Raw genomic sequence first — 57,671 nt, 5'->3', positions numbered from 1 at the left:
AAAGTGGCGCTATTGTAGCGAATTTATCGGTATTCGGATAGGTAACAACTAAGACGATTTTGGGGTTATTTATACCCAAACCACCTCAAGGTGCGAGTTTCAGTTAGAATTAAAAGCGATAATGAAAAAGCCGAGCAATTGCTCGGCTTTAAGCAAATACTGGAGAGGTTTAACCTTTATATTTGCTCATTACGAGAGTGGCGTTCGTGCCACCAAAACCGAAGCTGTTAGACATAACTGTATTTAGTTCAACGTCTTTACGCTCAGTTACGATATTTAGACCTTGTGCTTGCTCATCCAGTTCATCAATGTTGATTGATGGAGCAACAAAGTTATGCTCAAGCATTAATAGCGAGAAAATTGCTTCGTGTACGCCTGCAGCACCTAAAGCATGACCTGTCATCGCCTTAGTTGCACTGATCATTGGAGAGTTACCACCAAATACTTCTTGGATAGCGCCAAGCTCTTTAACATCGCCAACTGGTGTTGAAGTACCGTGAGTATTTAAGTAATCAATACCACCTTCAAGGCCTTGCATTGCTTGCTTCATACAACGTACAGCGCCCTCACCTGATGGAGCTACCATGTCGTAACCGTCAGAAGTTGCACCGTAGCCTGTGATTTCTGCATAGATGTGCGCACCACGAGCAAGTGCATGCTCTAATTCTTCAACAACAACGATACCGCCACCGCCAGAGATAACAAAACCGTCACGGTTTGCATCGTATGTACGTGATGCTTTCTCTGGTGTTTCATTGTACTTAGTAGACAATGCACCCATTGCATCGAATTCCATTGCAAGTGTCCAGTGAAGCTCTTCACCACCACCTGCAAAAATAACGTCTTGCTTACCTAGTTGAATTTGCTCAACCGCATGACCAATACAATGTGCCGATGTCGCACACGCAGAACTGATTGAGTAGTTAACACCTTTAATTTTGAAAGGTGTTGCAAGACACGCAGAAGTCGTGCTCGCCATAGTACGTGGTACCATGTAAGGACCAACACGTTTTACGCCTTTTTCACGTAAAATGTCAGCTGCCTCAACTTGCCACTTAGATGAACCACCACCTGAACCCACTAATAAACCAGTGCGCTCGTTTGAAACTTGCTCTTCACTAAGGCCTGCATCTTCAATTGCTTGTGCCATTGAGATATAAGCGTATGCAGCTGCATCGCCCATAAAACGCATTGCTTTACGATCAACAAACTCTTTAACATCAATATCGATTTTGCCCGAAACGTTACTACGTAGGTTGTAGTCGGCAAATTCTTGGTTGAATGCAATACCACTGCGACCTTGTTTTAATGATTCTAATACTTCTTCTTTGTTGTTACCGATGCTTGAAACAACACCGATGCCCGTAATAACGGCTCTTCTCATGGGTAATTACCTTAGCTCTATACTAAATTGTGTTCTATTTTACGCTGAAATTACTTTCGAAGTGGTCAGCTTTCTAGCGTACACTTGTACTCTGAATGTCTAGCTTATAAATAACGCCAGACTATTTCAAAGAAAACACGTAAAATAATTAAAAAAAGTTTGTAGTTAATTAGTTAAACCATGATCAAAAACGCACATATTCATTTTAATCACCTTGGTACCCCTGTCGCCGATCAGTTTGACGATGTTTATTTCTCTAACGACGATGGCTTAGCCGAATCACATTATGTTTTTTACCAACAAAACAATATCCCGCAACGATTACAAAATCATGACCGTAACCACTTTGCCATTGCTGAAACAGGCTTTGGTACTGGGCTTAACTTTTTAAATACTTGGCAACATTTTGCTGCTCACCTTGATAGGCAGCATGCAGAGCTAGAAGTTCAAAATCAACACGACCTTAGTGGCAATAAATGCGTAAATAGACTGCACTTTATCTCATTCGAGAAATACCCTATTAAGCGTGATGACCTCGCACAAGCACTTAAAGCCTGGCCTAATTTAAGCGATTATAGTGAGCAACTGATTGCTCAATACCCTATTAATTTGGCCGGTTGTCATCGTCTTGAATTTGCTGGCGGCAAGCTAATACTCGACCTTTATTTTGGTGACGTACAAGACAGCATCGATACCATGAGCTACCCAAGTGAAGGGGTTATCGATGCCTGGTATTTAGATGGCTTTGCTCCAAGTAAAAACCCAGATATGTGGCAGCAAAGTTTGTTTAACAAAATGCGAACTATTTCAAGAGCAAACGCCACAGTCGCCACTTTCACTGCAGCCGGCTTTGTCAGAAGAGGGCTAATCGAAGCAGGCTTTAGCATGAGTAAAGCAAAGGGCTACGGTAAAAAGCGCGAAATGCTGATTGGTAAGCTAACCGAGCCTAATCAGCAACAATCAGGACCTGCGTATTTTGCTCACCAACAAAGTGAACTGAGAAATGTAGCTGTTATCGGCGGCGGTATTGCCAGTAGCTGCGTACTGTATTCACTGGCTAAAAGAGGCCTGAATGCCACACTTTTTTGCCAAGATAAAGCCCTTGCCATGGGCGCTTCACACAATGTACAAGGAGCTGTTTATCCGCATTTACAAGCGAAGAATTCACCGCACAGTGAAATGTTTGCCCATAGTTTTTTATATGCGATGCGTCTTTATCAGCAATTGCTTGATGATGGTTTTGACTACCCTCACCAGTGGTGTGGTGTATTGCAACATGCGGTTAAACAAGGCCTAGCTGATAAACATCAAAACCTTGCCGATAAAGAACTTTGGCCAACTGAATTAATGCGCAATGTAAGTGCCGAAGAAGGTGACAAAATTGCCGGTGTAGAAACGGGCTACTCAGGTGTATTCTTTGCAAAAGGCGGTTGGGTAAATCCACCAGCACTTGTTACAGCATTATTTAAAGCAGCAAACTCCTTAAGTGCGAGTAACAATAGTAAAATAGATAGCCACTTTAATTGCCATATTGAAAAACTCGAAAAAACCGCTGACGGCTGGCTTTTACACAGCAAAGAGCAAACATTTGGGCCTTTTAGCGATGTAATTAACTGTGCAGGTGAACACAGTGACCAGTTTAGCCAAACTCACGCACTGCCTGTTGTTGGTGTGCGCGGCCAAGTCTCGCATGTGCAAGCAAGCGAGCAGTCAAAACGCCTAAAGACAGTGCTTTGCCATAAGGGCTATTTTACTCCTGAATATCATGGCCATCATTGTATGGGCGCAACCTTTGAAAAAAACTCAAAAAGCCGTGAAGTTAAAGAGCAAGACAACCATACCAATCGCGAACAACTATTAAGTTTTTACAAAGACAGCGAGTTTGCAACGACCTTAGGTGAAATAACAGCGGCAAAAGCAGCGGTAAGATGTACCTTCATCGACCATCTACCTATGGCTGGTGAGTGGGCTGAACAAAGTGATTATATAAATGCGTTTGCCAATCTACGCTTGGGTAAGCGTTATCAATACCAAGCTTTAACGAAACCTCAGCAGGGCTTGCATGTGCTTACTGGCTTTGGCGCAAGAGGCCTGTGTAGTGCCCCTTTGTGTGCTGAGCATTTAATTGCTTGTTTAAACAATGAACCAAGACCATTTAGTGAACGTGTGAGCCAAGCTATTCACCCCGCCCGCTTTATTGTACGCGATTTAATTCGCAATAAAATTTAGCGGTTGGATGGGGCTTTAATTAGCCCCATTATTGTTCTTGATTACAATTTCGTTTTTAGTTTCCCCTTTAAAAATAATTCCTCACCCCAAGGTCTTTACTTACACAGTAATTAGAAGGAGTTTGATATGAAGACCTTAATCATTGGCGCCACAGGTCAAATAGGTAAAATGACCACCGAAAAAATGCTGGCAAGCGGTCATGACGTAGTGGCTCTGGTTAGAGACAAGAGCAAACTGAGTACGCTTGAAAATAATAATTTAACGATTGTTGAGCAAGACCTCGAAAACGATTTTAGTCGCGCATTCGAGGGCGTTGAACAAGTAATTTTTAGTGCTGGATCTGGTGGTTCAACAGGTGCAGATAAAACCTTATTAATTGATTTATGGGCCGCTGTTAAAGCGATTAATTATGCGGCAGATGCCAAGGTTAAGCACTTTATTATGGTCAGCTCAATTGGTGCTGATGCCCCAGACAACATTGAAAGCAGTATAAAACCGTATTTAGTTGCTAAGCACATGGCTGACCAGCATTTAATCAATAGCAAATTAAATTACAGCATAGTCAGACCTGGCACTCTGTTAAATGATGCAGCAACGGGATTATTAACCACCACACGCCCTGCAACCCGCCAAGATGCGGTGATCAACCGTGAAGATGTGGCCGATACCCTGCTATACCTTGCTGAACATACACCGAAAAAGCCAAGAGTGTTTGAATTGTTTAATGGTGATAAATCAATCGACAGCCTTCTGAGCGATTGAATACGTATGCATAAGAAATAAGATTGAGAAAGCGCGTAAAGCACTTTAGTTTATTGTTTACATAATAATAACAAAGGTGCTTTATGCGTCATTTTGCTTTTCTTTTTTGCTTTGCTTTTACGTCGGCTTGTTTCGCCGCACCGGTAAAAGTACAAAGCTACAGTGGCGATACCTCCCTTCCCCACAAATTATTGATCAGCGCCATTGAACGTGCTGGCTTAGAGTATGTTCATCCTTACGAAACCAATAAAGATATCTCTAATGCACGTATCTTAAACGATGTAAAAAACAACCAGCTGGATGTGATGTGGAGCATGACATCTACTCAGTTAGAGCAAGATTATCAAGCTGTTTATATTCCCTTGTTTCGTGGCTTACTTGGCATGCGAGTCGCGATTGTGAAAGCACAAAATCGCGAGCTGTTTAGCTCGGTAACTAGTTTACAAGATTTAAAACGCTTCACCGCTGGGCAAGGTAAAACTTGGCCAGACACGAAAATATTAAAAGCGAATCAACTGCCCGTTGTTACCACATTAAAATACCCTAACTTGTTTCCAATGCTTGAGGGCGAGCGCTTTGACTACTTCCCACGTGGGGTGAATGAACCTTGGGATGAAATTGCCAATCACTCAGAGCTTAACCTCACTGTTGAGCCATACTTAGTTATTAAGTACACCGCACCACTTTACTTTTTCGTCAACAAAAACAATCACACACTACATAAACAGCTAAATGATGCCCTAAACGAGATGATTGCCGATGGCACATTTAACGCCATGTTTTTGGCAGACAGCCAAGTACAAACGGTTTTATCAAAAGCCAATTTAAGCTCGCGTCGCGTTATTGAGCTAGATAACCCAACGTTATCGTCGAACACACCTAATAAAAATAGCCCTTTGTGGTTTAACCCATTTCAATGAGCGCACAATGAAATCATTAAAATACAAAATGACTTTGGCACTGTCTTTGTGCCTTTTACTAAGCGTGATCTTCGTGATCAGCGCAAACTACCTGCTGGCAAAGTCGAATCAGACACAGCAATGGCAAGATGACATCACTGCCCTTAATGAGCAAATGCAGGTTATTTTAGCTGAACCGGTATTCTCTTATGATGAGCCGTTAATCAATCAGATTATTAAAGCTTTTTCGCAAAACAAACATGTACATAGTATTTCAGTGACAGATCATCGCAATAAGCCACTTGCCGCTATCGCTAAACAAAGCAATAGTGCATCGGTTAGCAAAACTATTGATTTGCACTATTTAGATAATTTAATAGGTCATATAAAAATTGGTTACTCACAACAAGCACTGCATAGCACTATTGCTGAATCAACACGAACCATGTTTATTACCTTGCTAGTCTCTTTTATCGCCTTGGGTGTGGTGATTATTTATATCGTGCGACTGTTAGTGATAAAACCAATCGATAGCGTAAATAGCCTTGTTGATGAAATTGTCAAAGGTGAAGGCGACCTAACAAAACGCATTAGCTACCAATCGAATGATGAAATTGGCTATTTAGTTGATGGTTTCAATCGCTTTATAGCGCAAGTACAAGAAATAATTACAGAGCTAGGCAGCACAGCCAGTGAGCTTGAAATGATTGCCAGCACAGTAAACGAAGCATCTGTGCGCTCTAAAAACGAAGCCGAGCTTGAATATAACCGCACTGATTCAGCAACCAATGCGCTTAGTCAGTTAAGTGAAGCAACCAAAGAGATTGCCCAAGGAGCTAATCAAACCGCGCAGCAAACCACCGACGTTCATCGCTTATGCCAACAAGGCGAACAAAATATGAATGCCAATGGCAACATGGTTGACGAATTAGCTGCACAACTTGACCATACATCAAACGTAGTTAAACAACTAAACGCCAGTAGTAATGAAATTAGCCAAGTGCTCGATGTTATAAAAAGTATTGCCGAGCAAACCAATTTACTGGCTTTAAATGCTGCTATTGAAGCAGCTCGTGCAGGTGAATCTGGTCGTGGCTTTGCTGTGGTAGCCGATGAAGTAAGAGCGCTTGCTAGTAAAACCTATGATTCAACGTCTGAGATTGAGTCGATTATTGTATCGCTACACAATAATACCTCTGATTGCGTAACCGCTACGGAGCAAAGCAAGTCACTGAGCGATAAAGTGAGCCAAGCAAATCAAAAAAGCCAAGCAGTGTTTAAAGATATTGCTAAACAAATCAATACCATTAATCAAATGAACGAGAGCGTTGCAGCAAGTTCTGAAGAGCAAACCAGTGTGACCGCTGATATATTAAATACCATGCAACTCATTAACCAAGGCGCTAAGAGCCTATCGCAAGAAGCTCAACACCTTGATAACACCATAGGCCAGCTTAACGAATTAGAGCGCGGCATCGTTGCTAAACTGGGTTTATTTAAATATTAAAAGCCATGATCCCCTGCCACGCAAGTTGCAGGGAAAGCACCGTTAACACTAAACGAAAAATCTTTTTAAATTTATCTGACGAAATGCGGTGCAATAACTTAAGGCCAAACCAAGTACCTAAAGCGCCGCTAACTATCATGAGCATAACCAGCGGCAACCACTGCCAAAATGCAAACCCGACAGCCCCATATAAAATCGCTTTTAAGGTATGTTGCACTGTCATGCAGCTTGAGAATGTGGAGGTAAATTTAAGCTTATTATAATTATTTACATATAAGCAGCTGCCAACCAAAGGCCCACTTGCCCCTACAAACATCGAGATAAACGTGGTCCAAAGCCCAGCGAGAACACGCCATAACTTTGAGGTTTCTCTAAGCTTCGGCGTAACTCCCCACAGTAAATAAAGCACAAAGGCGGCAACGACTATTTTCATTAATTCAAGCGGAATTGATGTGACAATCGTTGAAGCAACCAGCGCACCTATGACTCCCCCTAAAGAGAAGTACACAAACATAGCACCATCAATATGTTTAAACGTGAACAAAAAGCGGTTTGCATTAGAGCCTAACTGCACTAAGCCATGAACAGGAATAACCACACTCATAGGAAGCATAGTTGCCATGATCACCAGCAACATTAAACCGCCACCCGCACCAAAAGCTGCTGAAATCATTGAAGTAAAGCCGGCAACCACAATGAGCATTATTGTGCTGATCGGACTTAATAAATCTCCACCCAAAAACTGCCAACTGATCAAATCCATTGTTATGCTTTAAATAGTGTGTTTGATCTAACGCTACCATGACTCACCACTATTAGCGACAAATTGGAAAATCGTTTCGACTAAAAGACCATATCAACCAAAAGAGAAGTGCCCCTAAATTCACAACTGGTCAGACTTGTGGTTTATTTTGTTAAACCGATGGTATATAACTATGCCCACAACACAATAAAATTAAAGGCACAGCATGACACTGATGAATGTAAGTACACAAGGATCTGTTGCTATATTAACTATGACAACAGCTGAAAATCGCCACAATCCTGCTTTTGCAGAGGCCTTTTTAACTTGCCTTGACGAAATCGAAAGTAACCCTGAACACAAAGCACTGGTGATCACTTCAAGCAGCGAAAAATCATGGAGTTTAGGCATAGACACCGATTGGCTTATGCCCGCATTAAAAACACAAAAATTTGCAGAAGTAAGTGGCTTTATGCACTCAATGGACGCGGTATTCAAACGCCTATTACTGTTCCCAATGCCAGTAATCGCAGCGATAAACGGCCATGCATTTGGTAATGGCGCAATTTTATCGTGCGCCTGTGATTTTAGGTTTATGCAAAGCGACCGTGGTTTCTTCTGCTTCCCCGAAGTGGACTTATCAATTCCGTTTTTACCGGGCATGCTCGCCTTCATTAAAAAAGCCATTCCAGACTATCGTTTTAACGAGATGATGCTAACGGGCCGCCGTGTTACTGCAGACGAACTTGCCGCTGATCATGTTATCGAACAAGCCTGCCCAGACAACGAAACCTTGTTAAATACCGCCCTCGAATTTGCCAGCCAATTCGATAAAAAACGCGCTATTTTCGCCGAGCACAAAAAGCGCCTACACAAACACATCATCGACACCATAGATATCGAAAACAAACCGATTATTGATGCCGTTCAGTTGGTTGTTTGATACCAGAGAAATTAGAAATCCACCTCCCCTTCAAAGTTTGGAGGGGTTTTAAAATACCTTCGCCTCTTTACAACCAGCTGTTCCAACTAATGAAATATAGAAGTAAAATCATCTGTTTTTCAGGGGATTGAAAGTTTAGAAAGCAGAATAGGAAATTTCAGAGTTGCAAAGTTTAACATTAAAACTACACTTGTAACCAACCTTTAAATACATAGCTATTCATGAAGTCTCGAAGCTGTTAGCTAGTTTCATTTACTCATGGAGGAGTTATGGCACTTCATATTTTCAACTTCGATGGCACTGGCAACGAGCCTGAAGACGCCTTACAAATTGTCAAAAAAGGCAAAAAAGAAGACGATAATATTACCAATATTTTGAAATTTCACTTCATGGTAGGTGGTAATTTACATGATGATGAATATAGAGGCTCATCAACACACAGTAATATCGATAACTGCTTCTATTACCAAGGTGTTGGTACCTATGGCAACTGGTGGTCTCGGTTAATTAATCAGGGGCTATCTCCTGAAAAAAAAGACGTCAGAACAATTTTGATAAAAGCGATTAATGACTTTAATCGGGTTTATCAAAAAGGCGATCAAGTTATTGTCACTGGTTTTTCAAGAGGGGCAGCCCTAGCCCGTCGCTTTTGTTCAAAAATTATTGAAAAATCCCCCTTATTAAATAAACAAACAACACCTTTTATTTATTTAGCAGCATTTGACACCGTGGCTAGCATCGGCCTGCCTAATTTAAGTAAAGCTGAACGCCCTGACTATGAAGTTGTTTTCGAAAATGGGCATACTATTTCAAAAATAATCAAACAAGCAACTCACCTCGTCAGCTTGGATGACAAGCGGAAAGCATTTCAACCAACACTAATGAACTATGAAGAAACCCGAATCACTGAGATATGGTTTGCAGGTGCCCATAGTGATGTCGGTGGAGGTTATTATCGTGATGGCTTATCAGATTTAACACTTTCTTATCTTATCAATTGGATTGCTTACCAAGTTAAAATGTTTGACCTGCTAGATCCTGAATTAAAAATCCCTTCAGAAAAAGCGCTTCAAAAGGCGTTACCATTAAGGTTAAAAAACATGATTGGACTTGATGATCTCCAAAGAGAAGCTACTGCTCTTGGTAAAAATCATCAACAAGATCGCTGGCCAATTGTTGACTGGCTCACTCTTGAAGATCGCTTATGTTGTGTAATAGATAAAGATAAGCTATCGAGTAAGCATAAACCTGTTATTCATAACTCAATTACCGAACGAATTGCATTTGACAAAGATTACCGCCCTAAGTCATTGGCAAACGTCTCGCACAATGTATTTTTTGCCTTTAAGGACGAGCCAATAAATGGCTTCGGAGTTAAAAGTTACTGCAATAACCCAAGACCAGTATGGTTTGCATTGGAGGTTAATGAATCAATTGAGATAGAAGTTGATTCATCAAAACTATTTAATCACTCAGGTATTTTAGTAGAAACAGGTGAAGTCTATTTAATTACCTCTCAAGCAGACGATGTTTGGAGCGATGGCAGCGTTAAATGCAATGCCGATGGTTGGAATACTGACACTGTCCAGCTTGGTTGGAAAGAGCTGCCTATAAAGCTTGCTCGCAGATTAAAGCGAGTTAAATCAGTTGACTGGTTTACTTTATGCTGCTCTGTAGGAAGAGATGATAATCAAGCAAAAGCTGTAGGCTGTAATGGCGAGTTTAAAGCCAGCAAAGATGGTGAGCTCACTTTTTTTGCTAATGACATTAAGTCAAAAATGGCCAATAACGTTGGTTTTATAACCGTGAAAGTTTTGAGAGTTAACTAATCACTATTTTTCAGGCTCTTACTCTCAAGTTTAGCAAGGAGGTTGTCAATATGTTAATTAAACACAAAAGATTGGTTCTGCTCTTTTTCGTAACACCTCTCCTTTTTTCTTTCAATTCTTTTGCAAATGAAAATATCCAGGAGAGTAGTGCCTTGCTCGAAAAACGAATAAAAGAACAAGATTTTTATAAAGAATTTAATATTTTAATAATTCCAAAAGGGAAATTAAATAATGAAGCAATACTTTTGCCCGACCAAATTAAGTCTCTTAATTTTAAATCACTAACAAATAACTCCGATATATGTGTTGACTGCGATCCAGATAAGATGATTGTTCCTAGCTTGCCTATATTGATTCCGTCTCCATCGCCAACAATAAAGCCATTTAATTTTAAAGACTTTTGTAAAAAATACCCTAAGTTCAAGACCTGTAAGGAAATGGCTTCTGAATCGCCAGATCCTTTCGAAAGGATTGCTGCCGCAGAGTTAGATTATCAGTATGAAACGCTCAAGAGTGAAACTGAAAACCCATCGATTAATGTAAGCTTAAAAAGAGAGTTATTACTTCATCAAAAAAAGTTAATGACCGTAACTGAAGAAGCTTATGAACTACAGTATTGGATGACTATAGGTATTTTCATTATTGTTATTCTTCTTGTACTAGGTGGTTTTTACCTTTCGTACTTGCAATTTAAATTAAAAACTCAACAACCAGAAAGTTCCAGTAATGCTACCTTCAAGATAGGTAAAACTGGCATTGAATTTAGCTCTTCGGTGATAGGTTTAATGATTTTATTTATGTCATTTTTATTCTTCTACCTATATGTAAATGATGTATACAAAATTCAGGTACAAGCTCCCCCTATCGTTAGTGAAAACTTGAATGCTCTAGATATTAAAACACCTAGATATGCCATAAAAACTATTAGTCTTGAGTAACAAATTAAACGAAAAATAAATTAAACACTTTATTCAACGCTTATAAGATTTAAGAAAGTGTAAAACAAATAATTGTTATACGATTTTTTAAGTTGATTTCTTATTTGTTGTACGTACTTTCAGTGCATTAGATACGGAACATCTTTGGTAACAAATCAAGAGGAATTACATATGAAACTTTTATCTTCCCTCGATAGAATAGTCCCTGAAAGGTTTTTAGCTCCTGTCCAAATAAATGAGTTAATCGATTATATACACTCAGTTACCTCTGAAACACAAGATATTACCTCTAAATTAGAAGATATACGCAATTTGGTATCAAACTCTGAGAACATTTCAATTACTGAAAATGTAAAAAATAAGACCAAGCAACTACTAGCACTCATACCTGCAGAAGAAGCAGATAAGATCAGAGCATCTGAAGTTTACAATAAAGCTATCAATGCGCTTGATTTATGGGAAGAGTTAAACTCACCTATCGGTGAACAGATTCAAAGTTTAAATGAAGAAATCGAATTTTCAAAAGCGCATAGTTCTACGATAAATTGGGTCGATATAGGTTTGAATGTCAATGCAACTGCTTCATTTTACCTTTCTCTTGTACAAAAAGATAAACTAAAAAAATTACCTGGAGCACCCACCCCTGAAAAGTATTGTGTAGTCAATCATGATGCTCGTGCCGGATACAAAGTAGAGGCATCTGCATCAGGTAAGGTTAACTTAATAAAACTGGGTGTAGGCTTAGATAAAGCGGCCAGTATTGAATTTGACTCATATTACCAAGTTGAAGAATCTGTTCCTACACATAAAGTTATTTGGAATATGCTGAAAACACAAGTTAGACCTTGGAACTTATCCAATGTAGACACAAAACTATCTAGAGTAACCTTATCTGGGGCAACTGAAGGCTACAAAGCTTTCTCAATTAAAGCAACTTCTGGATTGGTATTGTCAGGTGAGTTAGGTATTGGAAAGTCCCTTGCTACTTCGACAGATATAGATGGAAAGCTCATTAATATACAGGCAACTACTGGGGTTACTATGACTCGAAGTCAAGAACTCAGAGGTGACTTAGAATTTATTGTTTATCGCAATACCCAACAAAAATTAGAAATCCTATTAACAATACTTGAAGAAAACCAACATCAAAACTCCTTTAAAGCTGCAATTGATGCTGAAATAAAAGGGATGGATGCATTGGCGAGACAATATGTAGATATTTTACTCGGCAAAGGCAATGAATTAGTAAAGTATTTGGAAGAGAATAGCAACTTAGGACAAAGCCTACTTGATATAATCACAGGACAAGTCAGTGAAGATAAGTGGTATAAGCCAATTGCAAAACTCCTATTTGGACAAGAAGACATAGATACCGTTACTAAAAGCCTTATTGATACTCAATTAAAAGCTGAAGTCGATAAAAAAATAATCTCTACTCAAGTTGATGCAAATGAATTAGCTCAAAAAATCATTTTGCAACTTTTAGGAATATTCGATTTAGATGAAACAATTACTACAACAGGTAAGGGCAAAGAACTCGCAGAAAAAGCTGAGGATTACCTTTCTATAAAAATTAAAGAAGTACAAAAAAAATTATCGCAAAACGCAGAGAAATTCGAAAAAATGGTAGAAACTGCCACCAGAGAAAAGCTTAGCCCGCTAGCAGTATTTGGAGAAGAAGTAGCTAACTCTTTAAATTCATTTGACCAGAATGCACAAAACAATTTTGACCGTGTCATTACCAAATATCAGCAGTTTAAAAATAATATCCTTTCTAAGCTTGAAAAAGCTGCAAATATCAAGCTTGGATTAAGTCTTGAATCAAATAAAGCTCAGTTTTCTTCTGAGCTTCATAAATTGAAAATAATTATAAACACACTAACTCCTCAGGTCGAAGAAATGTATTGCTGTATGGCTGTAGGTGATTCGAAAAAGGCTTCTGTTTTAATAGAAACACTCTCAAAAGAGAAAGTTATCGAGGTCATAGCACTAACAACTAGATTAGAAACTATTTTGAATAGTAATACACGATTAGGTCTAAGCATCATAGGCTATGATCTAAATAAAATTAAAGATGTAAACTCTGACCTGGTAATTGATGTAGACGCTAACGGTAATTTGTATGTAAAACATGAATATAGGGTTAAAGCTACCGCCAGCGGTTTAAGCGAGTGTAGAGAGGCTAATCTAAGTATTTTGTTGGGAGTCGCACAAGCTACCCAAGACCCTAATTTTAGCGGTGCTATTGGGCTTGAGTATGCGAATGTAGATAACAAACTTCATGATGTATCGGAACTAAGAGATTTCTTTGCTTCATTAGATTTGTCTAATAACCCAAGGGCTAGAGACCTACCTATTAATATTCCAACTATTGTATCGAAAAGTGCAATTTCATCGGCGGTGGAAAAATATACTTTAAAGTTGAATGGGCCGTACACGCAAAGCAAAATCTCGATGTCGATGCAATCCGGAAAAGAAGTATTTCGTCAATTTGAGACGTTAAGCGAACGAAAGCTGTTTCAAAAGGCTGTAATTTACCTAGCTTACTTAATAAAAACGAATAAGATTGTATACAACGGTATATTAAATATATTGATGCTTTACCCTCAAGTTGATGAGCGTTTTGGTGACTTTAATAACCTATTTAATCATATATTTGAAGGTGAGGATGGAACATCTATCAATATAAAACAAATAAAAACCGAACTAAGTAAATTGAATGATTATAAATTTTATTTAGCGGATATAAGAGATGTAGGTTATGGGGCACATAAATTTGAATCATGGCTTGGCATTCAACGCCAACTTGAAAAGATAGGCGCAGCTGCTATGGCGTTAAAAAGGTTTCCTGCCACACTTTCAAAAATAAGGGAATCAATAAATTTATTTGAAGCTAATTCAGTCCAAGAAAACGCAATAAAAGATTTGAATAATAGGTTATTATTTCTCTCTAACACACTGGAAAAAGACTTAGATTATTGGATTGATGTAAATGGGATATTAAAAAATGCATTTGATGACTTTTGGTCAAAGTTAGGCTGGGGCACCGCAGGGATCAATACCCGATTACTGTTGTTATTTCTACTTTTAGAAGATGCCATTGAACTAGAAACACCACTGTTTTTAACATTAATTACATTATCTAATGAATCTGGGGAACGAGTAGTAATAAGAGTATGAGTCTTTGAAATTGTCATTACTCTTCTACGTATTAGCTGGTTTCAAAACAAAAAATACGCAATAAAAAAGGCTGCTCTGAGAGCAGCCTTTTTCATATTTGGTGGAGCTGGGGGGAGGTTACCTCTTGTTGTCTTATAGCCCTTTAATTGCCTAATTTGTTAGCTTTTTGTGTATCTAGGTTCCCCGAAGTGGTTCCCCGAATTTTGTTTGTGTTCGTTTCTCGGTTCAACTCCCTCTTTGGGAATTGAACGCCAGCCCTTGAGGTCCGATTAGGACTACAATCGTTTACTTTACTAATCGGTTCATCAAAGTTTACAGGGGCAAAGAGGGTAAATTTAGATTTAAGTTATGGATCTCCATTGGTTGATTATGACTGTATACTTCATTCTTTGTAATTAGCTATAATTCATATAGTTATATAACTAATTGGTGAAGTCTGTAATGAATGAACAATTTTGGGGTCAGTGGATTGGCGAAATTAAAGGTACTAATGATGGCCTCGTACAGCTCAATATTGACTCCGATAGATTAGATAGAGGTTTTCTTACAGTTTATGAATACGGTTCCGATCGAGCGTCATTTTCATGCGACTTACTCTTAACAAAAACAGAAAATACTCTTAGTGGAAAAGCATTCAATGTTATTCCTAATTTGCTCCCCGGCGATACCCTCTCAGCAGAACAAGCTCAATCCTTAATGCCAACCGAAATTAATGTTAGTGCAGAAATTGATGAAGCTGGTAACTTAACAGCACGTTGGGATACAGATGTTGAAACCATAGGCAGCGGTACTTTGTATAATGCCGAACAATGTGAAGCCAGCGATGCTCATGCCACGATTACTTGGAATCAGTTTAAAGAGATAGCACTACAGTCGAAACATGCAAACGACGAGATGATTTTTAGAGGTCAACACGACAGTAGTTTTGCACTTAAGACCTATTTTCATAGACAGGGTCGTAGAAATTTACAGAGGTACGCCAAAGAGGATCTTCCTGTTTTGCACCGACACATAGCGGCCACAATAAACCGCAAATTTGACTTTGCTAGTTCAGAGGAACACACGGAGCTTATATTTTTGGCTCAGCATCATGGTTATCCAACGCCTTTACTCGATTGGTCAAACTCCCCATTTGTCGCTGCCTATTTCGCATTTCAGTCTGTGCCTAAGGGTGATGCAAGCGGGGCTTCAAGAATATTTATGTTTGATAGTCGAGAGTGGGAGCTCAGCGGCCCTGAACGTGCTATTGCGTTAGAAGATCCTCGCCCTTCATTTTGTCTTTTTAATCTAGTTACAAGAGGCAACCCCAGAGTACTTCCTCAACAATCTCTCGTTACATTTAGTAATGTCTATAGCATTGAGCGCTTCATACGTTTCTATGAGAATAGAAACAACAAAAGATACTTAACTGTCTTTGATATCCCCCACTCCGAAAGAGCCACAGTAATGAAAGATCTAGAAATCATGGGTATTACAGCTTCAACTCTTTTTCCAGGGGTTGATGGAGTCTGTAAGTCATTAACTGAGATGTACTTTTAGGCCAAAAGGGTATACCCATAGCGGACTTTTAGCATGAACCGAAAAGTAGTTCGTTTAGACTTGATCTTCCATGAACTCCATCATAGGATGCAGACCTCTAGAGCCTAAATGAACTATTGGAGGTATAATGGCAGCTCATCGTTATGGCTATGCCCGAGTCTCAACTCTTGACCAATCCACCAGCATTCAACGGGAAGCCTTAGAGGCAGCCAAGTGCGACCGTATCTTTGAGGAAAATGCCTCGGGAACAACTCGAGAAGGCCGTTCGGAGTTATCCCTTGTCCTCGAGATCTTAAGGGAAGGTGACACGCTTGTCGTTACTAGAATCGACCGTCTAGCTCGCTCTCTTAAGGACCTACAAGACATAGTCCACGACCTTAAATCTCGAGGCATTCACCTTGAAGCCACAGAGCAACCCGTCGACACAAAGACAGCCGCAGGAAAAGCATTCCTTGATATGCTAGGTGTCTTCGCGGAGTTCGAAACGAACCTTCGTAAAGAAAGGCAACTCGAAGGTATCGCTAAGGCGAAAGCTAAAGGTGTTTATAAGGGCAGAGCGCCACTCTCCGACGAGAAAAAGGCTAAGGTAAAGAGAATGTATTCAGACGGAATTAAACCCGCTCAAATCGTCAGAGAGACAGGCATTGGTAAAACATCAGTCTTTAAGATAATCAAAGAGATGCGTGAGAACCAACCTCAGAAATAGTCCCACTCGTGGGAGCTTCATTGTCAAAGCCATAAATCCATCGTAAGCTCCCGCACTTTCGATTAAGGAGTACGGAAATATGATCGATCAAACACACCTAGTTCAAGACATTTTAGTAGGCGACGAGACCGTCATTGAAGACTGCGAGATCTACAACATGACCCACGTCGGTCACGTCGATAAGTGGTTCGCCACGAACGCAGACACAGCGGTAGAATGGTTAATCGACAAGAAGCCCGCGATAATCTCCCATTTTGGCTGCTGGGTCGGTATTTCTGAATAACCCCCGAGGGTCTGTATTTTATAGTGTATCTATAGGACCCTCCAAAGAACCCCCTAAGTCGTCCCGAGGCACCGCTGTACGTGGTCTTTACGCCGCTTAGGGTCTGACTTTTTATTTTTTTATTTATAAGGAGCAGAACCTCATGGGCAGAGCCCGTAAAGTCCCCTTATCGACCATTCTCCCAGTAAAGGAAGTAACCGCGAGAGAGCCCTTAGACTCAGGTTCCAAAGCTAAAGCGGATGCCCTCGAGTCCCTTACGGAAGAACACCGTAAAGCCATTGCCAGCGGAACAGAGCGGGACGTTATACCCGCAGCTCAAGGACCTTCGATCGGGGCCTCCATTCCACCGTTGCTTGTAGCTAAGCCCCCTAAGGACCTACCCGAGAACTACAAGAATAGACTTACCGAAGACACGTTAGTGCTGGTGGACGGCTATCAACGTTATAAGGCTATTAAGTCTAAGCATGGTCTCGAGGTAAGAGTCAGCATTAAAGAAGTCGAAGGAAACTCAATGGTTGACCTCATGCTGGCAGCCCTCGAGGCTAACTATCAACGACCCTTAGTTATTAGTGCTAACGAGAAGAAAGCCCACGTTTTTAGGCTCCTCCTCCTTGGGGCTCATACCGAAGGGGCCGATAGGCTGATGAAGAAGTACGGAGATGTGTTCTCTCGCTCCACATTAGCTGAATATATATCCCTTGCTAGGTTCGCAAGGACCGAAGCCAATCTCGAAGACCTCCCCCTGAATGACGTAAAAGTAGCCCTCAGGGGGGCAATTAAAGATACCCTAGGGGATCTCCTAAAAATTAAGTACGACGCTAAGGGATTTCCGACGAAGTCGACTGTAAAGGCATGGAGAATGGTCCTCGAGGGTGGGGACATAACGCCCTTAATTGAAAGAGCCGAAAAGGAACGAGAAAGGACGAAAAGCGAAGCTCAGGAGTTAGCTGGAGACTTATCCTATATCTTGAAGGGAGCAAGCCCCAAGGCACAGGTCCAAGCTTTGTCGATGTATCTAATGAAGGCCAAAGAACAGCTCGACAGCAAGCCAGACGACTCTTTTCTCGAGTATTTCGGAGAAGACTAACGGTTATGCCTTGGGAAGGCTTACGGGTCCTTTCTGGGGCTGTCCTCGAGGGTAATTCTGGCCCCGTTGTTTAAATTCTGGGGGCCTTTGGGGCAGGGTTTATTTTGTTCCTAGCTCCGGCCCCTTTAGCGACGGGGTTCCCAGAGGGTTAGACCTAAAGGCAGAGTAAGGCTCTAGTGAATGAACCTTAAATACACAATGACCAGCCGCGAGATCGCGGAGCTAACGGGGAAACGTCACGACAACGTCGTTCGAGACGTCGAGGCTATGTTTAACGCCCCCAATTTTGGGGCGGTTGATTTTTTAGTGCGAGACACCGAGAAAAACTTTACTGAGCTCAACTTTGAGCCGAGCGGACTGCGAAAAGATGTTTAACGAGCTGAAAATCCAGCCCGTTGATTTTTTGGACAACTACGAGGACGCCAACGGAGAAACCCGCAAGCAATACCGCCTAGACCGCGACTCTACGATGACCCTTGTCACGAAGTACGACACGGCTCGCCGCTATGCCGTCGTTAGACGTTGGCGGGAATTCGAGGAAGGTTATGGCCTCCTTTTGCCCTCCTTGGGTTCTACGTTTAAGCCTTGGTACGTAATCCGATTAAGCAGCTCGGCCTTTTCTACAATAGTTAATCCCACAGAGTAGGTCCCATAAGTTTCCCCTACTTTCTCGTGTCCTGTTATCTCTGCGGCTTGGTTATGGTGTAGACCTAAGCGCTCGAGCAAGGTCGACAAGGTTTTCCTCAGTGAATGAAACACATATCGTTCGTCATAACCTAAAGACCTTTTAAGTCGCCCGAATCGCTTCCCGATAGCCGATGAGCGCTCGCCATTGCTTGTTATTTTCTCGTTAGGCAAAAGGTAGCCGTCAGGACTACTCTCCGCTAGAGAATTGACTAGGGGAAGAATGTCGTTATGAACAGGAATATCGCGAAGACCAGCGTTAGACTTTGACTCGTCAATCGACAAAAAGGTTATGCCGTCTTTGGTCTTAACGTCTTCCACTTTTAACTGAGCTATCTCCTCGATCCTTGCGCCTGTATAGGCCCCGAGAAGGATTAAGTCATGTAAGTTAGCATCGCCGCTTTTACTCTTTGCCTTAGCCACCAGCTTGATGACGTCTTCAACTTCCCATGCTTGACGTTGTTCTTTGCGGCTGGCCTTTTTCTTCTTACTGTACTTGTGTCCTTCAAAGGGATTAACGCCTTCGGGGTCTAAGTAGCCCATACGCATTAGGTAGTCATAGAACGAGCGACAGGAGCCAATGAGGCCCTTAATTGTGGCTTCGGCTTTCCCTTCGGCTTCTTGTTCAATGATCCACCTTGCGACCTCAGTCTTTTTAATAGGTAAGACAGGGAATTTATCATTGAGCCTCAATATCGCTGTGTGCCTTTGTTTTATTGTCCGTGGGATTAACTTCCCTTCTTGGGACTTGAGCCATTCTTCAAGGTAAGTCGTACAGGGGAGTGACTCACCATAGACTATGTTCGATAAAGTCCTAGCCGCGTCAGGGCCTTTCCTATCAGCAACTTGATCGAGGTACTCCGAGAATTCATGCTCTTTACTTCCTAGGCCCAATTCATTTACCTGATGGGCGCAGAGTTGACCGTCCTCAGATCGGGCTTGTAGCTGCGCAATGAGGGGCGCTTCTCGACGTTTTTCCGCCTCAAGCTCACGTTTCCATTGGAGTGCGTCCTTAACGGCGCTAGACGCTCCTCTCGCTTGTTTAATCTGTGCCTTCCATTCGAGTATATATAGGGCGGCTCGCTTTTGGGCGATATGAATATCGTCAGTTTCGAGAGTTTTCCAGAACTCAGACTTACCGATTACCTCGCGAACGTCCTCAGGAACCGTAAGACGAGCAAAGTATGTATTTCCGCGAATAGCTATCCCACGGTAGCCACTTGGTCGCTTCCATTTAGCCATAGTACCTTAACGTGTTGATTTAACTTGGGAGTATTTTAGATTAAAAGAGGTTCCCCGAAAAGGTTCCCCGAATGAGTGGATAAAGAAAAACCCTAAGCCATTGATTTTACTCGTAACTTAGGGTTTCTCTAGGTGTTGGTGGAGCTGGGGGGATTTGAACCCCCGTCCGAAAAGCCTCGACCTTTGGTACTACATGCTTAGTATCGTCTTTTAGTTAACCTTTACAGCTCGGACGAACACGATCTGCAAAGGCGAGGCCGCTTAGTTTTAGCCCTTCAACCCCGGCCAGGGTTTCCGCAGCGAGTCTGTGTAGGGTGACACTTCAGAACCGGGTCCACAGACATACACCGGAGAAGTGCTAGCGGGCTATTATGCCGCTAGAGCGTAGTTATCGTCGTTTGCGATTACTTTAAATTGCGGCTTTTTTACGAGGCCAACCGCACCTCGACATGCACCTCGGGCGTCTTGAATTCCGTCGAATCCTAATCAGCCCCTGAATTTGGTATCTCATTCAGAGTGTGCAAGCAGTATAACTGAGTAAGTCGTTTTTACTCAAGGCATTAATGAGGTTATTTTTGCTAAGTCCCTTTGAATGCTGAAATTTCAAACAGGAAATATCAGTTTTTATACATATTTTTACATTTAATGCATACATTATCTTAACATAGTACAAAAGTTGTGCTGAAATGGGGGTTGTTGTTACCTCTACTATAAAAATCCTGTAGCAACACATAACTATAATAACAAGCCGTATTTTACAGGACTTACTAAATGTCGATGTTTACCTTCGATAAGCAAAGTGGTGATGTCTCTTTGCAAGAACACCCACGAGATGCGGGTTTTCCTATCAATAGTGCACAATTGATAGAAGCGATTGAACAATCGCCTTATGCTAATTTTGAGTTAGTAGATGCCAATATCGGCAAGCTATTCACGCCAAGTAGCCATTACCAAACTCAGTCTTTGATTGTTGCTAAAGCTGTAGATGCACAGTTAAAAATTAGCATTGATGAAAAAAACATGGTGGTTGAAGCAAGTATAACAACTGCCCGCGGTGGAAAAATTATCAGCATGGACTGTGCTAAAGCAATGCTGGCTGAAGCCGGTGTTGTAAAAGGTATTAGTATCCGAGCGCTTGATACATTTTTAGGGCAACAATTTAAACAGCCCCCCGGCGCCCATTACTCCGCTATTATTGCACATGGCAGAATGCCCAAAGAAGGCACTGATGCTAAATTCGTGCGTTTATGCTCAACAGCACAAGACCGCGTATTAAGCCCACAAGAAACCACTGGCGGTAAAGTGGATATGCGCAACTTAGGTGCCATTATCACAGTTAAGCCTGGGACGCCGTTAATGCAGCGAGTTCCTGCAACCGGTGGAGAAGATGGCTTTACTGTATTTGGTGATGTTTTACCCGCTAAACCCGGAAAAGATCTCCCTCTTGAACCATTCGAAGGCACACGAATTGACCCAGCTAATAGCAATATGCTGATCGCGGATGCTAAAGGGGTGCCTGTTGCCCTACCCCGTGGTATGCGTGTTGATGATGTATTGTGTTTTCATCATGTTGATGTAAGTACAGGTCATGTTGAGTTTGATGGCAGTGTTATTATCAGTGGTGATGTTAAAGATGGTATGTTCGTTAAAGCAACGGGCGATATTACAGTCTTAGGTTTTGTCGAATCAGCGACTATTGAAAGCAAGAGCGAAGTGACGATTATGCTAGGTGCGATTGGTCGTAAACGTGATAATGCAGATTCCTTTACTTGCAATATTACCGCCGAGCGCACTATTTCTGTTGGTTATGCTCAATATTGCCACATTAAAACACAGCAAGATCTGTTTATAGAGCGCCAAGCATTGCACTGTGATTTAAGTGCTAGACGACTTATTCGTGTGGGCAAAGCGAACAATCCTCGCGGTAAAATTATTGGTGGCAATATTTTAGATGCTATGCGAATTGAAACAGGCGAGCTTGGTGCGCCATCAGGCACCAAAACTCGTGTTTTTATAGCGCAGTACTGGCATGATTTACGCCAAAAGCAGCAACAAATTAATGACTTTGAAAAGTTATTAGCAACAAAAGCCGCTGCCCTACAGCAAGCACGCAAAAAAGCCAACAAGATCCCAGATGCAACACAACGGGCTCATTACATTAATAAGATTACTGCAAGTGAGCAGCAAATTAAGTTAAAAACGGCCAGTACGAAAAAGAAAAAGCATTTGGTCAAACTAAAAATTTCACGGTTACTAGCAACAAGCAGGCTTAAAGTAAATGAGTTGATGCACCCAGGGGTGGAGCTTAAGATTGCGCAAGAGAGTAAACAGTTTTCACGTATCTACCCTCCTAATATGCTGCGCTATGTTGAAGGAAAAATTACTCAGTCGTTTTAGCGGCTGAGTCTTGTTCTTCTTCAGTTACTTCGGTTTCTGGTAGCGGCCAACCACCAAGTTGCTGCCAGCGATTAACGATCAAACAAAAAAGCTCGGCGGTGCGTTCGGTATCATAAAGCGCTGAGTGAGCTTGTTTGTTATCAAACTCAATGCCAGCAGCTCTACACGCTTTGGCTAAAACGGTTTGCCCTAACGCAAGCCCTGCAAGTGAGGTGGTATCAAAGCTAACAAATGGATGAAATGGTGTGCGCTTAATTTTACAACGCTCAATCGCTGCATTTAAAAAGCCGTGATCAAACGCTGCGTTATGTGCTACAACCACTGAACGCTGACAACCTGCTGCTTTTTGTGCCTTGCGCACAACTTTACAGATCTCTTTAATCGCTTCTTCTTCTGGTACAGCACCACGTAAAGCTGAAAACGGATCAATACCATTAAACTCAATAGCCGCTTGCTCGATATTCGCGCCTTCAAATGGCTCAACATGAAAATGAACTGTGTGATCAATACTTAACACACCGTGTTCATCCATTTTTAATACAGATGCGGCAATTTCTAATAGCGCATCGGTGTCTTTATTAAAGCCTGCAGTTTCAACATCAATCACAACAGGAAAAAAGCCACGAAAGCGTTTTGCGAAAAGAGTTTGTTCAGTATTTTCCATAGTCTTCTTGGTTTGCCAGTGTAAGCTGGCTATTATGTCAAAAACCACGGCTGCTCTGCTAGGGGTAATACACTGAAATCGTATATTCTTAACAAGTTTTTAGGCACATTATTTGCTTTAAACTAATCAGCTAGCGCTGTGCTATGCAGTTTTAACTATTTAGCACACAAACTTGCCAATTAATTGGCATTGATGATTTGTTGGAGATTTACCGTGATGAAGTTTTCATTACTCCCTTTAAGTTTAAGTCTTATGTCGCTATTTGCTGCCACACATACAAGCGCAGCTATGCGTGAGTACACTGCAACAGCAGATACTTCTAACTGGAATATGGTTAAAACATCTCGCTTAGAATGCCAATTAAATCATGAAGTTCCTTACTATGGTGAGGCTATTTTTAGCACCACGGCCAGTAAAAATAAAGACATTAACTTTAATCTTGATATGGTTGTTAGGCCAGATAACTACAGCATTGCTGGCTTAAAAGCAGTGCCACCACACTGGCGTGCAGGCATCCCAGCCCGTGATTTAGCTAATATGAAGCTGTTACGAAAGTTTGACGGCGAACTGGGTAATAAAACTGCGTGGGAGATGCTCACAGAACTTGAAAAAGGTTACCAACCGACATTTTATTACCAAGACTGGCAAAACAGTGCCGACAAAATTGCCGTTGGCTTATCAAGTGTTAACTTCAAGCAAGCCTACTGGGCATTTTTACAATGTCGCGATGCCATGTTGCCCTACAGTTTCGAAGATATTTCGTTCACTGTAATGAATTACGAACCAAACAGCAGCAACTTAACTAAGACATCGCAAAAGCGCTTGGAGAAAATAGCTGAATACTTAAAGTACGATACGAGTATTGCCTCTATATCAATCTCGTCTTACACCGATAGTTACGGCGGCCGCTGGAATAACCTCGAATTATCTAAAAAGCGCGCAAAAGCGATTAAAGACTATATAGTTAGCTTAGGTATTGATGAAAATAAAATTGATACTGAAGGATATGGTGAAAAACGCCATGTTGCCAGTAACGACAACATTCTTGGCCGGAACACAAACCGCCGTTTAGTGATTCAAATTGCTAAAATGTAGTAGCCGCTATAGCGGCTACTCGCTTTAACCCATTTCTAATGGCTTGATACCTTTAAAACGTTTTATCCATTTATCGCCAAACTGGAAGAACGCTAGGCTTATCATAATAACCGTTGCACCAATTACCAGCTCTTGATCTATTGGTTCATCGTTTAATAAGCCGCCTATAGCAATTGCAAAGCTCGGTGTGATCAAGGTTGTTAATGCTACTGTACTCGCGTTCAATTTTTGCAATACATGAAAATACGCCAGCGCACCAATTAATGAGCCAAACACGCCTAAGTAAACAATTGAGTACAGTGATTTTGCACTCCACATCTGGCTATTAAGTTGGCCATCTACCAGCAACCAAGTAATAAAAAACAGTGGCGTTACAAATACTAAAGCACCGAATGTGGTGGCCATTGGGTGAATAGCAATTCTTACCCGTTTGATCATCACGCCACTTAAACTAAAAAAGCACACTGCCATAAATACATATAGCAGACCACTAAGCTGCTCTACCCCACCTTGAATATGGCGCTGACTCACTAAAAATAAGCCAATTAAGGCGCAACCAAGTGCCGCAAGCTTAACCGCACTGAACTTAGGTTCGTTCAAGATCTTTTGCGCAAGTAAGCCAGACAAAATTGGCGCTAAACCAAACATCAATGAGATTAACCCTGAAGGCACCGTTTTAGCGGCCATGTAGCTTAATAACATGCCACCAAAAATACCAATGCTCGAATAGCCATAGAGGAACAAAGCGCGGCGATGCCAAGGCACTCGGATATTAGCCACAGCAACGACAAAGGCAGCCAACACCAGTCCCACCAGCATGCGTAAAAACACGGCTAGGGTCGGCGCTACCGTTTCACTACTCCAAACAATACCCAATGGTGTTGTTGACCAAATCACCACCATTAAAAAATATGAGGCTTTAACAGGCACAAGCTTATTCCTTTAAAAAGGCGAAAAAAGCGGAAGAGAATTTAAAAGAGAAATAACCAACCGCTTAGGACGCGGTTAGTAAAACTTACTTAATTAACCGCAGCACATAACAGACCATACGACTGATGAGGTCAGGCGCATACAATTGTTTGTTGGTCGTTGGTTTAGCTGCATCATGGTATTTAAAAAGTAAGTTGAAGAAGCTTAAGAATCCACCCAAATGGTGATTTTGTCAACACTAAAACTCAGACAATTTTCCATAAAGTTTCTAGGCGTTTTCAATAGTCTGTTTGCACATGTAAATCATAGGTTACATTTAATTTCTTTGATTTATAACAAAACTATTTAAGTTTTGTTAAACAAGTTATATCTTGCTTGCCTCTCACGAAGTTTAAGGGGCAAAAAGTGCTTAAAAATAAAACAATAGGTAGCATGTTAATTGTTGCTGGCACCACCATAGGTGCAGGGATGCTGGCATTGCCTATCGCCTCCGCAGGGCTTGGTTTCACAACAGCGTTATCACTAATTTTTTTAACTTGGGTTTTAATGACCTACACAGCATTATTGATGCTAGAGCTACATCAATATGCCGACAGAGATGCGACCCTCAATACCCTAGCTAAATCATGGTTAGGTAAACGTGGACAATGGGTGGCTAACTTTTCAGTGATGTTTTTGTTTTACGCATTATGCGCGGCGTATATCGCAGGTGGCGGTGCACAATTACAAGAAAAGCTTAACTCTGGTTTATCTCTGTCTTTAGCGCCGCAAGTTGGTTCAGTCATTCTGGCTGTGGTAATTGGTACGGTGGTTACGCTCGGCACTAGTAAAGTTGATAAACTTAACCGCGTACTTTTCACTATTAAAGTGTGCGTACTAGCGAGCTTATTTTATATGCTGACACCATATGTTCACGGTCAACACTTACTTGAAATGCCGATTGAACAAGGTCTGATTTTATCTGCAATCCCGGTGGTATTTACTTCATTTGGTTTTCATGGCTCTATTCCGTCGATTGTGAAATACGTGGGTTTAGATATCAAAACACTTCGTAAAGTGATGGTGGCAGGTGCAGCCCTGCCTTTAGTGATTTACATTTTTTGGCAGTTACTTAGCCAAGGCATGATGAGTCAAAGCGATTTACTACAAAGCCAAGGGTTACCTGGATTCGTAAGTAGTGTCGCTAGCATTGCTCACAGCCCGCATGTTGCCACAGCAGTAAACATTTTTGCTGATTTAGCGTTGGCCACGTCTTTCTTAGGGGTAAGTTTAGGTTTATTCGACTTTTTTGCTGATGCATTTAAAAAAGGTGATGGAAGTAAAGATCGTATCAAAACAGCCTTGATCACCTTTATTCCACCGCTAGGCTTTGCGCTATTCTATCCACAAGGGTTTATTATGGCACTTGGCTACGCCGCCATTGCGCTGGTTATTTTAGCGGTATTTTTACCGGTTGCTATGGTCTACAAGCAACGAAGCAGCAAGCCTGACGCGGGTTATCAAGTTAAAGGTGGTAATATTGGTTTAGCACTAGCCGCCCTGTTTGGTGTGCTTATTATTAGTGCTCAAGGTTTACAAATGGCGGGACTTATTCCAGCGATTGGTTAAACAACTAATCAAATCAAAAAAGCACCCGAGGGTGCTTTTTTTGTGTCTGATTTAAGATTTAATTAAAACACCATCGCTTTACCACGGCCAGATGCTTCAGAGGCTGCATCTAATTTACCGTCTTTATTGATGATCACATGCATATCACCAAAATGGCGTTCATCAAGTGTATAACCCATCTTCTCAAGCGCTTTAACAACCTTTGGTTCAAGACCTGTGTGGTATCGAATCACATTTTTAGGCCATAACTGGTGATGAAAACGAGGACTATCTACAACCTGTTCGGCGGTCATATCAAATTCAATGGCATTTAAAATAGACTCATACACAGAGCTAATAATCGTGGTGCCACCCGGCGAACCAGTTACCATTTTAACTTTGTTATCTTGAAGTAGAATGGTCGGTGTCATTGAGCTTAGCATGCGTTTATGTGGTTGTATTTCGTTAGCTTTACCACCAATTGCACCAAATACATTCATCACACCTGGCTTGGCACTAAAGTCATCCATTTCATCATTCAAAATAAATCCTGCACCAGAAACAACAACGCCACTCCCAAAGCTCAAGTTTATCGTCGTGGTATTCGCTACCGCATTGCCCCACTTATCGAGAATAGAAAAGTGCGTTGTTTGTTCACTTTCGTGTAAACCAGGTTTGATGTTCTCGGTAGTTGAAATGGCATCTGGACGAATTGTACTTGCACGCTTGGTGAGATAATCATCTGCAAGCAATGCAGTTTTTGGCACTTCATAAAAATCTGGGTCGCCTAAATATTCAGCTCTGTCGGCGAATACGCGTTTACCTACTTCAGCCAAAATATGGACATAGGTTGTTGAATTGTGCTCAAGAGTTCCTTTTGGCTTTGCAAGGTCGTACATTTTTAGCCACTGTAAAATAGCAATACCACCTGAACTTGGCGGTGGCGATGTGAGCACTTCGTAACCACGCCAGTTACCCTTAATTGGTGTACGCGATTTAGCTTCATAAGCTTTTAAGTCTTGCTCAGTAATAATGCCACCATGTTGCTTCATAAACGTCGCAATGATTTTCGCAGTCTCACCTTCGTAAAAGCCTGCTTTACCTTGGTCACGAATACGCTTTAATGTGGCGGCAAGTTCATGCTGCTTGAAAACCTTGTTTGCTTTGGCATCAGCAAAGTAATCTGAAAAGTTAATGTTAACCGACTTCTTAGCCATTCGCGCAATGTAACGCTCAATACTGGCGGCTAATTTTGGATGAACCACAAAACCTTGCTCAGCTAACTTAACTGCAGGCTCTAGCAGAGTTTTCCACTCTAAACTGCCGTGCTTTTGATGCGCAAGCCACATACCTGCAACACTGCCCGGTACACCACTTGCGTGAATACCGTATACCGACATGTTATCGATGACATTTCCTTTTTCATCAAGATACATATCTCTGTGTGCAGCAGCTGGAGCCGTCTCACGGTAATCAATAAAATCACCCTTGCCATCTTTTTGGATCAGCATAAAACCGCCACCGCCAATATTACCGGCTTCTGGTAAAGTAACTGCTAGCACGAACTGTGCAGCAATTGCTGCATCGACTGCATTACCACCCTGCTCTAAAATGGCACGAGCGGTGTCGCTGCTGTAACTATCAGGCATAGCCACAGCTGCTTGCTTAGCAAGTAGTGACTGATGACAAAATAATACGGCTACGAAACATAATCGCGCTGCATACTTAACTATATGAGTCATAGAACTTCCTTTTTTATTGATGAAACTTTCACCCATTTACGCATGTTAAAGCTGGTTGGGTCAATCAGTTGTGTTCAAATGGTGTTAATTGCTCTTTTGGACAAGAGTAGAGCACCGCAGGTAATTGGCCGTGCTCATCTGTATGGTTATAGTTTTTAATAAATTTAAGCCCCAGCTTTTCCATCACTTTAATAGAGCCGATGTTATCCTTCAGTGCTGTCGCTGAGAGCGATTTAACTGTTGGATCCTGACATACCGCATGGGCAACAGCTAATGCTGCCTCAGACGCATAACCTTTACCCCAGCTCATTTGTTTAAAGCGCCAACCAATTTCTAAATCACTGTAATCGGGCTGTTCAAAAAAGCCCATAGGCCGTACTAATACCCAGCCGATAAATGTATTGCTCTCGATGATATTTACCTGCCAAAGCCCCCACCCTTTTTGCTCATTACGATATGCATCCAAGCGTGGAATGAATACCTCTTTGATAGTCTGCATACTGGATATTTTGCCACGAGTTAGATATTTCATTACCTCTGGGTCGTTATCGAGCTCATATAAAAGCTCGGCATCATTGCCATCCATTAATCGAAAACTTAAACGTGTTGTTCTAGCTATGTTCATTTTTATTTGTTTATACTGCTTGTGGAGTTGGATAACCATTAGAGAAAATTATGAAAAAATTAGCAAGCTTAGTTTTATTAGGCTGTATAACCTTAACAGGATGTGACGATGCCGAGCAAGCAAAGAAAGATGCTAGCGAAGCAAAAGAAGAAGTAAAGCAAGCTCTTAATGACGCTTGGGGCGACGTAAAAGACGCCACCAATGAGTTTAATGATGACTCGCTGCAAGAATTACTCGAAGAGAGTAAAAAAATGGGCTTAAACATGTATGACGACGGTAAAGAAATTGCCTTAGACGCATGGATTGAAAGCAAAGAAGCAGCAGGTGAACTTACCGAAAAAACCAAGCAAAAAGCAAAAGAACTGGCTGAAGAATTAAGAGAAGCGCGCGAAAAGCGCGAACAAGAGAAAAATAATTAAAAAGAAAGGGCAAGTATTTACTTGCCCCTTTTTTGTTAGTAATTAAAGCTCAAATTCTTTTTTGAATTTTAAGCCAAATTCGCTGCGGTCGTTGCTGCGCATCACGCCAACAAAGCCAGATTGTTGTAAGCGACCTACATCATAAACTTCGTTTAACACGTTCTCACCGTAAAGAGTCACTTCAAAGTCACCGTTCGGATTTAAGTAAGAGATGTTAAAGCCAACTAATTCACGTGAATCAATGTGTTCACTTTGGTTGAAAACTGATTGACCTTGCATATCGCTACGGTAAGAGTAGTTTGCGTTTACTGCCACTGTGCCACCGTTACTTAAATCAATGAAATAAGAAGGTGCGACCATCACAGTCCAACGTGGTGTTAGTGCTGGTGAATCACCTTTACCAATTCCTAATACACCGTCATCTACTTCTGTGATTTCTGAATCTAGGTAACCAATAGCACTACGTAGCGTAAAGTCATCAGTAAATGCAATTGTTGTCTCAAGCTCGATACCTTGTGCTTTAGATTCACCCGCATTTTCTACGATAGTAACGAAACCGCCACCTGCAGTTGGATCTGAGAATGGTAATGCCAGATCTGTGTAGTCAGTAACAAACACCGCAAGCATCATAGATACATCTTCATGTACCTGACCTTTAAGGCCTAGCTCATAGTTAATAGCTTTGGTTTCATCGAAAGAAACAAATTGATCAGGACCACCAAATGGACGCGGTGGGAAACCACCTGTTTGATAACCTTTTTGGATTTGGCCATACACATTCATGTTATTGCTAAGCTGGTATGACGCATTTAAATCCCATGTTACTGCATCAAAATCAGCACTTACGTATTTACGTGTCGCAAACGTTGGGAATAAGGCATCGGCTTCTTTTTTATCTTTCGAATAACGTAGACCACCGCCCACCGTTAAATCGTCGCTTAGGTCATAGCTTGCATTGATATAAGCCGCGTATGAGTTAGTCTCTTGGTTGATATCAAAGTAACCGTAATCACCAAAAGACGCTGTAGTACCATCATTCAAAAGGCCATCAGGTGTGTTGAATGGGCTAAATACAAACGGGCCAGAGCTTGTGAAACCATCTTCATTAAAGAAGTATAAGCCTGATACAAAGTCCATGTTATCGAAGCTACCGTTTAACTGGATTTCGAATGAATATTGATCTGCGCCACCTTCTTCAGGGAATTCAGATAAGTTAAGAGCTACAGCGTCATCATCAAGACCACCTTCATACTCTGAGCTACGGTAGCTGGTGATGAACTTAGCTGTGTAGGTATTATTGATTTCCCAATCAGCGGTTAAAGACGTGCCCCAGCCTGAGTAAGCTGTCGACTCAATACCAGCTACCGTTGATGCTAAATCATCAGGATCGCTTGGTAACATATCTTCTGTTAGTAATGGGAAATCACCATTGAATGGGTCATTCGGATCCAGTGGCGCTGTTAATTCAATTGTGTATGGTGATTGGCCTGATTCGTTATCAACACCATCAATTGAGAACACAAAAGATAAGTCGCTGCTTGCTTGCCATTTAAGCGCCATACGACCGCTTAACTCTTGCTCTTCACCGATTTCTTTTTCTGGGTTAGCAAGGTTAATCGCTTCACCTACACCATCGCGTTGCTTATAAGACACGCTTGCAGACATGCTTACAGTGTCGGTGAGGCTGTTATTAAAGTAAACGTCACCCGCTAAACGGCCACGGCTACCTACTTTTGCCGTTGTCGTTACAATGCCATCATCACCTGGTTGCTTAGTAATAATATTTACAGCACCACCTAATGTGTTACGACCGTACAAAGTACCTTGTGGACCACGTAACACCTCTACACGCTCAACATTTGGTAATGATAAGTTTGAGCCCATTTGGCGACCAAGGTAAACACCGTCTAGGTAAACACCCACGCCCGGATCGGTTGTGATCACGTGGTCTTGTAAACCAATACCACGAATAAACACGGATGCATGGGCCGCATTACCAACGCCATAACGGGTGATGTTTAGGTTAGGTACGTATTTACCAATGTCTTCTAGGTTGCTCATGTTTGCTTTATCAATCAGGTTTTCACCGATTGATGTCACCGCTGTTGGCGACTCAAAAATGCTTTCTGTACGCTTACGCGCTGTTACTTCGATTTTCTCGAAAGCATCTTGTTTAGCAGAGGTTTTTTCTTGCTCAGCAAACGCTGAAGTAGATAATGCAGCAACAATGGCCACAGTTAACTGTGAGAGATGACGTAATTTCAATTAAAACTCCAAAGGATACCGTGTGTGTATTTTCGCCCATAAATTTCAGGCATAAAAAAAGACGCTTAGCTATAAGCATCTTTCCTCTGGAAGGGCATTATATGTCAGTTTTGTGAAAACATGTATAATTATTTTATTTTTTATTAATTTTAAATAACATCCTCCTTAATATGTATTACAAATAGCATAATTTTACCCAAAACAACTCCTTCCTTGATCTCACCATTAATTTGCATGCAAACAGACAAGGTTAAAATTTATAGAAAGTAAGCCTGTAGCGCTTAGCTAAAAGCAATTAAATCTTCATTAACTCCTCTTACTTTTGATTGAATAACAAACAATAAATAGTCTATGCTTTTAGTTGACCCCATTTTGCAAGGAGCAAACTTTGAAATTACCTACCCCTTTGCGTGTTGCCATTTTAGCCGCAGCCACTGCGATTTCACTTACAGGCTGTCAACTCACCTCTAGCGAACTACCTGCTATTAGCGATACAGGTACCAAGCATATTGGTCATGTAGTTTGGCACGATCTTATTACCCCTGATTTAGCACAATCTAAAGCCTTCTATGGCGATGTGTTTGGTTGGCAGTTTAAGCAGGTTAACGACAGCTATTTACTCGCTACCTCAGACGGTCAATTAATTGCAGGTATGGCTGAGCTTGATAATAAGCAAAATGCCAGTCATTGGCTGAGCATGTTAAGTACTGACAATATCGCTGCAATAAGCGAAAAAACAGTCACCGCTGGCGGTAAAGTTTTAATTGCTAGTACAGAAATTAAAGGACGAGGCAGCATAGCAGTATTAGAAGATCCGCAAGGCGCGGTATTTTCTTTGATCAACACAGTTAATGGTGACCCAGCTGCTACATACAGTGATAATCGTTGGATATGGCAAGAAGTCTGGACTGACAACCCTGAGCAAAGTCAGTCTTTTTATCAATCGCTTGGCAATTATTCTGTTCAGACTAAAACACTGGGTGAGAATAACTATAAATATCTAACAGCCGATAATAAACCGGCTATTGGTTTTGTTAAAAAGCCTGACACTAACATTGGCAATACCTGGGTTAACTACATTAAAGTTGCCAATATTTCCGACACACTCCTTAAAGTAAAAGCCGCAGGTGGTGTAGTTCTTATGGCGCCGACTCAACAAGTGCGAAATGGCAGTGTAGCCATTATTCGTGATCCTGCTGGCGCAGGTATTGTAATTCAGGAGCAAATGTAATGAAAAAACGCATTCTAAAAATAGCCACGCTAGCAGCCACCTTAGTGCTACTAAATGCATGCACACCTTATGCTAGCCTTGATATTAATGCCCCTTTTAAAGTTGGGCCTGTCTATGTAAACCCAAGTATTGGCATTGGCGGGACGCTTTAAAAATAAAAGTCTCCGCCCTTAATTAATGTTTTATCTTTAAACGCTGGACGTGCGAAAGCACGTCTTCAGCTTTTGCACCTAAATAAACATAAATAGCTAAAGCCAATAACAGCCCCGCCACAGCAAACATCATCAGCACAGCAGGAATAACATACTCAGTTTGACCAAGCGCAGCCTTGAACATAGTTAATAATGCCTCAATCGATACTGCAATCAGAATAGTTGAAATAAAACGCGTGATAGTGCGGCGAGTCGAGCTATGGCGGAAGATATCTTTATGCATCAAAATTTCTTCCTCGAGAATTGTTTTTCCTAAATCAAAAATGGCTAAAGCAAGAGTAACGAAAATGATGATTGTAAAAGGTTTTAATGGATCAGAATGAGGCTGCTCACTCATTAACAGTTCTAGCATACCGATGAATACTTGGTAGAGTAAATAAAAGACTAAACAAAACAAACAACCAACAATTAAGCCGTAGCCAGCTTTAAAGTAAGCGGTCATGCTTGCACGTTTAGTATCACCCATAATAAATTCAACCAGCTCAGTTAAGCAGACATCTATCACAAGAAAATAATGGCCCCCTTGTTTCTTTTCGACCGGTTTAATTGCAGAAATACATAAATGCCTAGTTGCTGTCGAGATATAAGGAGAGGTGAAATGTGCCTCAGGAGCGCTCGACACTAATAAAAAATAAGGCCTAGCGCTTAAATCCTGCCCTGCTCCTTTATGCGCCAAATGCTTCTTGTACTGACGTTTAAAGCAGACATTATCACCGAGCTGAATACCTTGCTCATTTAAGCAATACTGTAACTCTAAGAACGGATACTGTTTTACAAGTTGCTGATAGTCTTGTTCGTTGGTGATTGAAGCTTGCACACTCGCTAAAATAGACAGTAGTAAATTGTGTATCAGCAATTGTTGTTCTTCATATCGCTCAATTGCACTGAGATAACTCATTCTCGCCATCATTGTATCCTTAAGAGAATAGATACAACTAAGTAAGCAAGGTGTGCTCCAAGTTTAAAAAGCGATAATAATCAGCTTGATATAAAAAATAACGATATAAAATTAGAATAATGGCACTAAAAAAGTGCATCGTGTGTTGTATAAAGCACTAAAACGAAAAAAGCCGTAACACACTGTGTTACGGCTTTTTAATTTTGGTGCGGATGGGGGGACTTGAACCCCCACGGCCGAAGCCACCACCCCCTCAAGATGGCGTGTCTACCAATTCCACCACATCCGCATACAATTCTGTATGTTGTTAAGCTTTTTGTTTACTTGAGGAATGAAAACAGCTTAACAGGTATTAGCCTAAGCCAATTAATTTGGTACGTCAGAGCTCTTTTCTTCTGTTACCGGCACATCGTTTTGTGCAGGAGTAACAGTTTCAACAGCTGGCGCAGCTTCTAGGTTTTCCCACTCATCAGTCTTTTTAATTTGACCAGCTGTTAGGTTGCCTAGAACAATACTTAGCACAAAGAAAATTGTTGCTAAGATTGTGGTTGTTTTAGTCATGAAGTTACCAGCACCAGATGAGCCAAACACGGTTGCAGAAGCTCCTGCACCAAATGATGAACCCATATCTGCGCCTTTACCTTGTTGGATTAAAACCATACCAACTAGAGCTAAAGCAACAATTAAATAAACTACTAATAAAATTTCGTACATCTTATACGGTCCCTTTTGCACTTTCGCAGATTGCAGTAAATGAGTCTGCTTTTAGACTTGCGCCACCAATTAGGCCACCGTCAATATCTGGTTGTGCAAATAATAATTCGCTATTTTTTTCATTCACGCTACCACCATATAAGATGGTTAATTGCTGTGCTAAGTCATCATCTAAAGAAGCAATTTTCTCACGGATAAACTTATGAACAGCTTGCGCTTGCTCAGGTGAGGCAGTCTTACCTGTGCCAATGGCCCAAACGGGCTCGTATGCTACCACAGAATTCTTCAGTGCTGCTACACCTAATTTGTTAATTACAGCATCAATTTGTGCTGCAACCACTAATTCGGTTTCATTTGCTTCACGTTGCTGTTCACTTTCACCAACACATAGTACCGGTGTTAAACCAACATCTTGCGCACGAGCAAATTTATCTGCCACAACCTCATCTGATTCGCCATAAATACTACGACGTTCAGAGTGTCCAACAAGTGTGTATGTTGCACCTAAATCTTTAACCAGTTGCGCATCTACTTCACCGGTAAATGCACCTGCTTGGTTCTCAGAAACAGTTTGTGAACCAACCACAACATCTTGCTGAGTTACAGCGTTAATTAATGGGAATGGTGGAAAAACCACAATATCAAGTTCATCCGATTGAACATCTTTAATAGCGCTAGATAGCTGTTCAACAAGCTCTAATGAGCCGTTCATTTTCCAGTTACCTGCTACCATCGGCTTACGTGCTGCCATATTTCCACTCCACATTAGAAAGCGGGCAAGATACTAACTCGACTTGCCCTAAGTTACAAGAGGTTATTGTTATACCACGGTTTGTTTGCTCACAGATTCAACAACTGCGGCAATTTTTTGAGCACTATCAAGGACAATTTTCTCTTGCTCAGCTTCAACCATCACGCGAACAACAGGTTCAGTCCCTGATTTTCGTAGTAACACTCGTCCTGTATCTCCTAGTTGCGCTTCAACTTCAGCAACCATATCGATAACAGCCTGAGCTTGTGTTGGATCTGTGCCCTGAGGGTAACGTACGTTGATCATTTTCATTGGGTATTTTGTAAAGCCAGCGCCTAGATCTTGTAATGTTTTATTTTGCGCGACCATAGCTGCGAGTACTTGTAAGCTCGAGATAATACCATCACCCGTACTGATCAGGTCTAAATTCAATACGTGCCCTGAACTCTCACCACCAATTTTCCAGCCTTTTTCTTGTAAAAGCTCCATCACGTAGCGATCGCCCACTTTACTACGAGCAAAACCAATACCGCGCGCTTTTAGGGCATTCTCCAGACCCATATTTGACATAACGGTGCCAACAACACCACCACCTAGAATATCGTCATTAGCAGCTTGGCATGCAATGATGTAAACAATATCATCACCATCAAAAACTCTGCCATTGTGATCAACCATCATTACGCGGTCACCATCACCGTCATAAGCAATACCCACATCAGCATTATGTTCTAATACTTTGCGTTTAAGAGTTTCAACATGGGTTGCACCACACTCTAAGTTGATATTTACCCCATTTGGCTCGCAAGCATGACAAATAACCTCTGCGCCTAGCTCACGCATTACCGAAGGAGCAATGTGGTATGTAGCGCCATTGGCACAATCAAGCACAATTTTTAACCCTTCTAATGACAGGCCTTGTGGAAATTGGCTTTTACAAAACTCAATATAGCGACCATCCGCTGTTTCTAAACGGCGAGCTTTACCTAGTTTGTCTGAGGCAACACAGGTCATAGGCTCATCCATCATAGCTTCTATTTCAAGCTCAACTTCATCAGGTAGCTTTAAGCCTCTGCTTGAAAAGAATTTAATACCGTTATCATGATATGGATTATGCGATGCACTAATTACAATGCCCGCTTCAGCACGGAATGTTTGTGTTAAATAAGCAACAGCAGGTGTCGGCATAGGGCCCAAAAGAACAACATCAATACCCGCCGCAATTAAACCTGCTTCAAGCGATGTTTCCAGCATATAACCTGAGATACGAGTATCTTTACCAATTATAACTTTCTTGGTGCCAATTTTTGATAGTACACGACCAGCAGCCCAGCCTAGTTTTAAAGCAAATTCAGGGGTGATTGGAAACTCCCCAACCATGCCACGAACGCCATCCGTGCCAAAATATTTTCTTGTTTTACTCATTTGTAATTCCTTTCTTACATGCTTGCCATACGCTAAGCACATCGACTGTTTCTAATACATCATGTACACGAATAATTTTAGCGCCATTTTGGGCCGCAATTAATGCTCCCGCTAAGCTGCCTGCTAAACGCTCACTCGTGTCTCTTTTTAATAAGTTACCTATCATTGATTTGCGTGATAAGCCTGCTAACACTGGTAGATTAAATTGATTAAACTCATCAAACCTATCAAGGATTTGATAGTTATGAGCCAGTGTTTTTCCAAATCCAAAACCTGGATCCAGTATAATTCGATGTTTCTGAATACCCGCTTGCTCGCATGCTGCAATACGCTCGGCAAAAAAACGATTTATGTCTGCAAATAAATCAGTATATACCGGATTACTTTGCATAGTTCGTGGCTGCCCTTGCATATGCATTAAACAAATAGCCACATCTGGGTACTCAGCAAGTACATCTATAGCCCCAGGTTCTTGCAACGCTCTTACATCATTTATGATATCTGCACCGGCAATAATAGCTTGACGCATCACTTCGCTTTTACTGGTATCTATAGAAATAATGCAATCGCTACTTTGCCTAAGTGCTTTAACCAATGGGATTACGCGTTTTAGCTCTTCATCTAAAGACACATCAGGTGCGCCTGGGCGAGTGGATTCGCCACCAATATCAATAATTTTTGCGCCTTGATTTAGAAGAGCTTGCGCTTGTTTGACAGCGCTGTCGAGCTGACAGTAGTTGCCGCCATCTGAGAAAGAGTCAGGGGTTACGTTTAAAATCCCCATTACAATAGGGTCGTCGAGGTGTAAAGTGCGACCTCGGGGTAATTTAATAGCGGTCATCGATCACCTTTACTGCTTCCATGGCAAAAAATACAGTATTGTTTTCTGCTACAAAAAAGCCCCGGCATGCGGGGCTTTTGCTTTTTCTATTTTAGCGATTATTCAGCTTTGTCATCAAGGTTTGTTTCATCCTTTTTTACTGAATCTTCGCTTTTTGTCTCTTCGGGGGCCGATTCTACTTTCGGAGCCGAAGATTTTTTGTCATCTGGACGACGGTCATGAACATCACGAGGTTCACGAACTGGCTTACGAGCCATTAAGTCATCAATTTGACCCGCATCAATCGTCTCGTACTTCATAAGTGCATCTTTCATCGCATGAAGAATGTCGATGTTATCTTTTAATATTTGCTCAGCACGTTGGTAGTTACGGTCTGAGAACAAACGCACTTCACTATCGATAACTTTAGCTGTTTCATCTGACATGCTCATAGCACGGCTACCACCGCCACCCATGTACATTTCGTTTTGATCTTCAGCATAAAGTAATGGACCTAGCTTTTCACTTAGACCCCACTGAGTAACCATTTTACGGGCAATATCAGTTGCACGTTCAATATCGTTACTTGCGCCCGTTGTTACTTTGTCTTCGCCATAGATTAAAGCTTCAGCGATACGGCCACCATAAAGACTCGAAATCATTGACTCCAGCAGCTCTTTTGAGTGACTCACGCGGTCTTGCTCTGGCAAGTACATAGTGACACCCAGTGCACGGCCACGAGGGATAATCGATACTTTATACACAGGGTCATGTTCAGGCACCATACGACCAACAATCGCGTGCCCCGCTTCGTGGTAAGCAGTCATTTCTTTTTCTTGCTCACTCATCACCATGGTCTTACGCTCTGCACCCATCATGATTTTATCTTTTGCTGCATCAAACTCTGCCATGCTTACTACACGCTTGTTACCACGTGCAGCATATAGCGCAGCTTCGTTAACTAAGTTAGCAAGATCAGCACCAGAGAAACCTGGCGTACCACGTGCAATTACAGCCGCTTCTACGTTGTCACCTAGTGGTACTTTGCGCATATGTACTTTTAGGATCTGTTCACGTCCGCGAATGTCTGGTAAACCAACAACAACTTGACGGTCAAAACGACCAGGACGTAATAACGCTGGGTCTAATACATCAGGGCGGTTGGTGGCTGCGATAACGATAATACCTTCGTTACCTTCAAAACCGTCCATCTCTACAAGCATTTGGTTAAGTGTTTGCTCACGCTCATCGTGACCACCACCCATGCCGGCACCACGTTTACGGCCTACCGCATCAATTTCGTCGATAAAGATGATACACGGTGCGGCTTTCTTCGCTTGCTCGAACATGTCACGTACACGTGATGCACCAACACCAACGAACATTTCAACGAAATCAGAACCTGAGATTGTGAAAAACGGCACTTTTGCTTCACCTGCAACGGCTTTTGCAAGTAACGTTTTACCTGTACCCGGAGGACCTACCATTAGTACGCCTTTCGGGATGCTACCACCTAGCTTTTGGAATTTAGATGGGTCACGTAAGAAGTCAACCAGCTCAGTTACATCTTCTTTTGCTTCGTCACAACCAGCAACATCAGCAAAAGTAGTTTTAACTTGGTCTTCACTCATCAGGCGCGCTTTGCTCTTACCGAAAGACATCGCGCCTTTACCGCCACCACCTTGCATTTGACGCATGAAGAAAATCCATACACCAATAAGCAGTAACATTGGGAACCAAGAGATTAAAATGCTGGCGAGGAAAGACTGCTCTTCAGGCTTTACACCTTTCACATTGACATTGCTTTTTAATAAATCGTTCAAAATGTCTTTATCATACATTGGCATGATAGTTTGAAAGCGCTCACCGTTTGTTTTGGTGCCAGTAATAGTACCTGTTGTGCTTTCGATTGAAACTTCTTGAATAGCGCCGCTACGAGCATCGCTTACAAACTGAGTGTAACTTGTTTGGCGATCAACTTGATCACCACCATTAAAGCTCTGAAACACTGACATTAGCACTACTGCAATGACCAGCCAGAGTATTAGATTTTTCGCCATATCGCTCAAGGGGTTAACCTCTTGTATCCAATTAATTTAAATTCAACTTAACGCTGCACAACTGTACTACAGTTTGTAGCCTGTCGCCACTATATAAACTTCCCGAGAACGGGCACGCGAAGCATCGGGCTTTCTAATTTTTACCGCTTTAAAGCTATTACGTACGTCCTGCAAGTATTGATCAAATCCTTCGCCTTGGAATACTTTGACACAAAATGCGCCGTTTTTCTTTAAAACTTGGTGACACATATCCAACGCGAGTTCTACTAGGTACATACTACCAGCTTGGTCAACAGATGTATTGCCGCTCATATTTGGTGCCATGTCAGAAAACACCACATCAACATTTTTTCCGTCAATACGAGTTAATAACGCATCAAGCACGGCTTCTTCACGGAAGTCGCCTTGCAAAAAGTCGACACCTGCTAGCGAATCCATTGGTAGGATATCACACGCAATAACTTGACCATTATCACCTACTTTTTCTGCTAAGTATTGTGACCAACTACCTGGAGCCGCACCTAAATCAACCACCGTCATTGATGGTTTGATTAATTTATCTTTGTTTTGAATTTCGTCTAATTTGAATACCGCACGAGAACGCCAGCCTTTCTTTTGCGCTTCGTGAACATAAGGATCGTCGAAATGTTCCTTCAGCCAACGCTTAGAACTGGCTGAATGTTTTTTATTTGCCATAAAATTAATACGTAACTAATTAGTAATATTCTCTAGATGGCGTTAGAATACCCTTAATTCAAGCCATATTCAGCAAAATTTGTAACAACATGAAATTATCGAACAAACAAAAGCAGTTTTTAAAAGGTCAAGCACACAGTTTAAAACCTGTTGTATTACTTGGTGCTAACGGTTTAACCGAAGGTGTTTTGGTTGAGATTGACAGCGCTTTAGACATTCACGAATTAATCAAGGTTAAGGTACCTACTGATGATCGTGAAACTAAAGCATTGATTTTTGATGCGATTGTTCGCGAGACTAAAGCAGAGAAGCTTCAAACAATTGGTCACACAATTGTACTGTATCGTCAAAGCGAAGATAAAAAAATTCAATTACCACGCGGCTAAGTCCGTATCGGCAATTTAAAAATAAAAGCCAGCGTTACTCGCTGGCTTTTCTATATTCTGAATCGATTTTATTTTGTAACCAAACATGAGTCGCTTGCTATTTTTCTGCACGAGTGTATTTAAGTACCCGATTAATGAACTCAGTTGTTAATTCATTAATCAAACCCGTTTCGGCATTCAACACTAGACTAAAGCCAATATTCAAATGTGGAAACACCACAAGATCGCTACGATAACCTTGCACCCAGCCACTATGGTAATAAAGTACTTCGTCATCATAGTCATAAATACGCCACCCTAATCCGTAAAACGCATCATTTACGTGCTCTCGCCATACTCTGCGGCGAGTTTCCTTTTTGGTATGCGTATAAGGGCGTGTTTGTTTGATCAGCGCATCCAGTGGCAGCACATCAGGGAATTGCCCTAATTGGGCGTTTAGCCATATTGCCATATCACTGGCGCTTGCATTTACACCTGCTGCCGCTGGCACCTTATAATAATTTTTCTTTAAACGTGATGTATACCAACGCTTTCTGCCACGCACATGTGGATGCGCATAGTTTTCATCTTTTACCATGCCTTCAAAACCAACGCTGGCATCATTCATTTTTAGTGGCGCAAAAATATATTCAGTGATCCAGTGGGAATAATCCATTTGAGTTGATTTTAAAATTACTGAATCAATTAAACTAAACATCACATTTTGATAGCCATAGCACTCACTAGGCTTACAAATTGGCTCTACTGCTAATAAACGTTCAACAATGTCGGGATAACTCATCCGTGACTCAATTAAGTTATCGTAGGCATTCGGCACCAAGCCACTTGAATGACTCAATATATGATAAATTTTTAAATCATCTTTGTAGACGGTATTTGAAAACTCAGGAATAAATTTACTAATTGGATCATCAATATTAAATTCGCCTTGTGCCGCAAGTTTTGCAGTAAGTGAACCTGCAAAAGTTTTTGACACCGAAGCTAAACGAAACCGAGTATGTTGGTTTACCCTGCGACCATCCTTTATTTTTGTTCGCCCAATCCCTTTGATGAAATCCTCTTCTCCTATCTTCACAATCGCCAATGAACCGCCAGGAATACCTTTACTTGTTAACTTGCGGGTTAAATATTTATTATAATCATTGACGAATGTTTGCCATTGCTGATCACTAGCAAGTGCATACCGACTTGAAAAAAGCTGAATAAGAAGGAGAAAAAAGAAAGGAATAAAACGTAAACTGTACTTCATTAGTTATTTTTTTAAATTCGTTTAGGAAGTTTCTCATAACATAATATCATGAACTTTTGCTTCGACTAACGTACAATACGCTTAATCTTTATTTTTTATGGGTAGATTATACTATATGCGCTTTCTTTTTGTTTTGATTTTTTGTTTTATCTCAGTTGGTTGCGCTTTAAAACCAGAACCAGCACCGCTTTTAACTATGCCAAAAAAACCGACACTGCAAAGCCAATACTTTCAAATTGAGTATCAAACAGAGCACGAAGCTCCTAAAGTTAAGTCTGTTCAATTGCCAGCCCATGCCGTTAAAAAGAATCAGACTGTTACTATTATTGCCGACAAAACGAGTGTTACTGACACTCTTTATAAACAAATTTCAGATGCTTTAATCGAAAAACAATTAAAAGTAATAGAAGGTGATGAAGCTGATTACGCTTTGTCGATTCATCAGCTTGATTTAGATTTGGTTGATGATACTGAATATCAGCTAGTTAAGCCCGATAAAGCATTTCCATTGTTTGCAGATGTTGCTGCGCAATATCCAACTCAACAATGCGCAACTATTTTGGCACAAGTAAGCATGCGTCTAACGCATAAAAAGACCGGAGATGTGGTCTGGTTTGCAAAATCTTCAATCGACAGCGCGAGCTTTCACCGTGAGCCTCTTATTTATCGTGTAGAGCAACAGCAAACTATTAAAAATGAGCTAGAAGTTGCCAGCTTTATTCATGCACAAAATACTGAACAAGCTCGTCTAGAGCGCATTAACAAAAAAGTACAGGTACCGCCTTACCAAACTGTGATGCGTATGAGTTCATTAACAAAGCAACAAGGTCCGTGTAATCGCACTGAAATTAGTGCTCTAACACCTATGATGCAATATTACCTCAGCAGCATCCTGCTCGATAAGATTAAAGTACAATAACATCTAGGCTGTTTGTTTTACCCATAAACAAACAGCCTATCTTTTAGTACTCGTAACACTTTCTTACACATCTAAGCCCTCACCTACATTTTTTTACAGATTACAGGAACTCGATAACAATATACTATATCCTCTTACGACATTACTTTTTCGAAACAAGGATGAGACATTGCGAGTTTACGCCACCATTTTAGTACTTTGCTTGTGGTTTTTCGCTGCATCAAGCCATGCCAGTAATCGCTATTATGCTGACAACACTTTGGAGCCAAGCCAAGGCTTTGCTTGGGACTGGGGCATTGGAGCTGGTTATTACATCGAAGACTCTTACCTAGTAGGCATGGATTCATACAATGATGGTTTTGAGCCAGACATTCACCTTGCAATATCGTATGAAAAGTTTTACCTCGATTATGACCAAAGCCAATTAAGTGGTGGCCTAACTATGGGCTATAGCTTGATTGACAAATTTGAATGGGGTCTTGATTTAGTCGGTACAAACATTCAGTCTGGTTTTGATGAAACGGGTCTCGCCTTTTATGGTGACGATGTCATCGATGAACTAGCAGGGATAAAAAATAGAAATTACGATTTTGATGTTGGCTTGCGTTTATCTCGCCGCTTTGAAAACTCGCAAATTTCATTTGAGTATTTACAAGATGTTTCCGGCACACATAATGGCTGGGTAATGAATTCGTTTTATAGCCAAATTATTCCATGGCGAAACTGGGAGTTTCGTTCTGGTGTTGGCTTAAGTGCCTATTCTGAAGACTTTACTAATTATTATTTTGGTATTTCAGAATCAGAAGCACTTGCAAACCGCCCTATTTATCGCCCTGATACCTCTTATAGCCTGATCTTTGAATTTCATGCCGAATATCCGCTTAACAGACATTGGGTGTTCTTAACAGGCTGGCTGTCTACTTGGTTTTCTAGTGATATTCACCAAAGCCCTATTATTTCACAACAGTATCAGCATAAAGCCAAGGTAGGCGTGCGCTATGTCTTTTAAGTATTATTTCATCATAGCGTTCGGGTTTTCTGCCTCATTACATGCGCAAGAACAACAATCCGTTGATACTAAAGCTAATGCTTTGGTTGCATTACCTGACACCTGTGTTGCACTTCGTGAGGGCAGAAGCTGTTACGCCGATGTAGACATTAGTTGGCAACAACAGAGCATAGGCAATTATTGCTTACGCAACGAACAAAGCAAACACATCATTCAATGCTGGCTGATGCAACAAAAGGGTTTATTTCGCTACGAATTCGACTCAGCAGAAACAATTGGCTTTGAACTTATTAATAGTGACAACGGCAAAGTCGTTGCCACCACTGAAATACAATTACAGTGGGTTTATAAAAATCGTCAAAAGAAACGCCGTTGGCGACTGTTCTAACCGTTTGGAGTAAATAATGGAACATTACGGAACAATATTATTAGTTGAAGATGATATTTCACTCGCCAATTGGGTGGCCGAATACTTAATTGAACAAGGTTATAAAACCACTATTTGTTCACGAGGCGACCTCGTTGTTGAGCAGGTACGTAAAACAGCTCCTGACTTAGTGTTACTCGATATAATGCTACCCGGTCAAGACGGCATTAGTGTTTGTCGTGATTTAAGGCAGTTCTATCAGGCTCCTATTATCATGCTGACAGCACGCGACGAAGAAATGGATGAAGTGATTGGTCTTGAAGTAGGCGCTAGTGATTACATGATGAAGCCTGTGCGTCCTCGTGCTCTGCTCGCGCGCATAAAAGCCGCATTGCGCTCTAAAACTGACTCGCAAGATACCAGCAAAGAAAGTACCACAATCAATGTTGGTAAACTCACTATCAATACAGAATCACGTACTGTGTACTTTGGCGAAGATGAAGTTCATATTTCAAGTGCAGAATATTTATTATTACATTACCTTGCCAGTAATGCAGGCCAAGTGGTATCACGAGACGCCGTATTTAAGGCGACGAAAGGCAGAGAGTATGATGGTTTAGACAGAAGTGTCGATGTGCTCATCTCGTCTTTACGTAAAAAGTTTAATGATGATCCACAACACCCAGAAAAAATTAAAACGATCTGGGGCAAAGGCTATTTGCTTGTTTCGACAGCGTGGCAGTAAACGCGTGTGAAAAAGTTTTACCTTTCCTTATTAGGCAGTGCACTCCTTTCAATTATCATTTTGGGTTGGCTTATTGATGCGTTCAGTCAGCAAACCCAAACGCCTCATGACGTTTTTTATAGCGAAACCCAAATGATAAAAGGTTTTGCAAAACAATTAGCAGCAATTTCACCCAGTCAACGCCCACAAGCTATCAAGCAACTTAGTGATGACTTTACTGTTCAGCTGGAATACAGGCCAACCCAATCGCTTGCTTTACCTCAATCATTACTTGCACAAATTAAGCAACCAAGCGGGCTTATTCTCGAAGATCAACAAGGTTATTACTTGCTTTACAGTGAACCAAACTTAGGGTCACACCATTTAAAAATGCGCTTAATGAAAGACCATAGCCATGAACAAGGTAACGATGTGTTACTAACTATGCTTTTTTATGCTGGGCTTTGTGTGTTCATGGGTTTTATCATTACTCCATTAGCAAAGCGCTTATCGGTGTTAAATGACGCGGCGCAACGTTTTGCTAAAGGTGACTTGAAAAGCCGCATTCATGTATCACATTTTACTTATATCAAGGATGTCGAGCTAACCTTTAACCGCATGGCAAGCCAGATAGAAAAGCTACTTGAAGAAAACAAGTTGATGGCGTCAAGTTTATCGCATGATATACGAACACCTATTGCCTGTTTACGGTTTGGATTAGAGGCAGCACAAGATAGTCCAAACGAACAAAAACGTCTGGAGTACCTTGCCCGTATGGAGCAAGATCTTGATCAAATGGAGTCGATGCTAAAAAGCTACCTTGCTTTTGCCACACTAGAACAAAAAGCGAATCAGCTCACTTTTAATGAGTCAGATCTTGATAGTTATACCCTTACTTTAGTTCACCAACTAGAACCTAAACTAGAGCAACGTCAGCTTCGCATTCAGCAACAAATCGAACCTGGCGCTGTATGTGCCGATCTACACTGGTTAGCCAGAGCAATCGTTAACTTATTGAGCAACGCTTGTGATTTTGCGACATCAGAAATTCTGATTTCCGCTAAACAAGCTGGAAATCAGGTTATTTTTACAATTGAAGATGATGGTCCGGGAATAGATCCAAAAAACTGGCATAAAGTATTCAGTCCATTTTTCCAAGAGCAGACTCATCGTAATCGAGATGGTGAAAGTTATGGACTAGGTTTAGCCATTGTCGCTAAAGTTGCTGACTGGCACCACGGCACTGTCAGCGTTACAAAGAGCAAACAGCTCGGAGGCGCTTGTTTTACTCTTTCAATTCAAAATAAAAGCCTTTAAATATGTTTTAATTATGTTAATTGTCTCGTATTGTAGAGAACAATTGCACGAAATGTACGCTGACTTCAAAGATAACAATATATAGAACGAATTTGACCTAGATTAACTCTTTTTATTTGATGTTAATTCAAGTAGATTGTCAGCGCCGTCAAAGATAGAGAAGTAAAATAATATGAGCGCATCACGTGGGGAGTTCAGCTCCCGCTTTGGATTTATAATGGCTGCAGCGGGCTCTGCCGTTGGCCTAGGAAACATTTGGGGCTTCCCAACACAAACAGCAAGTAATGGCGGTGCCGCTTTTTTGGTTGCCTATTTAGTACTGGCGTTTTGTTTAGCTTATCCTGCATTAATGGCAGAGCTAGTTATTGGTCGTCATGGGCAAGCTAATGCTGTCAGTTCGCTTAGAAAAGTGACTAATCATCAGTGGCAAAAGAAATTTGCATTTATGGTTGGGTTTGGTGGCATTATCTGTGCGGGCCTTATCTTAAGCTTTTATGCTATTGTTGCAGGCTGGATGCTAAGTGCTACTTTAGAGCCTGTCGCACAGTTATCTGGACAAGCCCAAGCAAGCACTTGGTTAAGTGAGCAGTCACTATCAAGAAACTTAATATTCACAGCTGCTTTTATCATTTTGACCGTGTCAATTATTTCGAAAGGTGTAGAAAACGGCATCGAAAAGTGGTCAAAGCGCTTAATGCCTGCATTGCTAGGCATTTTGTTCATGCTGATCATTTATGTAATGACGCAAGATGGGGCTATTGCTGGCTTAAAAGCGTATTTAGTGCCTGACTTTTCTTCAATTTTAAATCCTGAGCTACTTGTTAATGCTTTAGGCCAAGCATTCTTCTCACTATCGCTCGGTACAAGTGTGATGATTATTTATGGCTCATACATCAGTAAAAAAGAAAACCTTGTATCGCTAGGTGCATATGTAACGCTTATTGACGTGTTTATTGCTTTTGTAGCCGGTTTATTAATTATCCCTGCAATGTATGTAGCACAAGCACAAGGCGTACAGATATTTTCGCCTGAAGGCGCATTACTTTCTGAAGATACCTTGGTGTTTCAGGTATTACCTGCCCTGTTTACAAGTATGGGAGATGTGGGTATTTTTGTTGGCTTTGCTTTCTTTGCTTTGATGAGCATCGCCGCATTAACTTCATCAATTTCAATGCTAGAAGCCCCAGTGTCTTATGCTGTTGAACGCTTTGCTTTGAAGCGTGTGCAAGCAACTTGGATCATCGGCGGTATTATTGCACTGATAAGTTTTACGATAGTGTTTAATCTAGGGACGCTATTTGGCTTTGTAATAACTTTAACCACTAAAATTGGCCAACCAATTCTTGGCTTAATGTGCTGTATTTTTGTAGGCTGGATCTGGCATAGAGCATCTTTATTAAAAGAAATTCAGCAAGGCTGCCCTGATGTTGCGAATAGCTTCTTCTGGAAAGTATGGCCATGGTATATCAAGTTCATTTGCCCACTTGCCATCTCACTCGTGTTTGCAAACTCACTGTTAAGTTAACACATTGCTGAGGTAGCCATTTGGCTACCTCAGACACATATCTTGATGTGGAATACCATCTTCTAAATAATCATCACCCACATTCTCAAAGCCAAACTGCTGATAAAACCCTGTTAAGTAGCATTGAGCCCCAATTATAATTGCTTTATCAGGCCAGTGTTCTAGACAGGTATCAATTGCCATTTGCACGAGTTTAGTCGCTAACCCTTCACCGCGAAATTGCTGCGCAACCAGCACACGACCAAATGCACTATACTGCTCATTTTTCTTATAACAACGTGCATAGGCTGCAAGTTGCTGCTCTCTGAATAAAAATACGTGCTGAGTTAATTCATCATTATCAACATCGTCAATTTCCGGGTAAGGACAGTTTTGTTCTACTACAAATACGTCTACCCTTGAACGTAAAATTGCGAGCAACTCATCTTTACTGAGTTCTTCATAACTTTTAACAATATACATAACGCTCCTTTTCGAAGACAAAAAACCCAGCCTTAGCTGGGTTTTAACTAACTATTTAGTCGTTAGTCTTTAAGCAAATAATCGTTCAAGCTGGTCACATAACTGGGATAGATTTACGTGATCATGCTCAATAGTTAAATCCACATAACCATCACCTCTAAAGGCACGGTCAAGCTCAATTAGCACATGTGTTTTATGAGCTTCAGGAACAAATGATAATTCAATCTCTTGTAAGCCAAATAAGCTTCGACTGTTTGGTCGATACTCAAGCTCTTGGTAGCAGCCTGAATGAGATTGAAAAGTAGGTGCGCGCAAATAACCTTTTTCAACATCTGCTTTAACTAAATTGAAACCAAGCCTATCCATTGCTTCCATTAATGTACTAACAGCATCATTAGGATAAATGTGTAAGGCATCACGATCCGTAGGGTCGAGTGCTAAATCAATATCTAAACCTGTCTCAAGCCAGACATGGGATTGATTATAGCCGGCATTGATTTCTGTTATTGGGGTTTCAGAATGTAGTCGTGCTTCAAACGGGATATGCTTTTCTGCACCGGCACTGATAATACCAATATCTGGAATACGCCACTTTTCAATGACATGATTGGTAAAATAATCGCCTTCTTCGCTTTCAACTTTTACACGCGTCATAAGCGCCAAATCTAAACCAGCAATTTCTTGATCAACATCACCGCCTTTGATCACAATCATAGCGTTGAACTTTTGACCTGGTTGCAAGTGCTCTGTCTCAAGTACAGTGTCAACTTTAGCTGCACCAATACCTACTGATGCAAGGATTTTCTTAAACATCTTTTCTCCTTAAGCCAACTTTAATAAAAGACGACTTAAATTCCTTCGTTATTGCATCTTAACCACAATTAAAAGCTATTGTCAGCGAAAAAATGGTGCTTTTGACGGATTAATCAATAAATAGCGCAAATGTGTTTATTTTTTAAACTCTTCTGCTTCGATATTGTTTTCCAATAAGAAATATTTCGCTACACTGCTAACAAATGAAGTTACAAGAATAATTATGGAATTAATCTACTTTGCTACTGCGTTTGTCTGTGGCTTTGCTGTTTACCAGTTAAAGCTTCCTCCTCTTATTGGCTTTTTGTTAGCAGGCTTCGCGCTTAATTTATATGGCTATAAAACAACAGAATTACTCAATACCCTTGCAAACTTAGGTGTTACCCTGCTGCTATTTAGTATTGGCCTTAAACTAAAAGTGGCTAATTTAATCAAGCCTCAGGTGTGGGCCCCTGCTTCATTACATATTGTAATTAGTAGCACACTGTTCAGTGCTTTTATGCTGCTGCTTGGCGCAATTGCACTGCCTTTATTCAGCGAGCTTACATGGCAAAGCGCATTGTTAGTGGGCTTTGCTTTTAGTTTCTCAAGTACAGTGTTTGCTGTGAAGGTACTTGAAGAGCGCGGCGAGATGGCCAGTCTGCACGGTAAAATCTCCATCGGTATTCTGGTTATGCAAGACATCTTCGCGGTGATCTTCTTGGCTATTAGTACAGGAAAAGCGCCGAACATTTGGGCGCTGGCGCTATTAGTTGCTTTACCTCTGTTACGCCCAGTTATGTTTTGGGTATTAAACCGCTCAAAGCACGGTGAGTTATTACCTTTATTCGGCTTTTTCTTTGCCCTTGTTATTGGCTATCACGCTTTTGAATTTGCAGGCTTAAAAGGTGATTTAGGTGCATTGATAATAGGCATGATGTTCGCTGCACATAAAAAAGCGGGTGAATTATCAAAGTCTCTTCTTAATCTAAAAGATATATTACTCGTTGGTTTTTTCTTAAATATTGGTTTGAATGCAGAGCTAACTAGCCACGCAGTACTTGTTGCGCTGGTATTAGTTTTCGTATTACCGATAAAAGTGGCGCTGTATTATGTATTAACTAATGCATTCAAACTGCGCGCACGTACATCTTTGTTAAGTGCTTTTAGCCTTGCAAACTACAGTGAGTTTGGGCTTATTGTTTGTGCCGTTGCAGCATCAAGCAATATGATCACTTCAGAATGGCTTGCAGTAATGGCAATTGCTGTTTCGATCACCTTTATTTTAGCATCCCCGCTCAACAAACGTTCGAATGAAATCTACGTTAAAATTGAGCGCTGGTTACTTAAATTTGAAAGTGATACTCGGCTTGCAGAAGAGCTGCCAGTTAACCTTAACGATACTAAGATTGTGATATTTGGTATGGGTCGGATTGGAACCGGTGCTTATGAAACAATTAGTCAAACTCATCCAAACCTTGTTGCTGGTATCGATATAAAACCCGATGTGGTAGAGAAACATATTCAACGTGGTCGTCGAGTATTACTTGCCGACGCAACTGACCCTGATTTTTGGCAACGAGTAAACCATTCACATGTTGGTATGGTTATGTTGGCAATGCCTAAGCATATGCAAAATATTTTTGCCTTGGAGCAACTTCGGGCTTCAGGTTATCAAGGTCAAGTAACGGCGATAGCAAATTACCCTGACCAGCAAAAAGAATTAGAAGATATGGGGGTTGACTCTACTTACAACTTCTATTTAGAGGCCGGTAGTGGCTTTGCGGAGCATGTAAAACAAAAACTTTTTTCATAATGTAAAAAATAATTCTCGGTTCCTCTAAATGGAACCGAGAATTATTTCACTATATTCAGTTAGTTGCCAAGCCTATTTTCTTACCTTTAAACCCTCGTCCCCTTACTAGGTCAACGCTATTTACAAAGCTTTACATCAACAATAGCAATCTCTACTAAAAAAAGAGTAGAATCAATCTCAAGGTACTAAGCTAAGTATCTATTTTTAACACAAAAACGTTTAACTTCACTGTGGTTTTGCGCCTTTTTGATACACTGTAGTTAAATGGATTGAGGTTATTTAAATGAAAGATAAGTTTACCAGTGAGTTTTTAGCAAACACGGATGATGCACGTTCCGGGAAACTTGTAGATATACAACAGCGTCTTGATGAGTTACAGCAAAATGGTATGACAGCAACGGATATTAGAGCTGTGCTATTCAACAAGATGCTAGATGTTTATCAAGTACCAAGCGATCATTTTCTTCGTGAAATCGACACACCCGATAGAATTGATGACCCTAATATTCTGCTTAAACTCAAACAGCTTGGTTTTACAAAAAAACGTCGATATCAACTTCACTAATAGTTATTAGAAATTAGTGAATATTTTCAGAGGGCCTACCTCCCTCACTAAATAGGCTGTTTCTTGCCCGTCACAGCCTATTTTCTCTCCTTGTTTTACCGTATCATCTCCCTTTTATACAAATCTGAGAATAAGATGGATCCAGCACTACTCAAACGTGCCATAAATACAAAGATGCCCTTTGGCAAGTATACAGGTCGACCATTGCTGCTCCTACCCGAGCCATATTTAGTGTGGTTTAAACAGCAGGGATTTCCTGAGGGTCAATTAGGGGCACAACTTGCGATGATATACGAAGTAAAACTCAATGGTCTTGAAAAAATGCTAATGCCACTATTAGATGAAAAATAATTAAATTTTTTGAGAACTTTTATAAATTAGTATGGTCTATTACTTTGCTACTTGTTTATTTTTGGTTTTAACCTTTAAAAAGCGCCTCAGGCGCTTTTTTTATATCTGTAACATTTAGTCAAAGTAATAGCCAGTTACTTAAGTAAACATAGTTGTGGCAATAACCCCGCCTTTATAACAAGGTAACAATTACGTCATTAAGTTGTTCTCGGCCATTGTAGATTGGTATAAGGTTTTTGAGATTTATTTATCTTTAAATAATCGAATAACAAATTTCGCACCACCGAGCGTTGAGTCACACACCTGTAGTTGTCCTCGATGCCAACTGACAATTTTAGCCACTATCGCAAGCCCCAACCCAAAACCCCCTGTTTTCTTATCACGGCTTTTATCTAATCGTGTAAAGGGCTTTAAGATGCTCTGCCATTCAGACTGAGCAATACCTGGGCCATCATCTTCAACTATTATTTGAACGGCATCAGGGTGTTCTTCAAGTATCAAATTTATTTTATGATGCGCATATTTTTGTGCATTACCGAGTAAGTTTTGAATGCAGCGCGCAATAAAGTGCTCATCACAATTATAATAAAGCTGTGACGGCGCATTAACTGCAATGTCAATGTCTGTAGCAAACTCAAGTTTATTTACCACACTATTAACTAATGCGGTTAAATCACAAGAATGGCTTTTTAAACTGGGTTGATGAGAGTCAAGTCGTGCATATTCGAGCATTTCAGAAACCAAGGCTTCAAGCTCAGCAATATCTGCCTGCATATTATCAATATAGATAAACGATTTCTCATTCTCAATTTGCTCCTCTAGCATCGCCACTGCAAACTTTAAGCGCGCAAGTGGTGTTCTAAATTCATGAGAAACAGACGAAGTCAGTTCTTGCTGCGCTGCTAAAAGATATTGAATACGTTCTTGCAACGCATTTAAGGTATCGGTAATAGGAAGAAAAAAGGATTTAGATGCATCTTGTAATTCAAAATCCTGTGCCCCACCCACAGCTTCACATGCAAGTGTTAACTTATTAAAGTCTCGCCAAAGTAAAAAGCTCCATAGCCCAACAGGTAAGCCAATCACTGTTAATAATAAAAAGTAAGGCCAAACGGAACTAAAGCTAGGGTTAGCTACAGATAAAGGGCCTATATGCAACAATTGCGCATCATTCAGCGCTACGTACCAAACTACACGCTGGTCATGATTAAACACATAGAGGTAATGCTTTTCATTGAGTTGCGTTTTCAGGTTTTCAGGAAGGGCAAGATCGCTACGATTGATTATCTCGCTATTAAACTCTTGCTTTAGTTTTGTTAAACCACCTTCTGTTTGACTGAGAAGCCAAAGTGATTTGCCAAATTCTTGATCAAGTGCAATATGTTGCTGTGTGTCTTCATAGGGCCATAACTGTTCTATGACCCCACTAACTAAAAACAGAGAAACTATTATATATAAATATAAGCTAGCAAATAGTTTCCCCATTAATGATTACATGTCCCATGCATCAGATACGAAAAGGTAACCTTGGCCCCAAACAGTTTTGATACGATATGGTTTATCACTATTATCACCTAGTTTCTTGCGGATCCGAGATACGCGAACATCAACGGTACGGTCTAAGCCATCATACTGACGACCAATCATATGCTGATGAACATGTTCACGGCTTAACACTTCACCAGCATTTGAAGCGAGTAACCATAGTAACTCAAACTCATGAGATGTAAGTGTAATTTCGTTGCCTTTAAGTGTAACAATGCGACTGGTTTTATCAATGCTTAAATCACCAAACGTGAGCTCTTCAGGTGCTTTATTTGAAGCTTGGCCTCGGCGCAATAATGCATTAATGCGTGCAAGTAAAACACGTGGTTCTGCTGGTTTAATAACATAATCGTCAGCACCAAGTTCAAGCCCAATCACTTGGTCAAAATCTTCGCCTTTGGCGGTGAGCATTAAAATGGGTAGATTAAATTTATCACGTACTTGACGGCAAACACTAAAACCATCTTTGCCTGGTAACATGACATCTAATATCATTAAATCAACTGGGTTATTCTCTAAATAATCGAATACTTCATCGCCGCGTTCAAGGACCGCAACATCCAACCCATTATGCTGAAGGTAATCCTTGGTTAACTGCTGTAAGCCTAGATCATCTTCAACAAGTAAAATCTTTGCCATTGGTTGCTCCTGAATTAAAAAAAGCTCCACGGTGAGCGCAATCTTCGTCTCTTTGTTTTTGCTTCAGTGCTTTGCACTTCGACTTTTGCGGTTGCAATTTCGCTCCCCGTATGCGGATTGACTAAGGAGTATATTGTTTCAACCTGAACCCGCGCTTTATGGTTTAACACCCCTTTGCGAAGACCTTGCCAGCACTGTATCTGCTGCTCATTTTGGTATAAACACAGATCTTGAGGCTGCGCTATTTGCCAGCTAATTTTTAAATCAAGATCACAAAACTCATGCTGTTGTAGCACAACACACACTTTAGGTGAGATATCAAACTGAGTCGCTTGCGCATGGCTTGGGAACGGCCAAGTAACTACTGCAAACACACACAGACTAAAAACAAAATACTTCATATTAAAAAATATGATTGAATCCTATAAAAGCAGTCATTGAATACGTGTGTTCAAAAAGCGGACTGTCATCCACGGCTGAATAGTCATAATATGCTAAATGAAAACGAAGAGAGTTAGCCTCACTCAATGGCCAACGGGCGTCGATTTTAGCATAAGGTTGCCAACTACTGCCAACATCAATTTCCCCATATGAGGTCTCTTCAGCCGATAAACCATAAAAATAATCATTAAGGCCGGCTGATTTGTACCAAATACCGAGACTTGGTGCAACACTGAGGTTACCTACTTGATAATGAGACTGCCATTGCAGCGCACTTCGCATTCCATTGTAAACACCAGAAACATCCATTAGTGCTTGCACAGAAAAGACGTGGTTATTTTGAATGTAATGATAACTAAGACCTGCATCGAGCGCCCAACGTCGATGGCGAATATCATCAACAGATACTGTTTTACTGCTTAATTCATTGCTGCTTGTTGACTCGACTATAAAGCTACTAGATGAATTTAGCGCAAATACATTGCTTGGATGAAAATCGATAAAAAAGCGAGTTTCGGGGTTAAACTCAGTGACAACATTAAGCACATGAGAGTTACTCTCTAAAAAAGAATAACCTAATCGGCCATTGTCAAAAAACCACTTATCTGCATAGTAGGCAACTTCAGGGAGCAAAACTAAGGGTAAGTTATCGCCACCGTGTAATGGATTTGTAATAGCACCAATACCAGTATTAATACTGATATGCCATTGATTGGTTTCTATTTCTTGGTTTGCCTTGCGGCTTTCACGTTCAGTGCGAGTTGAATCATCAGCATACGCTTGATTCACTAACATGACAGTCAAAGCATATATCGCTGCGCACATCCTGATCGCTTGAGACTTCATTATTGTTGTTACGACCAAAAAGATTTTCTAATAACCGCATACTATCAAGATGTGAACAAACTGTCCTTGCTAGGTTACAACTATTCACAAATTTGATACAAATATCGATAAACTCTGTTTATGCTGGTTACTCTTCGATAATTTCGACGCGGTTTCGGCCATGTTCTTTAGCTAAATAAAGAGCCCTATCCGCAATTGCAATAAGTTGTTCTGGTTGACTATTTTTAGATTTAATCGCAACACCAAAGCTTGCAGTGACGTGTCTTAAGATAGTCTCAGATTTAGGGTCTTTGATCTGTAACTTAGTTATGGCTTGACGTAACTGTTGGGTAAAATTGGTCATATCACTGATTGTGGCAAAATGTGCTGTAAAACAGAACTCTTCTCCACCATAGCGGTATACTTGCCCGACACTCGAGACATGTTTTAATAATTTAGTTGCAACAGCGCGCAATGTTTGATCACCCTTTTGATGACCAAAAGTGTCGTTAAATGATTTGAAATGATCAATATCAACCATAACAAGTACGGCAACCCCAGAAATATCAGGTGCTTGGCAAAACTGAACCACATCTTCGTCAAACTTGCCTCTATTGAACAGCCCTGTCAGAGGATCTCTTTCAGCCTTACTTTGAGATTTAATGAGCTCTTGTTTTAATTCAGTGATCTCTGAGTAAGCATGCGCAAGTTGATTTTGAAAGTCCTGAGCACGATTTTGTAAGGCAGCAGATTTGTCACTCAAACGCTCAACACATAGAAGAACTTCATCAAAGCCACTCTCTTGGCTTATATCGGCCTCATTAAGTTTGTCACGACACTCTTTTAAAACCGAATCAAACTCTGCAGAATAAGTTAGTGCCTCGCTAATATCATGATGGACCTTACCAACAACATCACTAAATCCATCAGATAGTTGATAAAACAAAGCCATGTCATCATTTGAAAGGTATTTGTTAAACAAGTAATTGGCTTGCTCAGTGCTGCAGGTATTGTATTTATTGATAATAGTGTCTAATTCTTGACTGAGCTCGTGATTCTTTTCGCTAACATAGCAATACCACAGCGCATAATTGAGTGGCGTAATAGGTATTTTATACTTAACCATCAAAGGGATGGCTTGTTTTAAACAGTGACTTGAAAAACTTAAAGAATGTCCGGCTTGTGCTGACAGGGTCATAAATCTTTGCAATCCTGATATTATTATTTAGATTCACGTTAGCAATCGCTTAAAAAAAATCAATATAAAAACCGCTTGAAGTATAAAAAAACAGCATAAAACACGACATACTTTTTTCTAAACCAATACTAAATAACTAATATAAAATCCGCCAAACCGCTCACTAACAACTACCTTTCAATTGTATCATCTTAAAATATTAGATTGCCTGTTGTGTCATTGATTGTGCAATACTCCAAATAGCGTTTAAAGCAGGATCGTGGCGCTCTTTGTTTAGCACTGCTAAACCTATTTCAAAGCCATCAATACTTTGCTCTGCATCACTAACTATCTGCACCTTGTCTTTTAATGGACTATTATCTAGAACGATTTTAGGAACCATAGCAATACCTAAACCTAAGCTCACCATAGAAACCATTGCTTCGTGCCCTGCCACCTGAGCATAAATACGGCCATGAATATTATTTTTTCGCCACCATTGCTCTAGGCGCTGCCTTGATAAACCTTGCTCAGCAACAATAAATTCTAAAGCAGACCAATCAATTTGCTCAGCACTTGCAAGCTTTTCGCTGATCGGACAGACAATTTTTGGTGCAATTAATACCAAAGGAGAGTAACCAATACTGGTAAAAGCAACTTGCCCAGGTAATTTTGCTGGCTTTGCTGCGATTGCCATTGCTTCATGGCCATCTAATACTCGGTTAATAGCTAACGCGGGATCGCCGGTATTTAAGGTGATCTCTATATAAGGATGCTGCATGCGAAGCTGTTCTAATATTTGATGTAAAAAGCTATACGATGCAGTCACAGAGCAATATATGCTGACATTGCCATAAATATGTTGCTGGGGCTCTTGGACATTTGCTTTAAAACGATGCCAACTGGCCAATGTCGCATTAGCATACTCAATAAAAGACTCACCTTCTCGCGTTAATTTTACAGAGCGGTTATCCCGATTAAATAGCACCACTCCGACTTCTTCTTCGAGCTGTTTAATATTTCGACTTAACGTAGGTGCACTAATATGACAAAGCTCACTCGCTCTGGCGAAATGAA

Annotated in this window: 52 protein-coding genes, 1 tRNA gene, 1 other RNA gene and 1 pseudogene (1 of these 55 running past the window's edge); 29 read left to right on the top strand and 26 right to left on the bottom strand. The window is 40.9% G+C overall.

The features are described from left to right. Nucleotides 1-169: 169 nt before the first annotated feature. Nucleotides 170-1,384, bottom strand: coding sequence for a beta-ketoacyl-ACP synthase I (gene fabB, locus E5N72_RS08720; RefSeq protein ID WP_135924110.1), 1,215 nt, complete (start codon nucleotides 1,382-1,384; stop codon nucleotides 170-172). Between the two features lie 180 nt (nucleotides 1,385-1,564). Here fabB and mnmC point away from each other — a divergent pair, with 180 nt between their 5' ends. The 4 genes from mnmC (at nucleotide 1,565) to E5N72_RS08700 (ending at nucleotide 6,781) form a co-directional block, all read left to right on the top strand. Further along, on the top strand, nucleotides 1,565-3,613 hold the full coding sequence (gene mnmC, locus E5N72_RS08715; protein ID WP_135924109.1) for a bifunctional tRNA (5-methylaminomethyl-2-thiouridine)(34)-methyltransferase MnmD/FAD-dependent 5-carboxymethylaminomethyl-2-thiouridine(34) oxidoreductase MnmC: 2,049 nt from the start codon (nucleotides 1,565-1,567) through the stop codon (nucleotides 3,611-3,613). 126 nt (nucleotides 3,614-3,739) lie between these two features. Beyond that, on the top strand, nucleotides 3,740-4,375 hold the full coding sequence (locus tag E5N72_RS08710) for an SDR family oxidoreductase (RefSeq protein ID WP_135924108.1): 636 nt from the start codon (nucleotides 3,740-3,742) through the stop codon (nucleotides 4,373-4,375). 83 nt (nucleotides 4,376-4,458) lie between these two features. Continuing rightward, entirely contained in the window at nucleotides 4,459-5,295 is an 837-nt protein-coding gene (locus E5N72_RS08705; protein WP_135924107.1) for a transporter substrate-binding domain-containing protein, read from the top strand. A gap of 7 nt (nucleotides 5,296-5,302) precedes the next feature. Continuing rightward, entirely contained in the window at nucleotides 5,303-6,781 is a 1,479-nt protein-coding gene (locus E5N72_RS08700; RefSeq protein WP_135924106.1) for a methyl-accepting chemotaxis protein, read from the top strand. On the opposite strand, the gene E5N72_RS08695 is transcribed toward E5N72_RS08700, so the two are convergent. Next, on the bottom strand, nucleotides 6,771-7,544 hold the full coding sequence (locus tag E5N72_RS08695) for a sulfite exporter TauE/SafE family protein (RefSeq protein WP_135924105.1): 774 nt from the start codon (nucleotides 7,542-7,544) through the stop codon (nucleotides 6,771-6,773). The two genes, E5N72_RS08700 and E5N72_RS08695, sit on opposite strands and share 11 nt — an antisense overlap. Nucleotides 7,545-7,749: 205 nt before the next feature. On the opposite strand from E5N72_RS08695, the gene E5N72_RS08690 reads away from it, so the two are divergent. From E5N72_RS08690 to E5N72_RS08650, 9 genes are all read left to right on the top strand, one after another. Beyond that, the gene (locus E5N72_RS08690; protein WP_135924104.1) at nucleotides 7,750-8,466 is read left to right on the top strand and encodes an enoyl-CoA hydratase/isomerase family protein; all 717 of its coding nucleotides are present in this window, start codon (nucleotides 7,750-7,752) and stop codon (nucleotides 8,464-8,466) included. 269 nt (nucleotides 8,467-8,735) lie between these two features. Further along, nucleotides 8,736-10,295 (top strand): DUF2235 domain-containing protein, encoded by a 1,560-nt coding sequence (locus E5N72_RS08685; RefSeq protein ID WP_135924103.1) that lies wholly within the window; start codon nucleotides 8,736-8,738, stop codon nucleotides 10,293-10,295. A 50-nt stretch (nucleotides 10,296-10,345) separates the two neighbouring features. Beyond that, nucleotides 10,346-11,233, top strand: a complete 888-nt coding sequence (locus E5N72_RS08680) for a hypothetical protein (RefSeq protein ID WP_135924102.1) — start codon at nucleotides 10,346-10,348, stop codon at nucleotides 11,231-11,233. Between the two features lie 171 nt (nucleotides 11,234-11,404). Continuing rightward, on the top strand, nucleotides 11,405-14,413 hold the full coding sequence (locus E5N72_RS08675; protein ID WP_135924101.1) for a hypothetical protein: 3,009 nt from the start codon (nucleotides 11,405-11,407) through the stop codon (nucleotides 14,411-14,413). A 441-nt stretch (nucleotides 14,414-14,854) separates the two neighbouring features. After that, nucleotides 14,855-15,952 carry an FRG domain-containing protein gene (locus E5N72_RS08670; RefSeq protein WP_135924100.1) on the top strand — a complete coding sequence of 366 codons (1,098 nt, stop codon included), beginning with the start codon at nucleotides 14,855-14,857 and terminating at the stop codon, nucleotides 15,950-15,952. Between the two features lie 127 nt (nucleotides 15,953-16,079). Continuing rightward, nucleotides 16,080-16,658, top strand: coding sequence for a recombinase family protein (locus tag E5N72_RS08665; RefSeq protein WP_135924099.1), 579 nt, complete (start codon nucleotides 16,080-16,082; stop codon nucleotides 16,656-16,658). Between the two features lie 79 nt (nucleotides 16,659-16,737). Further along, on the top strand, nucleotides 16,738-16,941 hold the full coding sequence (locus tag E5N72_RS08660) for a hypothetical protein (RefSeq protein WP_135924098.1): 204 nt from the start codon (nucleotides 16,738-16,740) through the stop codon (nucleotides 16,939-16,941). Between the two features lie 142 nt (nucleotides 16,942-17,083). Beyond that, entirely contained in the window at nucleotides 17,084-18,028 is a 945-nt protein-coding gene (locus E5N72_RS08655) for a hypothetical protein (RefSeq protein ID WP_135924097.1), read from the top strand. 180 nt (nucleotides 18,029-18,208) lie between these two features. Next, complete coding sequence (locus E5N72_RS08650; protein ID WP_135924096.1) at nucleotides 18,209-18,403, top strand: Rha family transcriptional regulator; 195 nt, start codon at nucleotides 18,209-18,211, stop codon at nucleotides 18,401-18,403. A 168-nt stretch (nucleotides 18,404-18,571) separates the two neighbouring features. On the opposite strand, the gene E5N72_RS08640 is transcribed toward E5N72_RS08650, so the two are convergent. Beyond that, nucleotides 18,572-19,954, bottom strand: coding sequence for a tyrosine-type recombinase/integrase (locus E5N72_RS08640; protein ID WP_135924094.1), 1,383 nt, complete (start codon nucleotides 19,952-19,954; stop codon nucleotides 18,572-18,574). Nucleotides 19,955-20,090: 136 nt separating this feature from the next. Further along, nucleotides 20,091-20,448: a transfer-messenger RNA gene (gene ssrA, locus E5N72_RS08635) on the bottom strand. 277 nt (nucleotides 20,449-20,725) lie between these two features. Between ssrA and E5N72_RS08630 the strand changes: the two genes are divergently transcribed. Beyond that, nucleotides 20,726-22,351 (top strand): FapA family protein, encoded by a 1,626-nt coding sequence (locus E5N72_RS08630; RefSeq protein ID WP_135924093.1) that lies wholly within the window; start codon nucleotides 20,726-20,728, stop codon nucleotides 22,349-22,351. Here the strand turns inward: E5N72_RS08630 and rnt are convergent. Continuing rightward, the gene (gene rnt, locus E5N72_RS08625; protein WP_135924092.1) at nucleotides 22,335-23,015 is read right to left on the bottom strand and encodes a ribonuclease T; all 681 of its coding nucleotides are present in this window, start codon (nucleotides 23,013-23,015) and stop codon (nucleotides 22,335-22,337) included. The genes E5N72_RS08630 and rnt overlap by 17 nt on opposite strands. A gap of 216 nt (nucleotides 23,016-23,231) precedes the next feature. Between rnt and E5N72_RS08620 the strand changes: the two genes are divergently transcribed. Beyond that, nucleotides 23,232-24,110: an OmpA family protein gene (locus E5N72_RS08620; protein ID WP_135926258.1), complete on the top strand. Its 879-nt coding sequence runs from the start codon at nucleotides 23,232-23,234 to the stop codon at nucleotides 24,108-24,110. A gap of 24 nt (nucleotides 24,111-24,134) precedes the next feature. Here E5N72_RS08620 and E5N72_RS08615 read toward each other — a convergent pair whose 3' ends face one another. Further along, nucleotides 24,135-25,040: a DMT family transporter gene (locus tag E5N72_RS08615; RefSeq protein ID WP_135924091.1), complete on the bottom strand. Its 906-nt coding sequence runs from the start codon at nucleotides 25,038-25,040 to the stop codon at nucleotides 24,135-24,137. A gap of 405 nt (nucleotides 25,041-25,445) precedes the next feature. Here E5N72_RS08615 and E5N72_RS08610 point away from each other — a divergent pair, with 405 nt between their 5' ends. Next, complete coding sequence (locus tag E5N72_RS08610) at nucleotides 25,446-26,648, top strand: aromatic amino acid transport family protein (RefSeq protein WP_135924090.1); 1,203 nt, start codon at nucleotides 25,446-25,448, stop codon at nucleotides 26,646-26,648. Between the two features lie 62 nt (nucleotides 26,649-26,710). On the opposite strand, the gene ggt is transcribed toward E5N72_RS08610, so the two are convergent. Continuing rightward, nucleotides 26,711-28,369 (bottom strand): gamma-glutamyltransferase, encoded by a 1,659-nt coding sequence (gene ggt, locus E5N72_RS08605; protein WP_135924089.1) that lies wholly within the window; start codon nucleotides 28,367-28,369, stop codon nucleotides 26,711-26,713. 64 nt (nucleotides 28,370-28,433) lie between these two features. Further along, a complete protein-coding gene (locus E5N72_RS08600) occupies nucleotides 28,434-29,000 on the bottom strand; it encodes a GNAT family N-acetyltransferase (protein ID WP_135926257.1) in 567 nt (188 codons plus the stop codon). 44 nt (nucleotides 29,001-29,044) lie between these two features. Between E5N72_RS08600 and E5N72_RS08595 the strand changes: the two genes are divergently transcribed. Further along, the gene (locus tag E5N72_RS08595; RefSeq protein WP_135924088.1) at nucleotides 29,045-29,413 is read left to right on the top strand and encodes a hypothetical protein; all 369 of its coding nucleotides are present in this window, start codon (nucleotides 29,045-29,047) and stop codon (nucleotides 29,411-29,413) included. A gap of 42 nt (nucleotides 29,414-29,455) precedes the next feature. Here the strand turns inward: E5N72_RS08595 and E5N72_RS08590 are convergent. Beyond that, nucleotides 29,456-31,718, bottom strand: a pseudogene (locus tag E5N72_RS08590) (TonB-dependent receptor). Nucleotides 31,719-32,066: 348 nt separating this feature from the next. On the opposite strand from E5N72_RS08590, the gene E5N72_RS08585 reads away from it, so the two are divergent. Together E5N72_RS08585 and E5N72_RS20600 are read left to right on the top strand one after the other, a co-directional pair. Further along, a complete protein-coding gene (locus E5N72_RS08585) occupies nucleotides 32,067-32,909 on the top strand; it encodes a VOC family protein (protein WP_135924086.1) in 843 nt (280 codons plus the stop codon). Further along, entirely contained in the window at nucleotides 32,909-33,061 is a 153-nt protein-coding gene (locus tag E5N72_RS20600) for a hypothetical protein (protein WP_168246724.1), read from the top strand. The genes E5N72_RS08585 and E5N72_RS20600 overlap by 1 nt, the downstream gene beginning before the upstream one ends. A gap of 22 nt (nucleotides 33,062-33,083) precedes the next feature. Here the strand turns inward: E5N72_RS20600 and E5N72_RS08580 are convergent, their stop codons facing one another. From E5N72_RS08580 to rlmE, 8 genes are all read right to left on the bottom strand, one after another. After that, nucleotides 33,084-34,028 carry a general glycosylation pathway protein gene (locus E5N72_RS08580; RefSeq protein ID WP_135924085.1) on the bottom strand — a complete coding sequence of 315 codons (945 nt, stop codon included), beginning with the start codon at nucleotides 34,026-34,028 and terminating at the stop codon, nucleotides 33,084-33,086. A 195-nt stretch (nucleotides 34,029-34,223) separates the two neighbouring features. Then, a tRNA-Leu gene (locus E5N72_RS08575) sits at nucleotides 34,224-34,308 on the bottom strand. 77 nt (nucleotides 34,309-34,385) lie between these two features. Next, a complete protein-coding gene (gene secG / locus E5N72_RS08570) occupies nucleotides 34,386-34,733 on the bottom strand; it encodes a preprotein translocase subunit SecG (protein WP_135924084.1) in 348 nt (115 codons plus the stop codon). Between the two features lies 1 nt (nucleotide 34,734). After that, nucleotides 34,735-35,484 (bottom strand): triose-phosphate isomerase, encoded by a 750-nt coding sequence (tpiA, locus tag E5N72_RS08565; RefSeq protein WP_135924083.1) that lies wholly within the window; start codon nucleotides 35,482-35,484, stop codon nucleotides 34,735-34,737. A 69-nt stretch (nucleotides 35,485-35,553) separates the two neighbouring features. Continuing rightward, nucleotides 35,554-36,909: a phosphoglucosamine mutase gene (gene glmM / locus E5N72_RS08560; protein ID WP_135924082.1), complete on the bottom strand. Its 1,356-nt coding sequence runs from the start codon at nucleotides 36,907-36,909 to the stop codon at nucleotides 35,554-35,556. Beyond that, entirely contained in the window at nucleotides 36,902-37,750 is an 849-nt protein-coding gene (gene folP / locus E5N72_RS08555) for a dihydropteroate synthase (protein WP_135924081.1), read from the bottom strand. Before folP ends, glmM begins: the two co-directional genes overlap by 8 nt. Before the next feature lie 98 nt (nucleotides 37,751-37,848). Next, nucleotides 37,849-39,798 carry an ATP-dependent zinc metalloprotease FtsH gene (gene ftsH, locus E5N72_RS08550; RefSeq protein WP_171040388.1) on the bottom strand — a complete coding sequence of 650 codons (1,950 nt, stop codon included), beginning with the start codon at nucleotides 39,796-39,798 and terminating at the stop codon, nucleotides 37,849-37,851. A 57-nt stretch (nucleotides 39,799-39,855) separates the two neighbouring features. Next, nucleotides 39,856-40,485 carry a 23S rRNA (uridine(2552)-2'-O)-methyltransferase RlmE gene (rlmE, locus tag E5N72_RS08545; RefSeq protein ID WP_135924079.1) on the bottom strand — a complete coding sequence of 210 codons (630 nt, stop codon included), beginning with the start codon at nucleotides 40,483-40,485 and terminating at the stop codon, nucleotides 39,856-39,858. 89 nt (nucleotides 40,486-40,574) lie between these two features. Here rlmE and yhbY point away from each other — a divergent pair, with 89 nt between their 5' ends. Beyond that, nucleotides 40,575-40,871: a ribosome assembly RNA-binding protein YhbY gene (gene yhbY / locus E5N72_RS08540; protein WP_135924078.1), complete on the top strand. Its 297-nt coding sequence runs from the start codon at nucleotides 40,575-40,577 to the stop codon at nucleotides 40,869-40,871. Between the two features lie 97 nt (nucleotides 40,872-40,968). Here the strand turns inward: yhbY and E5N72_RS08535 are convergent, their stop codons facing one another. Continuing rightward, nucleotides 40,969-42,120, bottom strand: coding sequence for a serine hydrolase domain-containing protein (locus tag E5N72_RS08535; protein ID WP_135924077.1), 1,152 nt, complete (start codon nucleotides 42,118-42,120; stop codon nucleotides 40,969-40,971). Between the two features lie 115 nt (nucleotides 42,121-42,235). Here E5N72_RS08535 and E5N72_RS08530 point away from each other — a divergent pair, with 115 nt between their 5' ends. The 6 genes from E5N72_RS08530 (at nucleotide 42,236) to E5N72_RS08505 (ending at nucleotide 47,981) form a co-directional block, all read left to right on the top strand. Continuing rightward, nucleotides 42,236-43,039 (top strand): hypothetical protein, encoded by an 804-nt coding sequence (locus E5N72_RS08530; RefSeq protein ID WP_135924076.1) that lies wholly within the window; start codon nucleotides 42,236-42,238, stop codon nucleotides 43,037-43,039. A gap of 169 nt (nucleotides 43,040-43,208) precedes the next feature. Continuing rightward, entirely contained in the window at nucleotides 43,209-44,048 is an 840-nt protein-coding gene (locus tag E5N72_RS08525; protein ID WP_135924075.1) for a MipA/OmpV family protein, read from the top strand. Beyond that, a complete protein-coding gene (locus E5N72_RS08520; protein ID WP_135924074.1) occupies nucleotides 44,038-44,436 on the top strand; it encodes a DUF3019 domain-containing protein in 399 nt (132 codons plus the stop codon). The genes E5N72_RS08525 and E5N72_RS08520 overlap by 11 nt, the downstream gene beginning before the upstream one ends. Nucleotides 44,437-44,452: 16 nt before the next feature. Further along, nucleotides 44,453-45,160: a response regulator transcription factor gene (locus E5N72_RS08515; RefSeq protein ID WP_135924073.1), complete on the top strand. Its 708-nt coding sequence runs from the start codon at nucleotides 44,453-44,455 to the stop codon at nucleotides 45,158-45,160. A gap of 6 nt (nucleotides 45,161-45,166) precedes the next feature. Next, on the top strand, nucleotides 45,167-46,456 hold the full coding sequence (locus E5N72_RS08510; RefSeq protein ID WP_135924072.1) for an ATP-binding protein: 1,290 nt from the start codon (nucleotides 45,167-45,169) through the stop codon (nucleotides 46,454-46,456). Between the two features lie 172 nt (nucleotides 46,457-46,628). Next, the gene (locus tag E5N72_RS08505) at nucleotides 46,629-47,981 is read left to right on the top strand and encodes a sodium-dependent transporter (protein WP_135924071.1); all 1,353 of its coding nucleotides are present in this window, start codon (nucleotides 46,629-46,631) and stop codon (nucleotides 47,979-47,981) included. Nucleotides 47,982-48,005: 24 nt separating this feature from the next. Here E5N72_RS08505 and E5N72_RS08500 read toward each other — a convergent pair whose 3' ends face one another. Continuing rightward, complete coding sequence (locus E5N72_RS08500) at nucleotides 48,006-48,443, bottom strand: GNAT family N-acetyltransferase (protein WP_135924070.1); 438 nt, start codon at nucleotides 48,441-48,443, stop codon at nucleotides 48,006-48,008. Between the two features lie 69 nt (nucleotides 48,444-48,512). Beyond that, nucleotides 48,513-49,256: a sporulation protein gene (locus E5N72_RS08495; protein WP_135924069.1), complete on the bottom strand. Its 744-nt coding sequence runs from the start codon at nucleotides 49,254-49,256 to the stop codon at nucleotides 48,513-48,515. Nucleotides 49,257-49,479: 223 nt separating this feature from the next. Between E5N72_RS08495 and E5N72_RS08490 the strand changes: the two genes are divergently transcribed. From E5N72_RS08490 to E5N72_RS08480, 3 genes are all read left to right on the top strand, one after another. Next, entirely contained in the window at nucleotides 49,480-51,051 is a 1,572-nt protein-coding gene (locus tag E5N72_RS08490) for a cation:proton antiporter family protein (RefSeq protein WP_135924068.1), read from the top strand. A gap of 283 nt (nucleotides 51,052-51,334) precedes the next feature. Beyond that, entirely contained in the window at nucleotides 51,335-51,616 is a 282-nt protein-coding gene (locus E5N72_RS08485) for a hypothetical protein (RefSeq protein ID WP_135924067.1), read from the top strand. A gap of 135 nt (nucleotides 51,617-51,751) precedes the next feature. Then, entirely contained in the window at nucleotides 51,752-51,967 is a 216-nt protein-coding gene (locus E5N72_RS08480) for a DUF3820 family protein (protein WP_135924066.1), read from the top strand. A 243-nt stretch (nucleotides 51,968-52,210) separates the two neighbouring features. Here E5N72_RS08480 and E5N72_RS08475 read toward each other — a convergent pair whose 3' ends face one another. The 6 genes from E5N72_RS08475 to ilvY form a co-directional block, all read right to left on the bottom strand. Beyond that, entirely contained in the window at nucleotides 52,211-53,452 is a 1,242-nt protein-coding gene (locus E5N72_RS08475) for an ATP-binding protein (protein WP_135924065.1), read from the bottom strand. A gap of 6 nt (nucleotides 53,453-53,458) precedes the next feature. Continuing rightward, entirely contained in the window at nucleotides 53,459-54,151 is a 693-nt protein-coding gene (locus E5N72_RS08470) for a response regulator (protein WP_135924064.1), read from the bottom strand. A gap of 14 nt (nucleotides 54,152-54,165) precedes the next feature. Next, nucleotides 54,166-54,552, bottom strand: coding sequence for a DUF3019 domain-containing protein (locus tag E5N72_RS08465; protein ID WP_135924063.1), 387 nt, complete (start codon nucleotides 54,550-54,552; stop codon nucleotides 54,166-54,168). Between the two features lies 1 nt (nucleotide 54,553). After that, nucleotides 54,554-55,387, bottom strand: a complete 834-nt coding sequence (locus E5N72_RS08460) for a MipA/OmpV family protein (protein ID WP_135924062.1) — start codon at nucleotides 55,385-55,387, stop codon at nucleotides 54,554-54,556. Nucleotides 55,388-55,565: 178 nt separating this feature from the next. Beyond that, nucleotides 55,566-56,615: a GGDEF domain-containing protein gene (locus E5N72_RS08455; RefSeq protein ID WP_135924061.1), complete on the bottom strand. Its 1,050-nt coding sequence runs from the start codon at nucleotides 56,613-56,615 to the stop codon at nucleotides 55,566-55,568. Between the two features lie 199 nt (nucleotides 56,616-56,814). Further along, nucleotides 56,815-57,671, bottom strand: partial view of an HTH-type transcriptional activator IlvY gene (ilvY, locus tag E5N72_RS08450; protein WP_135924060.1) — the 3' portion only. Its footprint extends 46 nt past the window's final position; 857 of the gene's 903 nt are visible here — the last part of the coding sequence; its start codon lies off the right edge, out of view; it ends in the stop codon at nucleotides 56,815-56,817.

The organism is Pseudoalteromonas sp. MEBiC 03607 (assembly GCF_004792295.1).
GTDB classification, from domain to species: domain Bacteria; phylum Pseudomonadota; class Gammaproteobacteria; order Enterobacterales; family Alteromonadaceae; genus Pseudoalteromonas; species Pseudoalteromonas lipolytica_C.
This window is presented reverse-complemented; position numbering and strand designations above follow the sequence as displayed.

What these genes read in the sequence shown, in the direction of transcription:
- fabB (WP_135924110.1), bottom strand. Translation starts at nt 1,384, where the DNA reads ATGAGAAGAGCCGTTATTACGGGCATCGGTGTTGTTTCAAGCATCGGT.
- mnmC (WP_135924109.1), top strand. Translation starts at nt 1,565, where the DNA reads ATGATCAAAAACGCACATATTCATTTTAATCACCTTGGTACCCCTGTC.
- E5N72_RS08710 (WP_135924108.1), top strand. Translation starts at nt 3,740, where the DNA reads ATGAAGACCTTAATCATTGGCGCCACAGGTCAAATAGGTAAAATGACC.
- E5N72_RS08705 (WP_135924107.1), top strand. Translation starts at nt 4,459, where the DNA reads ATGCGTCATTTTGCTTTTCTTTTTTGCTTTGCTTTTACGTCGGCTTGT.
- E5N72_RS08700 (WP_135924106.1), top strand. Translation starts at nt 5,303, where the DNA reads ATGAAATCATTAAAATACAAAATGACTTTGGCACTGTCTTTGTGCCTT.
- E5N72_RS08695 (WP_135924105.1), bottom strand. Translation starts at nt 7,544, where the DNA reads ATGGATTTGATCAGTTGGCAGTTTTTGGGTGGAGATTTATTAAGTCCG.
- E5N72_RS08690 (WP_135924104.1), top strand. Translation starts at nt 7,750, where the DNA reads ATGACACTGATGAATGTAAGTACACAAGGATCTGTTGCTATATTAACT.
- E5N72_RS08685 (WP_135924103.1), top strand. Translation starts at nt 8,736, where the DNA reads ATGGCACTTCATATTTTCAACTTCGATGGCACTGGCAACGAGCCTGAA.
- E5N72_RS08680 (WP_135924102.1), top strand. Translation starts at nt 10,346, where the DNA reads ATGTTAATTAAACACAAAAGATTGGTTCTGCTCTTTTTCGTAACACCT.
- E5N72_RS08675 (WP_135924101.1), top strand. Translation starts at nt 11,405, where the DNA reads ATGAAACTTTTATCTTCCCTCGATAGAATAGTCCCTGAAAGGTTTTTA.
- E5N72_RS08670 (WP_135924100.1), top strand. Translation starts at nt 14,855, where the DNA reads ATGAATGAACAATTTTGGGGTCAGTGGATTGGCGAAATTAAAGGTACT.
- E5N72_RS08665 (WP_135924099.1), top strand. Translation starts at nt 16,080, where the DNA reads ATGGCAGCTCATCGTTATGGCTATGCCCGAGTCTCAACTCTTGACCAA.
- E5N72_RS08660 (WP_135924098.1), top strand. Translation starts at nt 16,738, where the DNA reads ATGATCGATCAAACACACCTAGTTCAAGACATTTTAGTAGGCGACGAG.
- E5N72_RS08655 (WP_135924097.1), top strand. Translation starts at nt 17,084, where the DNA reads ATGGGCAGAGCCCGTAAAGTCCCCTTATCGACCATTCTCCCAGTAAAG.
- E5N72_RS08650 (WP_135924096.1), top strand. Translation starts at nt 18,209, where the DNA reads ATGAACCTTAAATACACAATGACCAGCCGCGAGATCGCGGAGCTAACG.
- E5N72_RS08640 (WP_135924094.1), bottom strand. Translation starts at nt 19,954, where the DNA reads ATGGCTAAATGGAAGCGACCAAGTGGCTACCGTGGGATAGCTATTCGC.
- E5N72_RS08630 (WP_135924093.1), top strand. Translation starts at nt 20,726, where the DNA reads ATGTCGATGTTTACCTTCGATAAGCAAAGTGGTGATGTCTCTTTGCAA.
- rnt (WP_135924092.1), bottom strand. Translation starts at nt 23,015, where the DNA reads ATGGAAAATACTGAACAAACTCTTTTCGCAAAACGCTTTCGTGGCTTT.
- E5N72_RS08620 (WP_135926258.1), top strand. Translation starts at nt 23,232, where the DNA reads ATGAAGTTTTCATTACTCCCTTTAAGTTTAAGTCTTATGTCGCTATTT.
- ggt (WP_135924089.1), bottom strand. Translation starts at nt 28,369, where the DNA reads ATGACTCATATAGTTAAGTATGCAGCGCGATTATGTTTCGTAGCCGTA.
- E5N72_RS08595 (WP_135924088.1), top strand. Translation starts at nt 29,045, where the DNA reads ATGAAAAAATTAGCAAGCTTAGTTTTATTAGGCTGTATAACCTTAACA.
- E5N72_RS20600 (WP_168246724.1), top strand. Translation starts at nt 32,909, where the DNA reads ATGAAAAAACGCATTCTAAAAATAGCCACGCTAGCAGCCACCTTAGTG.
- E5N72_RS08580 (WP_135924085.1), bottom strand. Translation starts at nt 34,028, where the DNA reads ATGGCGAGAATGAGTTATCTCAGTGCAATTGAGCGATATGAAGAACAA.
- secG (WP_135924084.1), bottom strand. Translation starts at nt 34,733, where the DNA reads ATGTACGAAATTTTATTAGTAGTTTATTTAATTGTTGCTTTAGCTCTA.
- tpiA (WP_135924083.1), bottom strand. Translation starts at nt 35,484, where the DNA reads ATGGCAGCACGTAAGCCGATGGTAGCAGGTAACTGGAAAATGAACGGC.
- glmM (WP_135924082.1), bottom strand. Translation starts at nt 36,909, where the DNA reads ATGAGTAAAACAAGAAAATATTTTGGCACGGATGGCGTTCGTGGCATG.
- folP (WP_135924081.1), bottom strand. Translation starts at nt 37,750, where the DNA reads ATGACCGCTATTAAATTACCCCGAGGTCGCACTTTACACCTCGACGAC.
- rlmE (WP_135924079.1), bottom strand. Translation starts at nt 40,485, where the DNA reads ATGGCAAATAAAAAACATTCAGCCAGTTCTAAGCGTTGGCTGAAGGAA.
- yhbY (WP_135924078.1), top strand. Translation starts at nt 40,575, where the DNA reads ATGAAATTATCGAACAAACAAAAGCAGTTTTTAAAAGGTCAAGCACAC.
- E5N72_RS08535 (WP_135924077.1), bottom strand. Translation starts at nt 42,120, where the DNA reads ATGAAGTACAGTTTACGTTTTATTCCTTTCTTTTTTCTCCTTCTTATT.
- E5N72_RS08530 (WP_135924076.1), top strand. Translation starts at nt 42,236, where the DNA reads ATGCGCTTTCTTTTTGTTTTGATTTTTTGTTTTATCTCAGTTGGTTGC.
- E5N72_RS08520 (WP_135924074.1), top strand. Translation starts at nt 44,038, where the DNA reads ATGTCTTTTAAGTATTATTTCATCATAGCGTTCGGGTTTTCTGCCTCA.
- E5N72_RS08515 (WP_135924073.1), top strand. Translation starts at nt 44,453, where the DNA reads ATGGAACATTACGGAACAATATTATTAGTTGAAGATGATATTTCACTC.
- E5N72_RS08505 (WP_135924071.1), top strand. Translation starts at nt 46,629, where the DNA reads ATGAGCGCATCACGTGGGGAGTTCAGCTCCCGCTTTGGATTTATAATG.
- E5N72_RS08500 (WP_135924070.1), bottom strand. Translation starts at nt 48,443, where the DNA reads ATGTATATTGTTAAAAGTTATGAAGAACTCAGTAAAGATGAGTTGCTC.
- E5N72_RS08495 (WP_135924069.1), bottom strand. Translation starts at nt 49,256, where the DNA reads ATGTTTAAGAAAATCCTTGCATCAGTAGGTATTGGTGCAGCTAAAGTT.
- E5N72_RS08490 (WP_135924068.1), top strand. Translation starts at nt 49,480, where the DNA reads ATGGAATTAATCTACTTTGCTACTGCGTTTGTCTGTGGCTTTGCTGTT.
- E5N72_RS08485 (WP_135924067.1), top strand. Translation starts at nt 51,335, where the DNA reads ATGAAAGATAAGTTTACCAGTGAGTTTTTAGCAAACACGGATGATGCA.
- E5N72_RS08480 (WP_135924066.1), top strand. Translation starts at nt 51,752, where the DNA reads ATGGATCCAGCACTACTCAAACGTGCCATAAATACAAAGATGCCCTTT.
- E5N72_RS08475 (WP_135924065.1), bottom strand. Translation starts at nt 53,452, where the DNA reads ATGGGGAAACTATTTGCTAGCTTATATTTATATATAATAGTTTCTCTG.
- E5N72_RS08470 (WP_135924064.1), bottom strand. Translation starts at nt 54,151, where the DNA reads ATGGCAAAGATTTTACTTGTTGAAGATGATCTAGGCTTACAGCAGTTA.
- E5N72_RS08465 (WP_135924063.1), bottom strand. Translation starts at nt 54,552, where the DNA reads ATGAAGTATTTTGTTTTTAGTCTGTGTGTGTTTGCAGTAGTTACTTGG.
- E5N72_RS08460 (WP_135924062.1), bottom strand. Translation starts at nt 55,387, where the DNA reads ATGTTAGTGAATCAAGCGTATGCTGATGATTCAACTCGCACTGAACGT.
- E5N72_RS08455 (WP_135924061.1), bottom strand. Translation starts at nt 56,615, where the DNA reads ATGACCCTGTCAGCACAAGCCGGACATTCTTTAAGTTTTTCAAGTCAC.